Below are 55,313 nucleotides of genomic sequence, written 5' to 3' on the forward strand. Positions count from 1 at the left end.
CAGCCTGCGCGCCTATGAAAATAGCTTCAACGACAATCAGGACGTGATGGTGCTTAGCCCGGACAGCGATTTCTTCCGCTATATGAAAGCGCCCTCTAACGCGACGCGATAAGAACTGCTATAACCTACGGGCCGACAATGATGTCGGCCTTTTTTTTGGGAATGGTAAATGAATCAAACCATATGGATGGCGCTGGCGCTGGTACTGGTGCTGGAGGGCCTGGGGCCGATGTTTCTGCCGCGTATCTGGCGTCGTATGATCCTGAGTATGGCGCAGCTGCCGGATCGTCTGCTGCACCGTTTCGGCGGCGGACTGGTGGTGGCAGGCGTAGTCATTTACTACATGATCGGCGCGCACGGCGGCAGCTGATTGCTCTGCCAGCAGGGCTAAATTGTGCCTGCCGCGCGCCGCTTCCCCAGGATGTTGTAGTGCGAAAAACTCAGGCGAAAAATGCGCGCAAACGTATGCTAAAAGTGCTGAAAGCCGCAAGATCAGATGGTAGAATCCATTTTTAAGCAATCGGTGATTTTGAAAATGGGTAAGAACGTCGTCGTACTGGGCACCCAATGGGGTGACGAAGGCAAAGGTAAAATTGTAGATCTGCTGACTGAACGCGCTAATTACGTGGTGCGTTACCAGGGTGGCCACAATGCAGGCCATACGCTTGTCATCAACGGTGAAAAAACCGTCCTCCATTTAATTCCATCCGGCATTCTGCGCGAAAACGTTACCAGCATTATTGGTAACGGCGTGGTGCTGTCGCCTGAAGCTCTGATGAAAGAGATGAAAGGCCTGGAAGAGCGTGGCGTACCGGTACGCGAACGTCTGCTGATTTCTGAAGCCTGCCCGCTGATCCTGCAATACCATGTCGCAATGGATCTGGCACGCGAAAAAGCGCGCGGCGCCAAAGCCATCGGCACCACCGGTCGCGGCATCGGCCCGGCCTATGAAGATAAAGTGGCGCGCCGCGGTCTGCGCGTCGGCGATCTCTTCAACAAAGAGACCTTCGCCGTTAAGCTGAAAGAGATTGTCGATTACTACAACTTCCAGCTGGTGAACTACTACAAAGAAGACGCGGTCGACTACGACAAAGTGCTAAGCGACGTGCTGGCGGTAGCCGACGTGCTGACCAGCATGGTGGTTGACGTCTCCGATCTGCTGGATACGGCGCAGAAGCGCGGCGACCTGATCATGTTCGAAGGCGCGCAGGGCACGCTGCTGGATATCGACCACGGCACCTATCCCTATGTGACCTCCTCTAACACCACCGCTGGCGGCGTGGCGACCGGTTCAGGCATCGGTCCGCGCTGCGTCGACTACGTGTTGGGCATCGTGAAGGCTTACTCAACGCGCGTCGGCGCGGGCCCGTTCCCGACCGAACTGTTCGACGACATCGGCGAGTTCCTGTGCGCTAAAGGTAATGAGTTCGGCGCAACCACCGGCCGTCGTCGTCGCACCGGCTGGCTGGATGCGGTCGCCGTGCGCCGCGCGGTGCAGATCAACTCCCTGTCAGGTTTCTGCATGACCAAGCTGGACGTGCTGGACGGTCTGAAAGAGGTGAAAATCTGCGTAGGCTATCGCCTGCCGGACGGTCGCGAAGTGACCACCACGCCGCTGGCGGCAGAGAACTGGGAAGGCATTGAGCCGATCTATGAAACCCTGCCAGGCTGGAGCGAAACCACCTTCGGCGTGAAAACGCTGGAAGGGCTGCCGCAGGCCGCGCGCGACTATATCAAGCGCGTGGAAGAAGTAACGGGCGTACCGGTTGATATCATCTCTACCGGCCCGGACCGTAGCGAAACCATGATTCTGCGCGATCCGTTCGACGCATAATCCTGCAGAGGCCGGCGCTGCGCCGGCCTCTGTTTCCCGCTTAGCAAGCCGCTTTCTCTCCCTTCGCTTTGCCTCATCGCCCTTCGGCTGAAAAAAACACACTCTGGATTCGACTCTGGTTTATCATCTACAGTAGCCGCAAGCCGGTTTACTATTAAAATCAACCGCAACGCGGACGAAATGAATAAACACGTTATGGGTGATCTACCGAGGTAATTGTGCAGCTGACAAGTTTTACCGATTATGGTCTGCGGGCCTTGATTTATATGGCTAGTTTGCCGCAAGGCAGAATGACGAATATTACTGAAGTCACCGAGACCTACGGCGTGTCGCGCAACCATATGGTGAAAATCATCAATCAACTCAGCCGGGCGGGCTTTATCGCCGCGACGCGCGGCAAAAACGGCGGCATCCGTCTTGGGATGGATCCGCATAATATCGTCATCGGCGATGTGGTGCGCAAAATGGAGCCGCTACAGTTAGTAGACTGCGCGACTTGCGCCATCACGCCAGCCTGCCGCTTAAAAAAGGCGCTAAACGATGCGGTACAGCTGTTCCTGCGGGAGCTGGACAGCTATACGCTGGCAGACTTAGTCGAGGGGAATGAACCCTTATACCAAATTTTATTGTCCGAACCGCCGGTGGCAATGAATCTGAAATGACATCGGAGGAACCGCTATGTCAAACGATCCTTTTCAGCAACGAGAAGCTGAAAAATATGAAAACCCTATTCCGAGCCGTGAATTTATTCTGGCTCACCTGGAAAAACGCGAAAAGCCGGCCAGCCGCGATGAGCTGGCGCAAGAGCTGAACCTTACCGACGAAGAGCACCTTGAAGCGCTGCGTCGTCGTTTGCGCGCCATGGAGCGCGACGGACAGTTAGTCTTCACCCGCCGCCAGTGCTATGCGCTGCCGGAACGTCTCGATCTGCTGCGCGGCAAGGTCATCGGCCACCGCGACGGCTACGGCTTCCTGCGCGTGGAGGGGCAGAAAGATGACCTCTATCTCTCCGCCGAGCAGATGAAAATGTGCATGCACGGCGACGTTATCCTGGCGCAGCCACTGGGCGCCGATCGCAAAGGCCGCCGCGAAGCGCGCGTGGTGCGCGTGCTGGAGCCGCGCAACAACCAGATCGTCGGCCGCTACTTCACCGATGCGGGCGCCGGTTTCGTGGTGCCGGACGACAGCCGTCTGAGCTTCGACATCCTGATCCCGCCGGAAGAGACCCTGCAGGCGCGTATGGGATCGGTGGTGGTGGTCGAGCTGGTGCAGCGCCCGACGCGCCGCACCAAAGCCATCGGTAAAGTCGCAGAGATCCTCGGCGACGATATGGGTACCAGCCTTGCGGTCGATATGGCCCTGCGCACTCATGAAATCCCGCATAGCTGGCCGCCGGAAGTTGAAAAACAGGTGAGCAAGCTCAGCGAAGAAGTCCCTGAGGCGGCGAAAAAAGGGCGCGTCGATTTGCGCCAGCTGCCGCTGGTCACCATCGACGGCGAAGACGCGCGCGACTTCGACGATGCGGTCTACTGCGAGAAAAAACGCGGCGGCGGCTGGCGCCTGTGGGTAGCCATTGCCGACGTCAGCTACTACGTGCGTCCCGGCACGCCGCTGGACGACGAAGCGCTGCAGCGCGGCACCTCGGTCTACTTCCCGTCGCAGGTAGTGCCGATGCTGCCGGAAGTGCTCTCCAACGGACTCTGCTCGCTGAACCCGCAGGTCGATCGTCTCTGCATGGTGTGCGAGATGACCATCTCTTCCGCAGGCAAGCTGACCGGCTTCAAACACTATGAAGCGGTAATGAACTCGCATGCGCGTCTGACCTACAACAAAGTGTGGAATATCCTGCAGGGCAACCCGGAGCTGCGCGAACAGTACGCACCGCTGGTGAAGCCGCTGGAAGAGCTGCACAACATGTATAAGGTGCTGGAACAGGCGCGCGAAGCGCGCGGCGGCATCTCATTCGAGACCGAAGAAGCGAAGTTTATCTTCAATGCCGAACGCCGTATCGAGCGCGTAGAGCGCACCGTGCGCAATGACGCGCACAAGCTGATCGAAGAGTGCATGATCCTCGCCAACATCGCGTCGGCGCGCTTTGTCGAGAAGCATCAGGAGCCGGCGCTGTTCCGCGATCACGATCGCCCCAGCGACGACAGCATCACCAGCTTCCGCACAGTGCTCAACGAACTGGGCCTTTCGCTGCCGGGCGGTGCCAAACCCGAGCCCGTCGACTATGCCGAGCTGCTGACGCAGATTGCCGATCGCCCGGATGCGGAAATGCTGCAAACCATGCTGCTGCGCTCGATGAAACAGGCGGTCTACGATCCGGAAAACCGTGGACACTTCGGCCTGGCGCTGCAGTCTTACGCGCACTTTACCTCGCCGATCCGTCGCTATCCCGACCTGCTGCTGCACCGCGCCATTAAATATCTGCTGGCGCAGGCGGAAGGCGAGGTAAAAGGCAACACCACGGCGACCGGCGGCTACCACTACGAGATGGCGCAGATGCTGCAGCTCGGCCAGCACTGTTCGATGACCGAGCGCCGCGCCGACGAGGCCACGCGCGACGTCGCAGACTGGCTGAAATGCGACTTTATGCAGGATCAGGTTGGCAATACCTTTAACGGCGTCATCTCTAGCGTCACCGGCTTCGGCTTCTTCGTGCGCCTGAACGATCTCTTTATCGACGGTCTGGTGCACGTTTCCACGCTGGACAACGACTACTACCGTTTCGATGCGGTGGGACAGCGTCTGATCGGCGAGTCGGGCGGACGCACCTATCGTCTGGGCGATGCGGTTGAAGTGCGGGTAGAGGCGGTACATCTGGACGAGCGCAAGATCGACTTCGCGCTGATCTCCAGCCAGCGTCAGCCGCGCGGCGAAGGCAAAACCGCACGCGACAAAGCGAAGCGCGAAGGCAAAGCGCCGCCGAAGCGCCGCCGTCAGATGGGCAAAAAAGGCAACTTCGAGCCGAACGAAGCGTTCCGCGACGCGAAGCCGACGTCTGATAAGCCGAAGAAAGAGAAAAAAAGCAAAACCCCGTCGGAAAAAACCCGTAAAATCGCCGCCGCCACTAAGGCGAAGCGCGCCGCGAAAAAGCAGGCCTGATTCCGCCTGATGCGTTAACGGACGCTTTCTGCCGCGCAGAGAGCGTCCGCTGAAGTCCATTCAATTCCTAACTGAGCAGATCGATGAGCGAAATTATTTTTGGTATCCATGCCGTGCAGGCGCTGCTGGAGCGCGATCCCCAGCGCTTCCAGGAAGTCTTTATCCTCAAGGGCCGCGACGATCGTCGCCTGCAGCCGTTGGTGGCGGCGCTGGAAGCTCAGGGCATCGTTATCCAGCTGGCGAACCGCCAGTGGCTGGACGGTCAGGTTGAAGGCGGCGTGCATCAGGGTATCGTGGCGCGCATCCGACCTGGCCGTCAGTACCAAGAGGGCGACTTGCCGGATCTGCTGCAAAGTCTGGAAAAACCGCTGCTGCTGGTGCTGGACGGCGTGACCGACCCGCACAACCTCGGCGCCTGCCTGCGCAGCGCCGACGCCGCAGGCGTACATGCGGTGATCGTGCCGAAAGACCGCTCCGCCTCGCTGAACGCCACGGCGAAAAAAGTCGCCAGCGGCGCGGCGGAGAACGTGCCGCTGATCCGCGTCACCAATCTGGCGCGCACGCTGCGTCTGCTGCAGGAGTACAACATCTGGGTAGTCGGCACGGCTGGCGAAGCGGATCATACGCTCTATCAGAGCAAAATGACCGGGCCGATGGCGCTGGTGATGGGCGCGGAAGGCGAAGGCATGCGCCGCCTGACCCGCGAACACTGCGACGAGCTGATCAGCATTCCGATGGCGGGTAGCGTCTCATCGCTTAACGTCTCTGTGGCCACCGGCGTCTGCCTGTTCGAAGCGGTACGCCAGCGCGGGGCGTGATCGCCGCCGCAAAACCCCCTCAGTGCCAGGCATAACTGCGCGTCGCTCTCCCATACTTAGCGGGATACGCATCGCGAGGAGTGGTTATGACCTGGACAACCCATACCGTTTTTAATCAGCCGCAGCCCCTCAGCAACAGCAATCTCTTTCTTTCCGACACACCGCTGCGCGAAGCGCTCGCGCGCGAAGGCGCCGAGTGGGATCGCGAATGGCTGGCCTCGGTAGGCGCCCAGCTTGGCGGGGCCGAGTCGCTGGAGTTAGGCAGGCTGGCCAACGCCGCGCCGCCGGAGCTGCTGCGCTACGACGCGCGCGGCGTACGCATCGACGAGGTCCGTTTTCATCCCGCGTGGCACCTGTTGATGCAGGGCGTCTGCGCCAGCCGACTGCATAATCTCAGCTGGCAGCCCGATGTGCTCGATCGCGCCATGGTGGCGCGCGCCGCGCGCTTTATCCTCCACGCTCAGGTCGAAGCCGGCACGCTCTGTCCGGCGACCATGACGCACGCCGCCGTCCCGCTGCTGCAGCGCTGGCTGCCCGACGCTTTCAGCGGCTGGCGCGATCCGCTGCTCAGCGATCGCTACGACACCCACGCGCTGCCTGGCGATCAGAAGCGCGGCCTGCTGATCGGCATGGGCATGACGGAAAAGCAGGGCGGCAGCGACGTTACGACCAACACCACGCGCGCGGAGCCGCTGGCGGATCGCGCCCCCGGTTCGATCTGGCGCATCACCGGCCATAAGTGGTTCTTCTCCGTGCCGCAGAGCGACGCGCATCTGATCCTCGCGCAAAGCGGCAGCGGCTTAAGCTGCTTCTTCCTGCCGCGTCTGCTGCCGGACGGCACGCGCAACGCCATTCGCCTTGAGCGGCTCAAAGATAAGCTGGGCAACCGCGCCAACGCCAGCAGCGAAGCGGAGTTTCAGAAGGCCACCGGCTGGCTGGTGGGGGAAGAGGGCGACGGCGTACGGCTGATCCTCAAAATGGGCGGCATGACCCGATTCGACTGCGCGCTCGGCAGCCACGGCCAGATGCGTCGCGCTTTCTCTGTCGCGCTGTACCATGCGCACCAGCGCCAGGTGATGGGCAAAAATCTGGTGGATCAGCCGCTGATGCGTCAGGTTTTAGCGGCGCAGGCGCTGCAGCTTGAGGGCCAGACGGCGCTGCTGATGCGGCTGGCGCGCGCCTGGTCGCAGCCGGCGCAGCCGCTGGAAGGCGCGTTCGCCCGACTGTTCACACCGGCGGCGAAATACGCCGTCTGCAAGGCGGGCATGCCCTTTGTCGCCGAAGCGATGGAAGTACTGGGCGGCGTAGGCTACTGCGAAGAGAGCGAACTGCCGCGCCTCTATCGCGACATGCCGGTCAACAGCATCTGGGAAGGATCGGGCAACGTGATGTGTCTCGACGTGCTGCGCGTGCTGCGGAAACAGCCCGGCGCGGCAGAGATGCTGCATCAGGAGTTCGAGGCGGTCAGAGGCGTGAATCGCCTGTTTGACGCCGCCTGGCGACAGCTAAAGCTACGCCTGAACCGACTGCAGGAGAGTCAGGGGCGTGAGATCGCCCAGCGCCTGTTTCTGCTGGCGACCGGCGCGCAGCTGCTGAAATATGGTGAGCCGCCGCTGGCGGACGCCTGGTGCCGGCAGTGGCTCGATGCGCGCGGCGTCCGACCGCTGGAAAGTCAGATAGCGGAGCGCTTACTGCTGCGCGCCAGCGGCGGGTGACGCGCCGTAAAGGATCGCCGTGGCGTACCAGTATCCCGGCGTCACGGTTTCGTCCACCATGATGACCTGATAGTAGACCGCGCCGCGCTGATTGGCTTCCGCCGCCAGCGCGCGCTGCGCGTCATCCGGCGAGCCGCGAACCTGCGTGCTAACGCTGCCGAGCCTCGGCAGCCCGCTGCTCTGCGCGCGCGTGATCTCCTGCGCCTGATGGGTGGGCGCAGGCGGCGGCTGCGGCGTGGTTTTCAGCGCGGAACAGCCGCTTAACAGCAGCGCCATGGTCAGTAAGTAAGCGTAACGCATAAGGTTTACTCCAGAGGGACGGTGAAGTAAGTGTAAGCCACCGTCCCAAAGCGGGTCAGGATTTCAGGTGAAATACGCTGACCAGCTGCGTCAGATGATGACCTTTGTGACTCAGGTTCTGCGCCGACGCGTCTGCCTGCGCCATCAGCTCGCTGTTCTCATGGGTCGCCTGGCTGATCTGGTTCATCGCCTGATTCACCTGGCCGATCCCGGCCGCCTGCTGCTGCGCCGCGACGTTGATTTCGCTCATCAGCGCCTGCACCTGCTCGATATGCGACACGATATGGGTCATGGCGTCATGCGTCTGCTGCGACAGCTGATGCCCTTCCGAAACGTTGCTGATCGAGGTGGCGATCAGGCCGTCGATCTCTTTGGCCGCCTGGGCGCTGCGCTGCGCCAGCGCGCGCACTTCCGCCGCGACCACCGCGAAGCCGCGACCGTGTTCGCCGGCGCGCGCCGCTTCTACCGCCGCGTTAAGCGCCAGAATATTGGTCTGAAACGCGATCGACTCAATAACGTGGGTGATATCGGCAATGCTCTGGGAAGAGATCTGAATCGCTGACATAGTGTTTACCGAACGGCTCACCGTCTGGCTGCCGTGCGTGACCAGGCCGCTCGCTTCCGCCACCAGCGTCATCGCCTGGCGCAGGTTGTCGGCGGTATGCTCGACCGTAGCGCCGAACTGCTCCATGCTCGCCGAGGTCTCTTCGACGCTGCTCGCCTGGCGGCCAATCTGCTCGCTGATATTGAGGCTGCTGGCGGCGATGGTGTCGGTGCCGTCGCTGATCTCCTGCGCGGCGACGCGCACCTGACCCACGATCTTCTCCAGCCCGTCGCCGATGCCGTTGATAGCGGTAATCAGCTGGCCGACTTCGTCATGACGGCGCGTATCCAGATGGACGCGTAGGTTGCCCGCGGCATACTCCTCGGCCAGGTGAATGACCTGCTGCAGCGGACGCGTAATGGCGCGGCGGCTGTAAAACACAAAGCCCAGCGCAAAAAACAGCACCAGCGCCAGGCCGGTCAGCATAAACAGGTTGCGGCTATGGGTAATCGGCGCCAGCAGCGCGTCGCGGCTCACCTCGCCCACGACTATCCAGTTCCAGCCTGGCAGCTGCTGCCAGGCCAGCATCTTGCTTTCGCCGTCCAGCTCCGCTTCCTGCACGCCCTGCGGCTGGCTCAGCAGCGCCTGCTGCACGCTGGCGTCCCAGCCTGGCAGTTTGCCTTCATTCTGCGCGGCAAAAAGATATTGTCCCTGCGCTGCGCCCGGCGCGCCGTTCAGCACGTAGAAATGGCCACTGTCGCCTAGCTTGCGCGCCAGTACCTTGTCGCGCATCAGTGCGTACTGCTTATCGATCTGCACGCCGACGAACAGAATGCCGACTACCGCGCCGCTTTCATCTTTAACCGGCTGATACTGGGTGATATAGCGGTGGCCGAACAGCGTCGCCAGCCCGCGATAGATCTCGCCGTGGCTGACGCTTTTCCACGCCGCGCTGGCGCGATCGAGGCGAGTGCCGATGGCGCGGCTGCCGTCCTCTTTCTTCAGGGAGGTAGAGATACGGTAGTAATCGTCGCCGTCGCGCACGAAGATGGTGGAGACGGCGGTGGTGCGTTGTAAAAAGTCGTCGACCGCGACCTGATCGAGGTTCAGGGTTTTCAGACCGGCGCGCAGGGTCGGAGTCGAAAACTCCCCGACCTGAATACGCGAACTCTCGTCGCGGCTAAAGCGCTGCGGCAAAAAGCTGGCGAACAGCTGGGTGTAGTTGTTGACCTCTTCGGTGAGGGTGGCGTTGAACATCGACGCCATTTCGCTGATGCCCTGCACCTGATTGTGCATATCATCCGTGGCCAGGCTTTCCAGCTGACGGGCGGCGGTGTGGCTTTGAGTCAGTGTCAGGACGAGCAGCAGCAGCGCGACGCTGAGAGACGTCAGTACAGACAGCTTGACTCCAAGACTCATGCGGCTGAGAGAGAGACGCTTCATAAATTACCTTTAGATCGGTTTAATGGAGATTCGATTAACGGCATCGGCGGCAAAAGGTTTACGCCTTAAATAAAACAGCAGATGTGTGAAGTGGTTCGCAGATTAGGCGCGGGGCACGTAAACTCAGCGGAGGCGACATCCACAGCGGAGCGAGCATGATTGAACTGAATACGGAACGGCTGGCGGGCATTCAGGTGCTGCACGCCGCGCCTGCGGGCCAGCGCGACGCGGCGCTGCCGACGGTGCTGCTTTACCATGGCTTTACCTCCTCTAAAGAGGTGTACGCCTATCTGGCCGTGGCGCTGGCGCAGGCGGGATTTCGCGCCGTGATGCCCGACGCCGATCTGCACGGGGCGCGCGACAACGGCAACGACGCGGTGCGGCTTTCCCGCTTCTGGCAGATTCTGCAGCGCAATATCGACGAGATGCCGCAGCTGGAGAACGCGCTGCGCGCTGAGGGTCTGATCGATGGCGATCGCTTCGCCGTGGCGGGCGCGTCGCTGGGCGGCATGACCGCGCTGGGGGCGATGGCGCGCTATCCGCAGATCCGCAGCGTCGCCTGCCTGATGGGATCGGCTTACTTTATGCGGCTCAGCCACTCGCTTTTTCCGCCGGTAAGCGTCAGCTCCCCTGAGGATCGGGCGCAGTTCGATCGGCTGATGGCGCCGCTGGCGGCTTACGATCCCAGCGAAAAGCTGGACGCGCTGGCGAACCGGCCGCTGCTGCTGTGGCACGGCGAAGCGGATGATGTGGTGCCTTTCGCGGAAACCGCGCGGCTGGTGGAGGCGCTACAGAAGAGCGGCCAGGCGGACAAGATGACCTTCTTCGCGGAAAAAGGCATCAGCCACAAAATCACCCCTTTCGCGCTGCGCGCGCTGGTGGATTTCTTTAAGCGGAATTTATGACGCAGCCGGGCTGGCGGCGCGCCGTCAGCCCGTTGCCCTGCAGAGATCACAACTGATTCGATAATCGCTGCGCCGCGCTGGTGGTTGCGCTGGCGTGCGTATTGCCCGGCGCGTCCAGTCGATTGACATAGACATAGCCTGAGGCCGCTTTGCTGCTGTTACTTCTCATCTGCTGCGCACAGTCAGTCTGGCTGGCAAGGGCGGGTGGAGACAGGAAGAGACCCAGTAAAGTGGCGATGACGAACGTTTTCATGCCCGACTCCTCACTGATGGGAACACACTCTGCGACGCTGCTGATTAAAAAAGCGCCGTCATTGGTTAATTTTAGCGCGCGCCGTCGCCAATGCCAGACCGCGCCGTTGAACACCTTCATCAGGAAAATTGATAAAGGCCGCGCAACCCGCTGAATCGCCTGCCTTAGCACGGAAAGCCTCTTTAATGACGATTTAATGAAATGTGCGCTTGAGTTTAGCGCCCTGCGTCAGTATGATTACGCGTCAATTTTTCAGCTGCATTCAGGGGCGCGTTACATTCAGCGAATGTTTCACGACCTATAACGTTCCTTGCTTCCGTGGGCCGCAGCTGACCCTGACAGGAGGCTGAATAATCCGTAAGGAGCAATTTCGATGCGTCATTACGAAATCGTATTTATGGTCCATCCTGACCAGAGCGAACAGGTTCCGGGCATGATCGAGCGTTACACTGGTGCTATCACTGGTGCAGAAGGCACGATTCACCGTCTGGAAGACTGGGGCCGCCGTCAGCTGGCTTACCCGATCAACAAACTGCACAAAGCTCACTACGTTCTGCTGAACGTAGAAGCGCCGCAGGAAGTGATCGACGAGCTGGAAACGAACTTCCGCTTCAACGACGCCGTTATCCGCAGCATGGTTATGCGCGTTAAGCACGCGGTAACCGAAGCATCTCCGATGGTTAAAGCGAAAGACGAGCGCCGTGAGCGTCGTGAAGATTTTGCTAACGAAACCTCTGACGAGTCAGATGCTGGGGATTCTGAAGAGTAATCATCCGTGACGGCCAATCGACTGCGCCTGTCTGGCACCGTGTGCAAGACGCCGGTTCGAAAAGTGAGCCCGTCAGGAATTCCTCACTGTCAGTTCGTGCTTGAGCACCGCTCAGTGCAGGAAGAAGCCGGTTTCCACCGGCAAGCCTGGTGCAGAATGCCCGTGATTATCAGCGGCACGCTCCATCAGGAGATTACTCAACATATAACGGTCGGCACGCCGCTCATTCTCGAAGGCTTCATTAGCTGCCATCAGGCGCGAAATGGACAGAGTAAAATGGTGCTGCATGCCGAGCAGATTGAATTGATAGATTCTGGAGACTAGCCAAATGGCACGTTATTTCCGTCGTCGCAAGTTCTGCCGTTTCACCGCGGAAGGCGTTCAAGAGATCGATTATAAAGATATCGCAACGCTGAAAAACTACATCACTGAAAGCGGCAAGATCGTACCGAGCCGTATCACCGGTACTCGCGCAAAATACCAGCGTCAGCTGGCTCGTGCTATCAAGCGCGCGCGTTACCTGTCTCTGCTGCCGTACACTGATCGTCATCAGTAATCGGCAACTGTCCATTAACGACTTTAAGAGGATAAGGTAATGCAAGTTATTCTGCTTGATAAAGTAGCAAACCTGGGCAGCCTGGGTGACCAGGTCAACGTTAAAGCGGGCTACGCGCGCAACTTCCTGGTACCGCAGGGCAAAGCTGTCCCGGCTACCAAGAAAAACGTTGAATATTTCGAAGCTCGCCGCGCTGAACTGGAAGCCAAGCTGGCTGACGTTCTGGCTGCTGCTAACGCACGCGCTGAGAAAATCAATGCACTGGGTTCAGTGACCATCGCCTCTAAATCAGGCGACGAAGGTAAACTGTTCGGTTCTATCGGTACTCGCGACATCGCTGACGCTGTAACTGCGGCTGGCGTTGAAGTGGCTAAGAGCGAAGTTCGTCTGCCGAACGGCGTTCTGCGCACCACCGGTGAGCATGAAGTTGACTTCCAGGTTCACAGCGAAGTTTTCGCTAAACTGGTTGTGAATGTAGTTGCTGAGTAATTTTACTCGGTAATGCGAAAAAGCCGGCCTTGCGCCGGCTTTTTTGTTTTTGCCGCACGGCTACTGCGCGCGAATAAAGCTGCCGTCCGGCTGACGCGTAAAGAGCACTGGCCCGCTGGCACCGTCCACGGTCAGTCCCGTCACCACGCCCTGCGCATTCTGTCGAATCTTCACCTGCTGCCCGCTCTGCAGCGCGCTCAGCGGCTGATCGCTGCCCTCGACGCGCGCCATGGCGAATACGTCGCCCACCGGCAGATTATTATCGCGAAACAGCTGCGCCAGGGTCTGGCCTGAGGCGATGGTATAGTTGCGCCACTCGCCCTGAGAATCCGCTTTCGGCGGCTGCGCATTTTGCTGCGGCGCTTTCTGGTCGTAGATCTCCGCCTGCATAGGCACCTCTTTTTCGCCGCCTGTCGTCTGCGGACGCTCGACAGGATACTGCGGCGAGCTGGAGGGCCATAAAAAGGCCAGCAGCATCACCAGCAGGGCGATAACGATGCCGCGTCGGTGCGCGGGCGGCAGCGGGGACATCCAGCGGATAGTATCCGTATAGTGCCAGACCGTGCTGAGCCAGGCGGGCAAGCGGGAAGGCGCCTCTGAAGCCATTCGTGAATCCTCCTCATCGCCAGCGGCGCGCGACGGTTTAGCAGGCCGCCAGGCGAAGCGTTGGCGCAATGTGCGCAAAGTGCGTGGCGCGCGCGTCCTGCGGCGTTGTGGGGCGATTTGACCCATGTATCTTCTCTTCTGTCAGTACGCTGCCGAGGTTGCCCTCGTCCAGAGTTATAGTATGGGCAATACGGGCGCGACGTGCCTGTCAGCCTCAAGAAATATGACCTGCGTATTGTTTCTGTTTCACCGCCAAAAGTCACCTGCGCGGCGTGGGATTTTACGCCGGCGGCCCGCGCTGCTATGCTGCCGGTTCAAATTAGCGAAAGAGACAGGTATCAAGATGACGACCCCTTCATTCGACAGCGTCGAATCACAAGCAAGTTACGGAATTGGTTTACAGGTTGGCCAGCAGCTGCTCGAGTCCGGTCTGCAGGGACTTCAGCCGGAAGCGCTGCTCGCGGGCCTGCGCGACGCGCTGGAAGGGAATTCGCCGGCCGTGCCGGTCGACGTCGTGCATCGCGCGCTGCGTGAAGTGCATGAGCGTGCGGAAGGCGTACGCCGCGAGCGCGTCGAGGCGATGGCTGCCGAAGGCCAGACCTTCCTGGCGGAAAACGCGCAGCGCGAAGGCGTCAACAGCACCGAGTCGGGCCTGCAGTTCAGCGTGATCAAGCAGGGCGACGGTCCGATCCCGTCACGTCAGGATCGCGTGCGCGTGCACTATACCGGTAAGCTGATCGACGGCACGGTATTCGACAGCTCGGTCGCGCGTGGCGAACCGGCGGAATTCCCGGTGACCGGCGTGATTGCAGGCTGGATTGAAGCGCTGACCCTGATGCCGGTCGGCTCGAAGTGGGAGCTGACCATCCCGCACAACCTCGCCTATGGCGAGCGCGGCGCAGGCGCATCGATTCCGCCGTTCAGCACCCTGATCTTCGAAGTCGAGCTGCTGGAAATTCTTTAATCTTCGCCGCTTTTCAGCACGCAAAAGCCAGCCCGAGGGCTGGCTTTTTTACGCGCTTATTTCTGCTGTAAGTCGACTTTCCACAGCGCAAAGCCGATCTCATCGCTGCCCTGCGGCTGCATCGGATAGCGCGCATGGCTGCGAATAAAGGCGGTCGCCTTCTCACCCGGCGCGGTTTCGAAGCGGATATCAAGCGGAACGCTGCTCTCTATCGGCGCCAGCCGCCAGTTATTGTCCGCCTGCGGACGCACTTCGCCCTGTTTTTTGGTCTCGGCGCTGATATAGGCCGCGACTACCGCACGGTTCTCATCAGGCGAGGCGAAAGCGATAAAGCGATCGCCGGTGCCGGCAAACTTGCCGCCGTAGGCGCGATAGTTATTGGTGGCGACCAGGAAGGTGGCGTGCGGATCGACCGGCTTGCCCTGCCAGCTCAGGTTTTTAATGCGCGAAGCGTCTGGATGGATAAGCTGACATTCGCCGTCGTAGCGGGCCGGTTGGGTGACGTCGATCTGGTAGTCAACGCCGTCGATCACGTCGAAATTGTAGGTGCGGAAATCCCAGTTGATCAGCGACTGAGGATCGCGGCGCTGCGGATCGATCTGGTTGAACTGGCCTGCGGCGCACTCCAGCCACTCTTTTACCTGCGCGCCGCTGACTTTCATCACCACCAGCGTATTGGGATAGAGATAGAGGTCGGCGGCGTTGCGGAAGGTGAGCTCGCCTTTCTCCACTTCGGTGTAGCTGGCCGGATCGTTCTTGCGCCCGCCCGCCTTAAAGGGCGCGGCGGCCGAGAGCACCGGCAAATGGCCCAGATCGGGATCGCCCTGAATAAAATGCTCTACGTAGGCGCGCTGCGCGTTATTGACGATCTGCACGGTCGGATCGTCCTGCACCAGCGAAAGATAGCTGTACATCACGTCCGCCGACTTGCCGATCGGCTTCGCCACAAACTCGCGCGTGGCGCGATGATCGTCCGCCAGCACCTTCACCAGCGCCGGATCCTCTGCCGCCAGCGACTTTTTCTGCGCCGCATCGTAAATCGGCCGCGCGGCCGCTTTGCGATCGCTGACCTGCCAGCGGCCAGCTTCATTGGTCAGCACCAGATCCACCACGCCGAGATGATCGCCCCACATACCGGGCATTACCGCCGCAACGCCGTTCAGCGTGCCTTTCTCGATATCGGCCCCTTTGATGGCGGCGAACTCTTTGCCGGGAAAAACGGCGTGCGCATGGCCAAAGAGAATCGCGTCGATGCCTTCGACCTGGCTGAGGTAGTAGACCGAGTTCTCCGCCATTGCATGGTAAGGCTCGCTGCTGAGGCCGGAGTGAGGGATCGCCACCACCAGATCCGCACCCTGGGCGCGCATCTGCGGTACATAGCGACGCGCGGTTTCGGTGATGTCTTCGACGCGCACTTTGCCCTGCAGGTTGGCTTTGTCCCACACCATAATCTGCGGCGGCGCGAAGCCGATAAAACCGATCTTCAGCTGCTGCGGCTTGCCGTCGCGATCCGTCACCTCAACCGTCTTGATTAGCCAGGGCGTAAACATCGGCCGGTTGGTCTGGAGATCGATGATATTGGCGTTCACATAGGGAAAGCGCGCGCCCGCCAGCGCCTTGCGCAGGTAGGGCAGGCCGTAATTGAATTCATGATTGCCGAGGTTGCCGACGCTGTAGTCCAGCGTATTCATTGCCTTGTAGACCGGATGGATCTCGCCCTGCTGAAGGCCTTTCGCCGCCATATAGTCGCCGAGCGGGCTGCCCTGAATAATATCGCCGTTATCCACCAGCACACTGTTCTTCACCTCCTGACGCGCGGCATGGATCAGCGACGCGGTGCGCACCAGCCCGAACTTTTCGGTCGGGGTATCTTTGTAGTAGTCGAAATCCATCATGTTGCTGTGCAGATCGGTGGTTTCCAGCAGACGGAGATCAACGGTAGCGGCGTGCAAGCTCAATGAGAGACTCAGCGCCAGAAGGGTCATAGTCGGTTTAAACATGCGTGCTCCTGCTGCAAAAAGTTAAGTCTCTCAAATTAATGTAAAAGAATGATGATGTGTCAGAGGATTACGTGATGGGTTTAACGTTTTGCGCGTTGAATAAGCTGAAAAGCGCGCGGCATAGCGGCGGGTCGCAATCTATGGTATTGATATTGTTAAAATATTGAGAGTTTAGCGCCCGGAAGGCCGGGCGGAAGCGCAGTAGCTGCTAAAATTTAACCAAAGTAGCGCACGATAACCTCGTGCGGCTGCCACCGAAAAGGAGGTGAAAAATGTTAGAGCAAATTTGCCAGCTGGCGCGCGAAGCGGGCAACGCGATCATGCTGATTTATGAAAAAGAAACGCCGGTAGACGTTTCCCGCAAATCCGACGACTCCCCGGTGACCGCTGCGGATATTGCCGCGCACGATATTATTCTGCAGGGGCTTAAGCAGCTAACGCCAGAAGTGCCGGTGCTGTCGGAGGAAGATCCCCCTTCATGGAGCGAGCGCCAGCAGTGGCAGCGCTACTGGCTGGTCGATCCGCTCGACGGCACCAAAGAGTTTATCAAGCGTAACGGCGAGTTTACCGTCAATATCGCGCTGATCGATCAAGGCAAGCCGGTGCTGGGCGTGGTCTACGCGCCTGCGCTCGGCGTGCTTTACGCTGCCGCAGAAGGCAAAGCCTGGAAAGAAGAGGGCGGCAACAAGACGCAGATCCACGTGCAGGAGGCGCGACCGCCGCTGGTGGTGGTGAGCCGTTCCCACGCCGACGAGGAGCTGAAAGAGTATCTCAAGCAGCTGGGCGAACATCAGACCGTCGCCATCGGCTCCTCGCTGAAGTTCTGCCTGGTGGCGGAGGGTAAAGCGCAGCTCTATCCGCGCTTTGGGCCCACCAACATCTGGGATACCGGCGCGGGGCACGCCGTCGCCGTGGCGGCCGGCGCGCACGTTCACGACTGGACAGGCAAAACCCTGGATTACGCGCCGCGTGAATCCTTCCTTAATCCGGGATTCCGCGTCTCACTGTTCTGATCAAGAGGGGAGGCCATCGCCTCCCTTTTTCAGGATTTCAGCAGCGTCCGAACCAGGCTAATCACCTGCATCACTTCCTCCTGCGTCAGCGCACCATCTTTAACGAAGCGCACGCGGCCGCTCTTGTCCAGCACCACAATCGCCGAGCCGGCGTCCGCCAGCTGCCAGGCGTGCTTTACGTTGCCTTTGCTATCGACGATAAACTGCGACCAGGGATACTGCTTTTTATTGCTCTCAATACTGCTGCGCACAAACATCCCGGTGCCGGGAATGGCGTCGTCGGTATTGACGATGGTGGTGGTCTGGTAGCGATCGTGCGGGAAGGCAGCGGCTTTAATCGCCTCAATCACGGCGGCGTTCTTCTCTTTCGCGGATGAGCGTCCGGCGATGTGCTGAATCACGCGCACCTTGCCGGCGAGCTGCGCGCTGTTCCAGCGCTGATAGCGGAAATCATCCTGTTGATAGAGCAGCTCCCCTTTATCTTCGACACCAACCGCGGGCACGCGCTGGTCTTGTTTCAGGCTGTGAGCGAAAACGGCGCCAGGCAAGAGAACCAGCGCAAACAGAGTGCAGGCGAGTCGCATTATCAGTCTCCTCGGTGATCGGACCAGTTAGTCATTTTTCTGCAATAGTAAGCGGGGATGATGCGCCTGTCTTGTTAAGGTTTCAGGTTTGCTATGTATGCCACAATCTCTTAACAAGTTTGGATTTATACTGTGTTGGTAAAGCGACATAACAGACTATTCTGTAATGATGTGTCAATTCAGTAAAAAAGTTCAGTTTTCGGAACAATACCATCGTGGTGTGTTCTATAGTTTACCGGCACTTTGCGCTTCATGGGCTCGTACCGAACTTGGCAACGGCGAAGCGTATTTATAAATGTACAGGAGTTAGACAGCATGAAGATCTTCCAACGCTATAATCCATTGCAAATAGCGAAATACGTAAAAACGCTGTTCAAAGGACGGATGTATATCAAGGACGTTGGCGCGTTCGAATTCGACAAAGGAAAAGTGTTGATTCCGCGCGTAAAGGACATTCAGCATCTGAGCGTGATGTCCGAGATTAACCGTCAGGTTCTGCGCCTTCAGGCGGAGTTCAACTGATAAAAAAGGGCGCCGACGGCGCCCTCTGATTTTCTACTCTTCAGCTTCCGTGGCTTTCGCCACATTCAGCACCGGCGGACGATCGTCAATCCGCGTCACCAGCAGCTGATCGATACGATAACTGTCGATATCCACCACTTCGAACTTAAATCCGGCGAACTTGACGAAATCGGTGCGCTTCGGGATCTTGCGCAGCATATACATCATAAAGCCGCCGATGGTTTCGTAGTTGCCCGACTGCGGGAATTCGTCGATATGCAGCACGCGCATCACGTCGTCGATCGGCGTGCCGCCCTCTACCAGCCAGGAGTTCTCGTCGCGCGCCACGATCTGCTCTTCCAGCCCCTGGCCTACCAGATCGCCCATCAGCGTGGTCATGACATCGTTAAGCGTGATAATGCCCACCACCAGCGCATATTCGTTCATGATCACCGCGAAGTCTTCGCCAGCGGTTTTAAAGCTTTCTAGCGCTTCGGAGAGCGTCAGCGTATCCGGCACGATCAGCGCCGCGCGGATCTGCACGCCGCTGTTGAGCGCCATGCTCTGATTGCCCAGCACGCGCAGCAGCAGCTCTTTGGAATCGACATAGCCGACGATATGGTCGATATCGCCGTCGCACACCAGAAACTTCGAGTGCGGATGCTCGGCGATTTTAGTCTTCAGCGTGGTTTCATCTTCACGCAGATCGAACCAGACCACGTTTTCGCGCGAGGTCATCGAGGAGGGCACGGTGCGCGACTCCAGCTCGAACACGTTTTCGATCAGCTCGTGCTCCTGCTTCCGCAGCACGCCCGCCAGCGCGCCCGCTTCCACCACCGCGTAGATATCGTCGGAGGTGATATCGTCTTTACGCACCATCGGCAGCTTAAAGACGCGGAAGAAGACGTTCGCCAGGCCGTTGAAGAGCCAGACCAGCGGGCTAAACACCAGCAGGCAGAAACGCATCGGGTTAATGATGCGCAGCGCCACCACTTCCGGCGCGATCATGCCGACGCGCTTCGGCGTCAGATCGGCGAACAGAATAAAGAAGCTGGTGACGATGATGAAGGAGCAGATAAAGCTGAGCTGGTCGGCGAGCGCTGGCTCCATAAAGCGGCTAAAAAGGCTGCTGAAGGCGGGCGAAAAGGCCGCATCGCCGACGATACCGCCAAGGATAGCCACCGCGTTCAGGCCGATTTGCACCACGGTAAAGAAGGTGCCGGGCGTTTCCTGCATCTTCAGCACGCGCTGCGCGTTAATATTGCCTTCGTCGGCCAGCAGTTTGAGTTTGATCTTGCGGGCGGCCGCCAGCGAGATTTCCGAGAGAGAGAAAAAGGCGCTGATCACGATCAGCAACAATATGACAAGCAAGCTATCTAACATAGGGTTTCCAAAGGGTTATCCACTTGTCATTTTTGGCCTGGGCAGCGCGCCTGAAAGGCGTACCGTTCGTACTCACCTCATCGTCTGGGCTGTCCGTGCCAAAAATGTCTGCGCCTTATCGACGATGCGAAGCAGCGCCGGGGCAGAAATAGAGCAGGCGAAGCCTGCGCCGCTGATTATAGCAGCAGCGCCCTCAACGCCGCCAGAGTTCGCAGTAACGCCGTTGAGCTCAGATTAATCCGAGTGGCGCGCGCATCTGTTGCGCAGCGGTTGTATCGCTCCGGCCATTTGCCGACAATAGAGCGCTATTTGGCTTTGTTACCGTTTTTTCGCAGCCGCAGGCCGCTTTCTACGGCTATGATGATGACTGCGCCGCTGCGATGTTCTTATCCAGGGATATATCACGCCCCGCGGAATAGGGGTCGGCATGATTAACAGGAGTACGCGTGCCACGAATTCACGTCTGTTTTATGACCTGCCTGCTGGCCGCCGCGCCGGTCGCTGAGGCAGCGAAAGTGCGCCTTGAAGTGCAAGGCTTAACCGGGGACCTTAACAAGAACGTGCGTGCTCGCCTCTCGACCATCGGCGCCGACGAGGTGTCGAACGATGGCCGTTTTCGCGCGCGCGTTTCAGAGGCGATCCAGCAGGGACTCAAAGCGCTCGGCTACTATGAGCCCGATATCGACTTCGAGGCGCGTCCGGCACCGCCGCAGGGCGGACGGCCGGTGCTTATCGCCCACGTCAAACCCGGCGAGCCGGTTAAAATCGCCGGCAGTACCATCGTGCTCGAAGGCGACGCGCTGCGCGACCCCGACTATCAGGCCTGGGTGAAAGAGGGCACGCCGAAAAAAGGGCGGCAGCTCAATCACGGCGAGTATGACAAATTTAAAAGCGGCTTCTCGAACCTCGCGCTGCGCAACGGCTATTTCGACGGCGACTTTAAAAAGAGCCAGCTCGGCGTCTCCGTCGAGCGGCGCGAAGCCTTTTGGGATATCGACTACGACAGCGGTCAGCGCTACCGCTTCGGCGACGTCAGCTTCTCCGGCTCGCAAATCCGCGAGGAGTATCTGGAAAACCTGGTCCCGTTTAAAAAAGGCGACTACTACAGCTCGCGCGATCTCGCCGAGCTGAACCGCCGCCTGTCGGCCACCGGCTGGTTTAACTCGGTGGTGGTCGCGCCGGAGTTCGCGCAGGGGCGGAAAACCAAAGTGCTGCCGCTCAACGCCGCCGTTACGCCGCGCACCGAAAACACTATCGAAACCGGCGTCGGCTACTCTACCGACGTCGGGCCGCGCCTGAAGGCGACGTGGAAAAAGCCCTGGGTTAACGACAGCGGCCATAGCATGGCGGCCAGCGCCTATCTCTCCGCGCCGGAACAGCAGCTCGACCTGAGCTACAAAGTGCCGCTGCTGAAAAGCCCGCTGGAGCAGTATTACATCTTCTCCGGCGGCCTGAAGCGCACCGATCTGAACGACACCAAGGCCGACACCACCACGCTCGGCGTGTCGCGCTACTGGGAGAACAGCACCGGCTGGCAGAAAGCGGTCAACCTCAAGTGGAGCCTCGATCACTTTACCCAGGGCAGCGTCACCAACACCACGATGCTGCTCTATCCAGGCGTCAGCCTGAACCGCACGCGCTCGCGCGGCGGCCTGATGCCGACGTGGGGCGATTCGCAGCGCTACTCTATCGACGTCTCCGACACCACATGGGGATCGGACGTCGACTTCCTGATCATGCAGGCGCAGAACGTCTGGATCCGCACGCTGGCGGATAAGCACCGCTTTGTGGCGCGCGGCAACCTTGGCTGGATCGAAACCAACAACTTCGAAAAAGTGCCGCCGGATCTGCGCTTCTTCGCGGGCGGCGACCGCAGCATTCGCGGCTACAAATATAAAGATATTTCTCCGCGCGACGATGACGGCAAGCTGACCGGCGCCTCGAAGCTCGCCACCGGCTCGCTGGAGTATCAGTACAACGTCACCGGGAAATGGTGGGGCGCGGCCTTTATCGACTCGGGCGAAGCGGTCAACGACATCAAACAGAGCAATTTTAAAACCGGCGCGGGCTTCGGCGTGCGCTGGGCGTCGCCGGTCGGGCCGATCAAACTGGATATCGCCCGGCCGATTGGCGACAGCGAGGAGCATGGTTTGCAATTTTATATCGGACTGGGGCCTGAACTATGAAGCTGTGGAAAAAGGTCCTGATCGGCGTACTGATCTTTCTGGTGCTGCTGCTGGGCGGCGTGGCGTTTTTAATCGGCACCACGCCTGGCTTGCATCTGGTGCTGAACGGCGCGGCGCGCTGGGTGCCGGGCTTATCGATCAAGCAGGTCGACGGCGGCTGGCGCAACCTGACCATCAGCGGGCTGCGCTATGAGATGCCCGGCGTCAACGTCGATGCCGGCACTTTTCATCTGGCGGTCGATCTTAATTGCCTGCTGCACTCCTCGGTGTGCGTCAACGATATTGCGCTAAAAGACGTCAGCGTGGTGGTCGACAGCAAAAAGATGACGCCAGCGCAGGAGGCGCCGCCGGAAGAGGAGAGCGGCGGCGGCGATCTCAGCACGCCTTATCCGATTACGCTGCGTCATCTTGGCCTGCATAACATCAATGTGAAGATCGACGACACCGCTATCTCGCTGCTCGACTTCACCACCGGTCTGCAGTGGCAGGATCGCGCGCTGACGCTTAATCCGACCCACATCCAGAGCCTGCTGGTGGCGCTGCCGAAAGCGGCGCAGGTCGCCAACGAAGAGGTGGTACAGCCCAAGGTGCAGCAGCCGCAGCCGGATGAGAAGCCGCTGGGCGAAACGCTGCAGGCGATGTTCGCCAAACCGCTGCTGCCTGAGCTGCCCGACTTCCGTCTGCCGCTCGATATCGACGTGCAGGAGATCCTCGGCGAACAGCTGCGCCTCACCGGCGATACCGACATTGCGGTGAATCGCCTGCTGCTGAAGGCGAAAACCGCCGACCGGCGGCTGCAGCTGCAGACGCTGGACGTTGATTCGAACCTCGGCCAGCTTAACGGCAGCGGCGAAGCGACGCTGGCGGACAACTGGCCGGTGAATTTTACGCTTAACGGCACGGCGAACGTCGATCCGCTGAAAGGAGAGAAGATCAAGCTGGATCTCGGCGGCGCCATGCGCGACGAGCTGAAGCTGGGTCTGAATCTCTCTGGTCCGGTACGCGCCCAGCTCGACGCCGCCACTCAGCTGGCGGTGGCGGGGCTGCCGCTGTCGCTGCGCCTCACCAGCCCGCAGCTGCGCTGGCCGCTGACCGGCGCGGTGCAGTACCAGGCGGACAATCTCGACTACCAGTTCAAAGGCAAAGCCACTGACTATGTGATGTCGCTGCGCACGGCGGTGAAGGGCGACAGCGTGCCGCCCGCCACCGTGGCGCTGGACGGCAAAGGCAACGTCGAGCAGTTCAACCTCGACAAGCTGCGCATCGGCGCGCTGCAGGGCAACGTTGACCTGACGGCGCTGGTGGACTGGAGCAAAGCCATCAGCTGGCGCAGCGAGCTGACGCTCTCCGGCATCGATACCGCGCGCCAGTATCCTGACTGGCCGGCGAAGCTGGACGGCAAAATCGCCACGCGCGGCAGCCTCTACGGCGGCAGCTGGCAGATGAGCGTGCCGCAGCTGCAGCTGAAGGGCAACGTCAAACAGAATGCGGTCAGCGCCGAAGGCTCGCTGAAAGGCAACAGCTATAACCAGTGGGATATCCCGGGCGTGAAAATCGTGCTGGGCCGCAACAACCTGGACGTCAGAGGCTCGCTGGGCGACGCGCTTAATCTCGACGCCACCATCGACGCGCCCCATCTCGATAACGCGCTGCCGGGGCTGGGCGGCGTCGCCAAAGGCACCATCAAGGCGCGCGGCACGCTGCAGGCGCCGCAGCTGCTGGCCGATCTCAACGCCACCGGCCTGCGCTGGCAAAAGCTGCAGATCCGTCGCGTCACGCTGGACGGCGACGTACGCTCCAGCGATCAGGTGGCCGGCAAGCTGCAGCTGCGCGTTGAACAATTGCAGCAGGACGCGCTCAAGATCGGCCTGCTGACGCTCAACGCCGACGGCAATGAAAAAGCGCATCAGCTGAAACTTAACGTGCAGGGCGAGCCGGTCTCCGGCCAGCTGGCGCTCAACGGCAGCTTCGATCGCCAGCAGCAGCGCTGGCAGGGTACGCTTAACAATACGCGCTTTGATACGCCGGTGGGCGAATGGCGCCTGACGCGCGCGATGGCGATCGACTACCTCAACGCGAAGCAGACCGCCACCATCGGGCCGCACTGCTGGCAGAACCCCAACGCGCAGCTCTGCGTGCCCGAGCCGATTGAAGCTGGCCCGAGCGGCCACGCGCATATTCAGCTTAACCGCTTTGACCTCGCGATGATTAAACCTTTCCTGCCGGATGAAACCCAGCTGGCGGGCGTCTTTAGCGGCGATGCGCGCGTGAACTGGACGGCGGACGGCGCGCTGCCGACCGGCACCGTCTCGCTGAAAGGCAACGGCGTTAAGGTGCGGCAGGACGTGCAGGGCAATACGCTGCCTGTCGATTTCAGCGCGCTCAACCTTAACGCGGCGCTACGCAACGGCCGCGCCGATCTCGACTGGCTGATCCGCATCGCCAACAACGGCCAGCTCGACGGCAACGTGCAGATCGGCGATCCGCAGAACCGCCGTACGCTGGGCGGCAACGTCAACATCCGCAATATCTCGCTGGCGATGCTCAATCCGGCGCTGATGCAGGGCGAGAAGATCAAAGGCAGCCTTAACAGCGCGCTGCGCCTCGGCGGCAGCGTGAAGCAGCCGCAGATCTTCGGCCAGCTCGGCCTGCAGGGTGTCGACGTCGACGGCAACTTTATGCCGGTCGATCTCACCGCCGCGAACCTGAATATGGTGTTCAACGGCATGAGCTCGACGCTCAACGGTCTGGTGCAGACCGCGCAGGGCAATATCAACCTCAACGGCAATGCGGACTGGAGCCAGCTCGACAACTGGCGCGCCCGCATCGCCGCGCAGGGCAGCCGCGTGCGCGTGACCGTGCCGCCGATGGTGCGCATGGACGTCTCGCCGGATCTGGTTTTCGAGGCGACGCCGGCGGCCTTTAGCCTGGATGGCAGCGTCGATATTCCCTGGGCGCGCATCACGGTGCAGGAGGTGCCGGAGAGCGCCACCGGCGTGTCGTCGGACGAGGTGCTGCTGGATAAAAATCTGCAGCCGATTCAGCCGAAAACCGCCGCCATCCCGATTAACAGCAATCTGGTGATCCACGTCGGCAACGACGTGCGGCTGTCGGCCTTTGGCCTGAAGGCGAAGCTCAACGGCGACCTGAAAGTGGTGCAGGACAAAACCGGACTGGGCCTCAACGGCCAGATCAATATCCCGTCCGGCCGCTTCCACGCTTACGGCCAGGATCTTATCGTGCGCAAAGGCGAACTGCAGTTCGCCGGCCCGCCGGATCAGCCCTATATCAACCTCGAGGCGATTCGTAACCCCGAAGCCACAGAGGACGACGTGACGGCCGGTCTGCGCGTGACCGGGCTGGCGGATGAGCCGAAGGTCGAGGTCTTCTCCGATCCGGCGATGTCGCAGCAGGAAGCGCTTTCCTACCTGCTGCGCGGCCAGGGACTGGGCTCGGACGGCGACGGCAACGCATTAACCTCCGCCTTAATTGGTCTGGGGGTTGCGCAAAGTGGTCAGGTTGTGGGTAAAATCGGCGAGACGTTCGGCGTCAGCAATCTTGCCCTGGATACCACCGGCGTTGGCGACAGCCAGCAGGTGCAGGTCAGCGGCTATGTGCTGCCGGGTCTACAAGTAAAATATGGTGTCGGCATATTTGATTCACTGGCGACCTTAACCTTGCGTTATCGCCTGATGCCCAAACTCTATTTGGAAGCCGTGTCTGGTGTGGACCAGGCTCTTGATTTGCTCTATCAGTTTGAGTTTTAGCAATGCGAATAATTGTCTACGGCAGTTTACGGCGCAAACAGGGAAACAGTCACTGGATGACGAATGCGCAATGGCTGGGGGATATGCAGATTGAGGGCTACGAGCTCTACAGTCTCGGCCATTATCCGGGCGTGATCCCGGGCGAAGGAACCGTCTATTGTGAAGTTTACCGCATCGACGCCACGACGCTGGGCGAGCTGGATGCATTGCGCACTAAGGCTGGCGAATACAAACGCCAGCTGATGCAAACGCCTTACGGCAGCGCATGGCTTTACGTCTATCAGCGCCCGGTTAAGGGACGTGAGCGCATCGCCAGCGGCGACTGGCTACGGCGTGACGATCCTCCGTCAGACGCATAAACGAAAACACCGCCCAGAGGGCGGTGTTTTTTTATCACCCGGCGCACAAACAAAAACACCGTCCAGAGGACGGTGTTTTTTATCGGGCGGCGGCAGATTATTTCTGCTTGGCGCGCTCGAAAGAGGAGATGATTTCAGCTTTCGCCGCTTCGGCGTTATCCCAGCCTTCAACCTTCACCCATTTGCCTTTTTCCAGCGCTTTATACTGCTCGAAGAAGTGGGTGATCTGTGCGCGCAGCAGTTCCGGCAGGTCGTTCACATCTTTAATGTGATCGTACTCTTTGGTCAGCTTGGTGTGCGGCACGGCAACCAGTTTGGCATCTTCGCCAGACTCGTCGGTCATTTTCAGCACGCCAACCGGACGGCAGCGGATCACGGAGCCCGGCTGCAGCGGATACGGGGTCGGAACCAGCACGTCAACCGGATCGCCATCCAGGGACAGGGTGTGGTTGATATAACCGTAGTTGCACGGATAGAACATCGCCGTAGACATAAAGCGGTCTACGAACAGGGTGCCGGAATCTTTGTCGACTTCGTATTTGATCGGATCGGCGTTGGCCGGGATCTCAATGACAACGTAGATATCTTCTGGCAGTTCTTTACCGGCAGGCACCTGGTTCAAACTCATCGGGCATTCCTTCAATAGTCACATGTTGAGTGTCGGCTATTATAGCCAACTGCCTGGGAAAGTATGCCCCAATTTTGACCTTTCGGAATGCTCCTCGTCCTACTTCGCGACGACGAACAGCGAGACGATCCCCGCAGCAATCAGTGGTCCGACCGGCACGCCGCGAAAGAAGGCGACGCCAATCACCGTGCCGATTAACAGGCCGCCGACTACCGACGGCTGCGCGCTCATAAAGCTCACGCCGCGCCCGCCCAGCCAGGCGACGAAAATGCCGACCAGAATCGCCACGATCGACTGCCAGCTGGCGAAAGATTTCAGCAGCGACGAGGCGGGAAGCGAACCGCTGGCGAGCGGCGCCATTACGGCGACCGTCAGGATAATAATGCCGAGCTGAATGCCCTGTTTCTCGACGTAGGGAAAGAACTGCGACAGCGGGGTGAGCTTGATCGCCAGCAGGATCAGAATAGAGATGGTGACCGCGCTGTTGTGAACGAAATAGCTGAGGACCGCGAGGCCGATAAGAATAAGGGTAGAGGCGTACGCAGCCATGATTTCTCCCTGAAAATAGACGGATGCGCCAGCCGATGCCGACGCGTGAATAAAAGCACCGTCTCCATTTATCAACAATCGCCGCCGTCGGCGCAACTGCCTTTATTCATCGATCGCAGCAACAGCGCCTGATTACGCACCAGATCGACGCGCTGCGCCGCCAGCGAAATCTGCGCCAGCGTGCCCTGCGTGCTGTTGAAATAGGCCGCGCTCGCCGACTGCCAGCTGTCGCGATACGCCAGCCACTGACGCTGCGCGCCACGCACCTTATTTTTAGGCTCGCCGGTGAGCTTCTTCATTAACTGGCCATATTGCGTGTTCATCTCGCTATCCCATGCCTGGCTGGCGCGGTCATAGCACGACACCATCGCCACGGTGGTGGATGCGCCGTTGAGGCACTGCTCCAGCGCATGATCGATCGGATTTTGCGCTGCCAGCGCAGAGGTGCAGAACAGCAGACCGGCGGCGGCCATACCTTTTTTCATGCTGTGAATCCTTATTAAGAAAGGTTAAGCGTGGGTGATCATCAGGGAAATGACCATCAACGTCGGTAAAGTTTCCCTGAGCAACTGCCGATAACTTGTACGTTTTAGGGCGACTGGATTTTCTGCCTTTATATAAGCAAACGGAAAACAACATCATGAAAAAGCTCTCACTACGCACAGGATTATTAGCTTTACTCGCCTTTATGACTCTGCTGCTGCTGGCGGTCAGCGTCATGGGTATCATTGCCATTAACAAAGGAAACCGATCGCTGGATGTGATCAACCGCATCCAGGGTATCGAACTTAACGCGCTCTATCAAAGCAACGGCGACCTGATGCGCGCGCGCGCCACCGCCGCGCTGGCGGTGCGCAAAATCGAGATCGGCCTGCTGGACGAGGGCGCCGCCTCGGTGAAGCAGGCGCAGGCTGACGTGCAGGATTCGCAGCGGAATATGAAAGCTTTTATCGCGGCGGGAACGGTAACGGCGCACGGAAAAAAGCTGGCTGACGACATCGTATCGTCCTACAACGCCTACCTGGCGCAGGGTATCAAACCCATTATGGATGCGCTGGAAAAACAGTACACCGACGAATATTACAGCGTGCTGGAGGGCAATCTCGCGAAGCTCGCCCTGAATTACAGCAACGCGGTAGCGGCGTTCGGCAGCTATGCCACTCAGGTGACCGACGCGCAGCTGGCGCAGGCGGCCTGGAACGAAACGCTGATGAAGGCGCTTATCGGCACGGCGGTGGCGCTGACGCTGCTGCTGTTCGTGCTGGCCTGGGTACTGATGCGCCGTCTGCTGCTGCTGCCGCTGAACCGCGCCATTACCCATCTGGAGCAGGTCGCGGCAGGCGATCTGTCGCAGACGCTGCCGCCGACGGGCGACAACGAGCTGGGTCGCCTTAACCGCGCGCTAGGAGAGATGCAGCAGGCGCTGCGCGCTCAGGTAAGCCAGGTGCTCCACGCCAGCCAGCAGATCGACGTCGGCAGCCGCGAGCTGGCGGCGGGCAATGTGCATCTTTCCCAGCGCACCGAAGAGTCGGCGGCGTCGCTGGAGCAAACCGCCGCCAGCATGGAGCAGCTGACCGCTACGGTGCGCCTCAACGCCGCCAACGCGCAGCAGGCGAATAAGCTGGCGAGCAGCGTCTCCGACAGCGCCGACCGCGGCGCAGAGGTGGTGAGCTACGTGATGGAGAAAATGCAGGAGATTACCGCCAGCGCGAACCGCATCGGCGACATTCTCGGCGTGATCGACGGCATCGCCTTTCAGACCAACATCCTCGCGCTGAACGCCTCGGTAGAAGCGGCGCGCGCGGGCGAGCAGGGGCGCGGCTTCGCCGTCGTGGCCAACGAAGTGCGCACGCTGGCGCAGCGCAGCGCCAACGCGGCGAAAGAGATCCGCGGGCTGATCTCTGAGTCGCAGACGCGGGTGAAAGAGGGCAGCGATATGGCGACGCGCGCGGGCGAGACCATGGATGAGATCTCCAGCGAAGTGATGCGCGTCACGACGCTGATGAAGGAGATCTCCATGGCGTCTGATGAGCAGAGCCGCGGCATCGAGCAGGTGAATCAGGCGGTGACGCAGATGGACGAGGCGGCGCAGCAGAACGCGGCGCTGGTTGAGCAGGCCACGGCGGCGACCCAGTCGCTGGAGGCGCAGTCGCAGCATCTGCAATCCACGGTATCGCTGTTCCGGCTGGAAACGGCGTAAAAGAAAAGGGCGCGAGGTTTGCGCCCTTTTCTGTGTGAGTCAGATGGCCCGATCGCCCACTTTTATTTACTGTGCGGCGTCCGGGTATTCGCGCAGGAAGCGCTCAACGTCGTCGACCATCGCGTTATTGCCGCAGAAGAACGGGCAGCGCTGATGCAGGGTTTCCGGCTGGATGTCGAGGATACGCTTCGCGCCGTCGCTCGCCTTGCCGCCTGCCTGCTCGGCGAGGAACGCCATCGGGTTGCACTCATAGAGCAGACGCAGCTTGCCGTTCGGATGGCTGGCGGTGCTCGGGTAGAGATAGATGCCGCCTTTCAGCAGGTTGCGGTGGAAATCCGCCACCAGCGAGCCGATGTAGCGCGAGGTGTAAGGACGGTGCGAGGCATGATCCTCTTCCTGGCAGAACTTCAGGTATTTCTTCACGCCCTGCGGGAAACGAATATAGTTGCCTTCGTTAATCGAGTAGGTGTAGCCCGTCGGCGGATAGGTCATGCGCTCGTGGCTCAGGCAGAAAACGCCGAGCGACGGATCGTAGGTAAAGGCGTGAACGCCGCAGCCGGTGGTGTAGACCATCATGGTTGAGGAGCCATACACCACGTAGCCCGCCGCGACCTGCTTGTGGCCTGGCTGCATAAAGTCCGCTTCGGTGACCGGCGTACCAGGCGCGCTGACGCGATGGTAGATAGAGAAAATAGTGCCGACGGAGACGTTAACGTCGATATTGGACGAGCCGTCCAGCGGATCCATCAACACGACGTATTTGCCGCTCTCTGCTCCTTCGAAGATTACGAACTCGTCTTCTTCTTCCGAGGCGATCCCCGCCACGATGCCGCGCGCTTTCAGCGCCGCTTTCAGCTTCTCGTTCGCGAAGAGATCGAGCTTCATCTGCTGCTCGCCCTGGACGTTTTCAACGCCGCTTGCGCCGAGAATATCTACCAGGCCGGCTTTGTTGATGTCGCGATGGATGATTTTCGCGCCCAGCTTAATAGCGGAAATTAGCGCCGTCAGTTCACCTGTTGCGTGAGGAAAGTCGTGCTGTTTCTCGACGATAAATTCGCCTAACGTTTTCATAACACATTCCCTGAATCTTCGATGGAGTGGCAGCCTGCCTGGCAAACCGCCAACGTTTGCGTACGCAGTTTAGCCGAATGAACTTCAAAAACCATAGTCCTAATCCGTTTCTTAAGTCTGCGAGCGGGGTTACACTGTGCGCCGAACTTTTGAGTAATGGATCTCGTTATGCGTATTCATATCCTTGGGATTTGCGGCACGTTTATGGGCGGTCTGGCGATGCTGGCACGTTCCCTTGGCCATCAGGTGACCGGTTCGGACGCCAACGTTTACCCGCCGATGAGCACGCTGCTTGAGCAGCAAGGCATTGAATTAACTGAGGGTTATGACGCCTCTCAGCTCGATCCCGCGCCGGACCTCGTTATCATCGGTAACGCCATGACGCGCGGCAACCCCTGCGTGGAAGCGGTGCTGGAGCGCAACATTCCCTACCTGTCCGGCCCGCAGTGGCTGCATGACTTCGTGCTGCGCGATCGCTGGGTAGTGGCGGTAGCAGGAACTCATGGCAAAACAACCACTTCTGGTATGGTAGCCTGGATACTGGAGTCGTGCGGACTGGAGCCGGGCTTTATCATCGGCGGCGTGCCCGGCAACTTCGACGTCTCGGCAAAATTAGGAAAAAGTCCATTCTTCGTCATCGAAGCGGATGAGTATGACTGCGCCTTCTTCGACAAGCGTTCCAAATTCGTTCACTACTGCCCGCGCACGCTGATCCTCAATAATCTTGAGTTCGATCATGCGGACATCTTCGACGATCTGCGCGCCATCCAGAAGCAGTTCCACCATCTGGTGCGCATCGTGCCGGGCCAGGGCAAAATCCTGCTGCCGGAGCACGATCACAACATCCGCCAGGTGATGACGATGGGCTGCTGGAGCGAGCAGGAGAGCGTCGGCGAGGGCGGCCGCTGGCAGGCGAAGAAGCTGGTGCAGGACGCCTCGCGCTGGGAAGTGCTGCTCGACGGCGAAAGGGTCGGCGAGGTGAACTGGTCGCTGGTGGGCGAGCACAACATGCATAACGGCCTGATGGCGATCGCCGCTGCGCGTCACGTCGGCGTCAAACCTGAAGACGCGGCGCAGGCGCTCGACAGCTTTATCAACGCGCGCCGCCGTCTGGAGTTGCGCGGCGACGTCAACGGCATTAAGGTCTATGACGATTTCGCCCATCACCCGACGGCGATTCTGGCGACCTTATCGGCGCTGCGCAGCAAAGTTGGCGGCCGGGCGCGTATTCTGGCGGTGCTGGAACCGCGCTCAAACACCATGAAAATGGGCGTGAGCAAAAGCGACCTGGCGCCTTCGCTGGCGCGCGCGGACGAGGTGTTTCTGTTCCAGCCGCACCATATTCCCTGGCAGGTCTCCGACGTGGCGGAAGCCTGCATGCCGCCGGCGCACTGGAGCGCCGATATCGATACGCTGGTGGAGATGGTAGCGAAAGCCGCCCAGCCGGGCGATTCGATTCTCGTTATGAGCAACGGCGGATTTGGCGGCATTCATCAAAAGCTGCTGGATCGACTCGCTTAACGCATCGGGCGCCCATGTCAGGGCGCCTTTTTACTTCCCGTCAGCGCTGGCCTGTTTTTTTATTTTTTCAGACGGTCGCGTTAATATTTGAAACCGATCTCTCTACTCTCTCCGCTATTATTATTGCGATATCGATCGTCATCGCACCGCTAACCGTTTCGACCTCTATTTACGTAATAAAAGCGATCGGCTGACCACGGCCTATAAGCTGGTCTATAAGCATGCGGACGCGAAGCTTTTCGCCAATAAGCACGATGATTATGAGCAGGAGCTGCAGTTCGACTATGCGCTCGGCAACGATCGCGCCTGGGTACCCTATGTTACCTTCGGCGATATCGGCCGCGCGTCGACCTCCAGCGAACGCCAGCTGCGTCTGCGCGCCGGCATTCTCTACAACTATCGTTAACCGCTGTTCTGGCGGGCAGCTTTGCCCGCCTCGGCGTGGCTTAGCTTTCCGCCAGCTCGCGCAGATACTGGAAAATCTGACGTGACGATTTAGGCGCTTTATTGCCCGCTTTCTCTTTCTGCGCGTTGCGGATCATGCTGCGCAGCTGCTGACGATCGGCGTGCGGATAGAGCGTAATCACTTCGTTCATCGCTTCGTCGCCCTGTTCGATCAGGCGATCGCGCAGCGCTTCCAGCTTGTGGAACAGCGCAACCTGCTGGTTGTGACGGTTCTTCAGCTTGTCCAGCGCCTGACGGATCGGATCGACGTCGCGCGAGCGCAGCATTTTGCCGATCAGCTGCAGCTGGCGGCGGCGGCCCTCTTTCTTGATGCGCTGCGCCAGCTCGACGGCGGCCAGCAGCTCTTCATCCAGCGGGATCTTCTCCAGGGCGTTCTTGCCCAGATCGACCAGTTCGGCACCCAGGCGTTTTAGCTCTTCAGCGTCGCGTTTAATTTCGCTTTTACTGACCCAGATAATCTCTTCATCTTCTTCTTCCTGATTATCCGGCACATCGTCGAGCCACTCATCGGGCTGTTTGGTCATTTTCTGGGCTCCCCTAAAAAAAGAGGCTAATCCTATCAGTTTATCGGGTGACTGCGAAATTGTTCTCTGACTCTGATAGACTCAAAACTTTCATACTTAAGATTAGACGGCAGGCCGATGAACGTATCTACTCAGGTTGCAGAACAGCGAAAAGTGTTGGAACAGGCAGTGGCGCAGGCGCTCGATCTGGCGAAAGCCAGCACCGACGGCGCGGAAGTGGCAGTGACCAAAACCACCGGAATCGGCGTCAGCACCCGTTACGGCGAAGTGGAGAACGTCGAGTTCAACAGCGACGGCGCGCTCGGCATCACCGTTTATCATCAGAACCGCAAGGGCAGCGCCTCATCGACCGATCTTAGCCCGGAGGCGATCAAACGTACCGTGCAGGCGGCGATCGATATCGCGCGCTACACCTCGACGGATCCTTATGCTGGCCCGGCGGATGCCGATCTGCTGGCGTTCGACGCGCCGGATCTCGATCTCTATCATCCCTGGGAGATCGACGCCGATCGCGCCATCGAGCTCGCCGCGCAGGCGGAGCAGGCGGCGCTGAAAGCGGATCCGCGTATTACCAATACCGAAGGCGGTAGCTTCAACAGCCACGTCGGCATTAAAGTCTTCGGCAACAGCCACGGCATGCTGCAGAGCTACTGCTCGAGCCGTCATTCGCTCTCCAGTTCCGTTATCGCCGAGCAGGATGGCGATATGGAGCGCGACTACGCCTATACCATCGGTCGCGCCTTCGAGGATCTGCAAAGTCCCGAGTGGGTTGGCGCAGAGTGCGCGCGTCGCGTGCTGTCGCGGCTGGCGCCGCGCAAGCTCTCTACCATGAAAGCGCCGGTGATTTTCGCGCCGGAAGTCGCCACCGGCCTCTTCGGCCATCTGGTCGGCGCCATCAGCGGCGGCAGCGTCTACCGTAAATCGACCTTCCTGCTTGACGCGCTCGGCCAGCAGATCCTGCCGGAATGGCTCACCATTCAGGAGCAGCCGCATCTGCTGAAAGGCCTGGCGTCAACGCCGTTCGACAGCGAAGGCGTACGTACCCAGGCGCGCGACATCGTTAAGGATGGCGTACTGCAAACCTGGCTGATGACCAGCTATTCGGCGCGCAAGCTGGGCCTGAAAAGCACCGGCCACGCGGGCGGCATCCACAACTGGCGCATCGCCGGGCAGGGCAGCAGCTTTGAGGATCTCATCAGGCAGATGGGACGCGGCCTGGTGGTTACCGAACTAATGGGGCAGGGCGTCAGCGCCATTACCGGCGACTATTCGCGCGGCGCGGCCGGCTACTGGGTAGAGAACGGCGAGATTCAGTATCCTGTGAGCGAGATCACTATTGCAGGAAATCTCAAGGATATGTGGCGCAATATCGTCACGGTCGGTAACGACATTGAAACCCGCAGCAACATACAATGTGGTTCGGTGCTGCTGCCGGAGATGAAAATCGCCGGACAATAATAAAACTCGCTTCCTGAAAGCAGCCGCTCTGGCTGCTTTTTTTTTACCCACAATAAAAAGGATATACCGATGCGTAAGCGTGTGATTGCAATGTTGTCTCTCTCCTTGTTGTCTGGAAGCGCCAGCCTGTACGCGGCGGATTTAGAAAATGATATGGATACGCTGAAAGACGGGCTGAATACCGTGATGAAAACAGGCGACGCGCAGGAGATGCATAAAGCGCTGGGCGAGATGCGCCAGGCGGCGCAGGATGCGAAAAAATCGACGCCGGATAAGCTCGAAGGACAGCCGGCCGACAGCGCGCAGATGAAGGATTTCCATGCCGGCCTGGATTCGCTGATTGCGCAGATCGACGTGGTCGACAAGCTGGCGCAGGCCAACAACCTGGACGGCGCCAAAACCGAAGCGAAAAAGCTGGCGGAGATCCGCAACGCCAATCATAAAAAGTTCCGCTGACTCTCGGGCCGGTCCGCGCGACCGGCTTTATCGCGTCATCAGCTTTTCTTATCTCATCTTTTTTTACCGTCGTGCCACGCGCTGCTGCCTGCACACTTCTCTTTTGACACCCCTTTTTAACTTTTAAAGCACGCATAACGCGGCGTCTGTCACACAATCTGTGCGTCCTGCGATCTGGCGCACAGCCTGCCCTGCGATTTCCACTTCCATGCGGAAAAAGTGCGTCTGCACTTCCACCTCGTCACGCCGTAATTTATTCGCAACGCGAATTTTCGTGAACAGGAGTAGCAAGGTGAGCAGTAACGGAGCTTCGGTACGGCAGGCAACGCCGGAAGAGATTCAGGCCCTGGCCGACAAGGTGATGGCGCAAATCGCGGCGATCTACGCCCAACACGATATCGCGCCCAACGCGGTGCAGCAGCAGATGCTGGCGTCGCACGTACGCGCCATGGCGCTGCGCTCGCTAACCGGCGAACCCCTTCCCGAGGTGGAAGCGGAGCTGTTTGAAGATATTTCGCCGGAGACCATACAGCTGGCGCAGCAGGTGGTCGATCTGTTCGGCAATCTGCCGCGCGAAGAGGCCTGGCTTCTCTCCGTCCATATAGAAGTGGCTCGATCTAACTGACTGTATAAAGAGGAAATCATCATGGTAACCGTAGTGATTGGCGATCGTTTAGGTAAAGGACAGAAGGTAGCGGCGGGCGTAGAAAAGGCGGGCGGCCGCGCCGTCGTGGTGCCGGGCGTGGCGGCGGATATGAAGCTGGGCGACGTGATGAAGGCGGAAAACGCCGACTTCGGCATCTCCTTTTGCGGCAGCGGCGGCGCAGGCGCCATCACCGCGCAAAACAAATATGGCTACAAGGCGCGCCACGGCATGCGTTCCGTTGACGAAGGCGTCACCGCCATCAACGAAGGCGCCAACGTGCTCGGCTTCGGCTTTATGGACAAAGAAGAGCTGGGCGAGCGGCTGGTGCAGGCCTGGAACAAGAAACACGGCAGCTGATGATGAAAGAACAATACGTTACTCAGGTGACGGTGCAGGGCAAAGGCGACAGTAAAGAGAAAGCTTTTGCCGATGCTCTGAGTCGCGTGCAGAACCAGGTTCTGCGCGCGACGCAAAAAATTCTGCTGCGCATCGAACCCCTGGATGTTCGGGTGCTGCGCGCGCAGGAGAGCGTCAAAACGGAGAAGTTTTTGTTCTTCTTTCTGGCGCGCCAGCGGCGGAACTACAGCGTCGAGCTGGAGATCTCCGTCAGCGTCACCGTGATTGATACCGGGCAGGTGACATTCACGGCGGCACCGTAAAAACAGACGACAACAAAGGTAAAAAAACATGTTTTTAATTATTTTGTTTAAGTCGTTGATCATTGGGGGGCTTGTCGGTGTGGGCGTCGGCGCCGGTGCGGCGCGCATGTTCCACGCGCCGACCTCGCAGGGGATGGGCGCGTTCCGTACGCTGGGCGAGCTCAACTCTTGCGAAGGCGATCCCGCCTCGCACTTCTCCTTTGGTCTCGGCTTTTTCTTCAATGCCTGGGCATCATCCGTCGCGGCAGGCTCCTTCACTCAGGACGTCGACCACCGCATCATTCCTAACTGGGGCGCGGCCGCGCTGATGGTGAAAAACCGCAACCTGGCCGAAACCCTGCACGACCCGAAAAAGATGGCCATCGCCTGCGGCATTATCGGCATGATCGTCGTCGCCTTTCTTAACTCTACCGCCTCGGCGGTGCCGGCCGCGCTGCAGGTAACCGCGGTGAAAGTGCTGGTACCGGCGGCAAACCTGCTGGTCAATACCGTCATGCCGGTGATCTTCTGGCTGGCGGCCATCGACGCCGGCAAAAAATCGGGCTTCTGGGCGACGATTTTCGGCGGCCTGGCGCAGCTGATCATGGGCAACGCCGTGCCAGGCCTGGTGCTCGGCATCCTGATCGGCAAAGGCGTCGAGGAGAGCGGCTGGAACAAGGTGACCAAAGTGATGATGGTGGCGATCGTGCTGCTGTTCGTGCTGAGCGGCTTCTTCCGCGGCTTCGATATGAAACTGCTGCAGTCCTTCCAGTTGGGCATTCCCGGCTGGCTCGACGCGATCCACAACTCTCTGAGCGGCAAGTAAGGCTAACGACATGACTGAAAATAAAGGCTTCTGGTACGCCGACTGGTCTTTCCCGATCTTCGTCGGCCTGCTCTCGGCGGGCGTGTTCGCCGGTACGCACATGTATTACCTCTACGGCATCGGCGCGTTTAACGAAGTGGCGTTTGTTTCTATGCTGCGTGCCGGCATGGAAACCGGCGTCTACGGCGCGGTGGCGGCCTTCGGCGCGAGCTTTCTCTTCGCCCGTATCATCGAAGGCTCGCTGGTGGGCATCCTCGATATCGGCGGCGCCATTCAGACCGGCGTCGGCCTGGGCGTGCCGGCGCTGCTGCTGGGCGCGGGCATCGTCTTTCCAGTAGCTAACTTCGCCGCTTCGCTGGCGACCGGCCTGGTGATTGGCCTGGCGATCGGCTACATCATCATTCTGGCGCGCAAGTTCACCATCAACCAGAGCGACTCGACCTACGGCGCGGACGTGATGATGGGCGCGGGCAACGCCTCCGGCCGCTTTTTAGGGCCGCTGATCATTCTTTCCGCGATGGCGGCCTCGATTCCTATCGGCCTGGGCTCGCTGCTCGGCGCGCTGCTCTTCTACCTCTGGAACAAGCCGATCACCGGCGGCGCGATCCTCGGCGCCATGATCCTCGGCGCGATTTTCCCGGTCGCTATCTGAAGCTGGCGGCGGCTCGCCAGCGGGCCGCCGCGTTAAGGAGTTGCTATGTTCGATCTGATTCTTCGCCGCGCACGGCTGACGGATGAGCGGCTGGTGGATATCGCGCTGCAGGACGGCAAAATCGCCGCCATCGCCGACCGCCTGCCGGGCGAGGCGAAAAGCGAACGCGATCTGGTTGGACGCTGCTACGTCAGCGCAGGCTGGATCGATTCTCACGTCCACTGCTACCCCAAATCGCCCATCTATCACGACGAAGCGGACGCTATCGGCGTCGCCACGGGCGTCACGACGGTTATCGACGCGGGCAGCACCGGCGCCGATCATATCGATGATTTTTATGCCATTACCCGCGCCGCCACCACCCAGGTCTACGCGCTGATCAATATCGCGCGCACCGGCATCGTGACCCAGAACGAGCTGGCGGATATGCGGCAGATCGACGGCGACGCGGTGCAGCAAGCCGTAAAACGGCTGCCCGACTTTATCGTCGGCCTGAAGGCGCGCATGAGCAGCAGCGTAGTCGGCGAGAACGGCATTCAACCGCTGATCAAAGCCAAAGCGATCCAGCAGCGGGTCGGCGGTCTGCCGCTGATGGTGCATATCGGCAATAACCCGCCGGATCTGGCGGAGATCGCCGAGCGGCTCACCGCCGGCGACATCATTACTCACTGCTTTAACGGCAAGCCCAATCGCGTGCTGACGCCGCAGGGCGAACTGAAGGCGTCGGTGCGCAACGCCATCGCGCGCGGCGTCAGGATGGACGTCGGCCACGGCAGCGCCAGCTTTAGCTTTGAGGTGGCGCGCGTCGCCATCGCGCAGGGCATTCTGCCCGACACCATCAGCTCGGATATCTACTGCCGCAACCGCCTCAACGGCCCGGTGCATAACCTGGCGCACGTCATGTCGAAGTTTTTCAGCGTCGGCATGACGCTGCAACAGGTGATCGACTGCGTCACCTGGAAGGCGGCGGACGGGCTGCGCCTGACGCGCAAAGGGCGTCTTGAAGTCGGTTTCGACGCCGATCTCACGCTTTTCAGCGTTACCGAAGCGCCCCGCCTGTTTGTCGATTCCGAAGGCGAACAGCTCACCGGGGAGAAACATCTTACGCCGCTGGCCGCCGTGGTGGCGGGCAAGTGGTTCCTGACAGAAGAAGGGAAAGCCAATGTCTTCGATCTATGAAAAATATGGCCTGAAGCCGGTCATCAACGCCTCTGGCCGCATGACGATCCTCGGCGTCTCTACGCCGTCGCCGGACGTGGTCGACACCGTGCAGATCGGCCTCAGCCACTATTTTGAAATGAAAGATCTGGTCAACAAGACCGGCGCTTACATCGCGCAGCTGCTGAATGTGGAAAACGCGGTGGTGGTCTCCTGCGCCTCGGCAGGCATCGCGCAGTGCGTCGCGGCGGTAATCGTCAAAGATAACGACTGGCTGCTGGATAATCTGCATGCCGCGCCGCTTGAGGTGCCGCACGACATCGTGGTGCCGAAAGGCCATAACGTTAACTACGGCGCGCCGGTCGGCAGTATGGTGGCGCTGGGCGGCGGTCGTCTGGTGGAGGCGGGCTACAGCAACGAGTGTTCGCCCGAGCAGCTGGCGGCGGCGATCACGCCGCAGACCGCCGCCATCCTCTACGTGAAATCGCACCACTGCGTGCAGAAAAGCCACCTGAACGTCGAGCAGGCGGCGGTCGTGGCGCGCAAACACGGCGTGCCGCTGATCGTCGACGCGGCCGCCGAAGAAGATTTGCAGTGCTACTACCAGTACGGCGCCGACCTGGTGATCTACAGCGGCGCGAAGGCGATTGAAGGGCCGACCAGCGGGCTGGTAATCGGCAGAGCGCAGCCTGTGGAGTGGGTGAAGCGCCAGAGCAACGGCATCGGCCGGGCGATGAAGGTAGGCAAAGAGGGCATTCTCGGCCTGACGCAGGCGATTGAAAATTATCTGCGGCTGGAAAAAACCAGCGGCGCGCAGATGGTGGAGAAAATGACGCCCTTTATCGACAACCTCAATCAGCTGCGCGGCGTGAGCGCCCGCGTAGTGTGGGACGCGGCGGGACGCGATATCGCCCGCGCCGAGATCAAATTCGACGAGGCGGCCATCGGCCAGCGTACCGGCGACATCGTGCAGGCGCTGAAAAATGGCGCGACCGCTATCTATTTTCGCGGCTACAAAGCCAATGAGGGCATTATCGAGGCGGATGTGCGCAGCGTCAGCGCTGAACAGCTGCACACCATCTTCACCTCGATTCAAACGCTGTTGAACGGAGGAAAAACCGCATGAAGCTGACCCCGAATTTCTATCAGGATCGTCTCTGTCTTAACGTGCTGGCAGGCTCGAAAGCCAACGCGCGCGCCATCTGGGAGGCAGCGGAAGGACATGTACTGGTGGGCGTGCTGTCGAAAAACTATAGCAGCAACGAGGCGGCTATCGCCGATATGCGCGACTATGCCGCGATGATCGACAACGCGCTCTCGGTCGGACTCGGCGCGGGCGATCCGAATCAGTCAAAAATGGTGAGCGAGATTTCCGCGGTGCTGCAGCCGCAGCACGTTAACCAGGTGTTCACCGGCGTCGCCACCAGCCGCGCGCTGCTGGGGCAGTCGCAAACCGTGGTCAACGGCCTGATTTCGCCGACCGGCACGCCGGGCCTGGTGAAGATCTCTACCGGCCCGCTCAGCTCGCAGGGCAGCGACGCGCGGGTGCCGATTGACAGCGCCATCGCGCTGCTGAAGGATATGGGCGGCAGTTCGGTGAAATATTTCCCGATGGGCGGACTAAAGGCGGTCGACGAGTACCGCGCCGTTGCCCAGGCGTGCGCGGCGCATGACTTCTGGCTGGAGCCGACCGGCGGCATCTATCTCGATAACGTCGAGGCGATCCTGACGATCGCGCTGGAGGCGGGCGTCAGTAAAATTATCCCGCACGTTTACAGCTCCATTATCGATCCCGTCAGCGGCGATACGCGCGTGGAAGATGTGCGCCAGCTGCTGGCCATTTGCAAAAAACTGCTGCCGTAGCGACAGTCACGTCGGCGCGCTTCACAGGGCGTCGGCGCTTGCCTGGAGGTCACGCGCCGTTCGCTTTAAGCTGCTATTTTTCGACATGATGCCGCTGAATGCATGCCAGCGCCGTAACAGGTAGACCGCCTTGAGATTTCCAAATCAACGCCTTGCGCAACTGTTTGACGCCCTGCAAAACGAAACGCTGCCTCAGGATGAGCTGGCGCGGCGCTTCGCCGTTTCAACGCGCACCGTGCGCGCCGACATCAGCGCGCTCAACGCGCTGTTAGAGGAGTACGGCGCGCAGTTCGTACTCAGCCGCGGTGCCGGCTATCAGCTAAAAATCGACGACGCGCAGCGCTTCCAGCGTCTGGAGCGGCAAAACCGCTCGCCGCTGCGCGTGCCGCGCACCTCCGCCGAACGGGTGCGCTATATGCTGACGCGCTTTCTGACCGCCGCCTGGTCGCTCAAGCTGGAGGATCTGGCCGATGAGTGGTTCGTCAGCCGCGCCACGCTGCAAAACGACATGACCGAGGTGCGCGAGTGGCTGGCGCGCTATCACCTGCATATCGAGAGTAAACCCCACTACGGCATGAAGCTGTTCGGCAGCGAAGTGGCGATCCGCACCTGTTTAACCGATCTGCTGTGGCAGATCGACCAGGAGCAGGCCGACAGCCCGCTGATTACTATCGAAGCGCTGCACAGCAATATTCTGGAGACGCTGCGCCCGCTGCTGCAGCAGTGCCTGACGCGCCATAACGTTCGCCTCAGCGACGAGGGCGAGCGCTATCTGCGCCTCTACTGCGCGGTCGCGGTGCGGCGTATCAGCGAAGGCTATCCGCTGAGCGATCCCGGCGCGGAGGATGTCGGACTGGACGTGCGCGAGGCGGCGCGCGAGCTGATTAATTTGCTGCGGCCGCTGGTGGGCAAGCCGGTGTCGCCGGCGGAAGAGGGCTGGCTGCGCGTTAATATCGCGGCGCGCCAGATGCAGGAGGTGGCGCCGAGCGCCATCAACGCCGATGACGCCGACGCGCTGGTGGACTATCTGCTGAGCTATATCAATACCCACTACAACTACGATCTGCAGGGCGATGAACAGCTGCGCGCCGATCTGCTGACGCACATTAAAACCATGATCACCCGCGTGCGATATCAGATCCATATTCCCAACCCGCTGCTGGATAATATTAAACAGCACTATCCGATGGCCTATGACGTGACGCTGGCGGCGGTCTCCAGCTGGGGCAAATATACGCCTTACGTGATCAGCGAGAATGAGATCGGCTTTCTGGTGCTGCATATCGGCGTCGGGCTGGAGCGTCATTACGATGTCGGCTACCAGCGCCATCCGCAGGTGCTGCTGGTGTGCGACAGCGGAAACTCCACGCTGCGGATGATTGAGGCGATGCTGCTGCGCAAATATCCGCAGCTACAGGTCGCCGGTCGGCTGTCGCAGCGCGAATATGAGGCGCGCGCGCGCATCGATGAAGATTTCGTTATCTCTACCACGCGGCTGAGCGAGAAGGATAAGCCGGTGGTGGTAATGTCGCCGTTTCCTACCGGTTTCCAGCTGGAGCAGATCGGCAAGCTGGTGCTGGTGGACCGCACCCGGCCCTATATGCTGGAAAAGTTTTTCGACGCGCAGCACTTCCTGATCGTCGATAAGCCGATGACGCAGTCGCAGCTGTTCCGCCAGCTGTGCGATCGGCTGGAGGCGGAAGGATTTGTCGACGCGAGCTTTTATCCCTCGGTAGAGGAGCGCGAGGCGATCGTCAGCACCATGCTGGGCGAAGGCATCGCGCTGCCGCACTCGCTCGGCCTGCTGGCGAAAAAAACCGTGGTCTATACCGTGCTGGCGCCGCAGGGCATTCCCTGGGGCGACGACACCGCCTCGGTCATCTTTCTGCTGGCGATCAGTAAAAGCGAATATGAAGAGGCGATGGCGATCTACGATCTCTTCGTGACCTTTCTGCGCGAAAGGGCGATGCCCCGGCTGCGCGACAGCAAAGATTTCGCCGCATTCAAGGCGGTGGCGATTGAGTGTCTGGGGCGGTTGTAACAGCAGGCTCCAGCCCGCAGGGCAGGCTGGAGCCGAAGGGCGGGGTTTAGCTTTTCTTCGCCAGCAGGCGCGGGATCTCGCGCAGGCACCAGGCTTTGGCTTCGCCCATGCTATCGCGGCGCCACGCCATAATAATATCCACTTCGCGGGTATATTCCGGGCTGACGACGCGCAGCCGACCTTCCTCAATATCTTTCTCTACCAGCGAATAGGGCATGGTGGCGACGCCGAGCCCCGCCAGCAGCGCGCGGCGCTTGTCGTCCATACTGCTGACCGTCAGACGCTGCTGTTTGTCCAGCAGCTGCACCGTCAGCACCGGGCGCTCGCGCGCCGTATCGGCCACGGCGATGCCGCGATACTTCACGCGCGTCACCTCAGACTGAGGTTCCGGCTCGTTGTGAATCGGATGGTCGGCGCTGGCCACATAGACGCTCATCATGGTGTAGAGCTTGCGCGTATTGATTTCGGTTGAGGCGCGGAAGTGCATATCGGGCGCGATAACGATATCGGCGCGGCCCTGCTCCAGCCGCTCCCACGCGCCCGCCAGCACTTCGGTTATCAGCGAAATCTGGGTATTGGCCTTTTCCGACAGCTTCTCCACCAGCGGGAAGAGAGCGTCGGTCGGCACCAGCGCTTCGGTGACGATGGTCAGATGCGTTTCCCAGCCGCGCGCCAGCGCTTCGGCGTCGGTGGTGAGCTTGTCCGCCGCTTCCAGCAGCACGCGTCCACGCTCCAGCAGCATGCGCCCGACGTTGGTGAATTTCGTCCGGTGGCCGGAGCGGTCGAACAGCACCACGTCCAGCTCCTCTTCCAGCTTTTGCATGGTATAGCTGAGCGCCGAAGGAACGCGCCCCAGCTCATCCGCCGCTGCCGCAAAACTGCCGCGGCGATCGATCGCATCCATTACGCGCAACGCTTCAAGGGTTAAGGCACGCTCTTTAGCCATCCGAACTCTCTTTCAGGAAATTTGAATATGCACGGCAGATTAACTGGCTAACAATACGGCGTCCAGCCTTTTACCATAATGGGTATCAAGTCTGCGGTCGTTCTCTGCCGCAGCGAGCTGGAGGTAAATCATGATAACGACGCGTAGTGCGTCCGCGTGCGGTCAGGCCGATTTCGGCTGGTTGCAGGCACGCTACAGTTTCTCTTTTGGTCACTATTTCGATCCCAAATTAATGGGCTACGCCTCGCTACGCGTGCTGAATCAGGAAGTGCTGGCGCCAGGGGCCGCCTTTCAGCCGCGCACCTATCCGCAGGTGGACGTGCTGAATATCGTGCTGCAGGGCGAGGCTGAGTATCGCGACAGCGAAGGCAACCATATCGTCGCGCGCGAGGGCGAAGCGCTGCTGCTCGCCACGCAGCCGGGCGTCAGCTACAGCGAAATCAACCTGCGCAAGGATCAGCCGCTGACGCGGATGCAGCTCTGGCTGGCCGCCTGTCCCGAGCGGGAAAACCCGACGCTGCAAAAGATCGCGCTGCCGGAGCGTGGCAATCTGCAGCTGATCGCCTCGCCGGACGGCGCGGGCAATAGCCTGCAGCTGCGTCAGCAGGTGTGGGTGCATCAGCTGCGGCTGGCGCCGGGCGAAGAGCAGTCGCTGACGCTGCGCGGGCCGCGCGCCTATCTGCAGTCGATTCACGGCTCGCTGGAGGCGGTCACGCGCGAGGATCGTCCGGAGAAGCTGGGCTGCGGCGACGGGGCGTTTTTGCAGGAGGAGCAGCAGATCAGGCTGCGGGCGAAAACCGCGACCTGGGCGCTGGTGATCGATATACCGGTATAAAAAAATTGATGGGGTAGCCCTTCGACAGACGGCTCACAAACCGTAAAAGCGGGTGATATGGACCGAAGAGCAAAGCGCCCGCGCCAGGGAGGGCGCGGGCCGAGCTGGCAGGGATGCCGTTTTTGCGTCTTTGCGATCGGGCCATATCACCCGCGCTGGCACAATGCCAGTGAAGTTAAGGGCGGCTAAAGCCGCCCTTTTGTGTATGTTGCCGCTGTGCCAGCGGATGAGCGGCCTGATGCACGCTTACTTCAGCATCGTAAACGCGGTGGTGACGTGCTTCACGCCGCTGACCCGGCTGGCGATATCCGCCGCCGCTTTCGCCTCTTCTGCCGTTACCAGACCCAACAGGAATACTTCGCCGTTCTCGGTGGTCACTTTCACGTTTGACGATTTCACCTGATCGCTGCCCAGCAGCTGCGAGCGAATTTTGGTGGTGATCCAGGTGTCGGAGGAGGAAGTGCCGAGGCTGACCTTCTGGCCGATGCGAATTTCGTTGAAGACCTCGGTGGCGCCGTCGACGCCCATGGCGATCTGCTTGGCGCGGCTGGCGATATCCTGCGACGGCGCCTGGCCGGTCAGCAGTACTTTGCCCTGATAGGCAGTGGCGATAATGCGCGCGTCGGTTTTAATCTGCTGATCTTTCGCCAGCGCGTTGCTGACGCGCAGCTCCAGCGTGCTGTCGTCAACCTGGGTGCCGACGGTGCGCGGATCGGTGGCGGTTTTGGTGGCGACGGCCGCGCCGCCGGCGACGACGGCAACGCAGCCCTGCAACAGCATGGCGGTTAACAGGATAGCGACAGCATTCAATGCTTTCATGTTTGCTCCTTCAGTCATTCCTGGTGTGGAAAAAGGGTGTTATCAATCAGGTCGCACAGACAGTTCAGCGTCAGCATATGCATCTCATGGATGCGGGCGCTGCGGTGCGACGGGATGCGAATTTCCACGTCGTGCGGGCCGAGCAGGCCCGCCAGCTCGCCGCCGTCATAGCCGGTGAGCGCAACGATGGTCATATCACGGGTAACCGCGGCTTCCACCGCTTTAACGATGTCTCGCGTGTTGCCGCGGGTAGAGATCGCCAGCAGGACGTCGCCGGCCTGACCCAGCGCGCGCACCTGCTTGGCGTAGATTTCATCGTGCTGACGATCGTTGCCGATCGCCGTCAGCATCACGTTGTCCGCGCTGAGCGCCAGCGCTGGCAGGCTGGGACGCTCGGTCTCGAAACGGTTGATCATGCTGGCAGCGAAATGCTGCGCGTTGGCGGCTGATGCGCCGTTGCCGCAGCTGAGGATTTTATTGCCGTTAAGCAGGGACTGCACCAGCGTCATCGCGGCGCGGGAAATGGCGTCCGGCAGCGCTTCTGCGGCGGCAATCTGGGTTTGAATACTTTCAGTAAAACACGCTTTAATTCTGTCCTGCACACGACCACCTGGTTCTAAACGTCTGCATTAAAGGCATTGGGCAGCCACTCCAGCGCCGTACCGGTAATGGCGATGATGTCGAAACGGCAATCCACCGTCTCAAAACTGCCGCCGCGCTGGGCGAGCCAGAGTGCGGCGGCGCGCAACAGCTTTTGCCGCTTGAGGCGAGTGACGCTGGCCAGCGCCCCGCCGTAGCGCGCATCGCGCCGGTAGCGCACCTCCACGAAGACCCAGCATGCGCCGTCGCGCATGATGAGATCCAGCTCGCCGCCGCGATAAGTCACATTGCTGGCGACCCAGCGCAGTCCGGCACGCTCTAAATAGCGCCGGGCGCGCTGTTCCTGTTCGGCGCCGAAGCGCCGGGTGTTCAGGAGGCGGGAACGATCTCGCCCTGACGATACTGGCTCCATGACAACGTCCTGTTGATCACGCAATCCTGATTCGCGCTCAGCTTGCCGGTATTGCCGTCGATGGTGAAGCCCGGCGTCTGGCGCACCTGGTTAAAACTGTTCGCCAGCGTCCAGGCGTCGATGCCCATCGCATAGAGGCGAACCAGAGAGTAGTCGTTGTTGAACGACTGCGCCGCGCGCTGCATTAGCGCCGGGTTACGGCCCGAGAGCAGCGGAATATCGCTGAACTGCAACCCTTCCATCTCCAGACGGAAGTCGGGACCCGCGCCCGCCTGGTAACTGCGCGAGCTGGCGTAAAGCGAGGCCGAGCTGCGGCTGCCGGTACGCATGGCGATCATCGGCTTAATCAGCTGCAGTTCATCCTGCGTCGACGCGATATAGACCGAATCGACGTTGCCGCCGCTCGCCGCCGCCGCCGGCTCGCTCTGCTGCTGCGGCGACGGGATCGTCAGCCCGGCAATGGTCACGCCCTGGGATTCGGCGGCGGCTGGCTGGACGTTGACCGGCGTGCCGCTCAGCGTAATGCCCGCGCCGCTGTTGATGCCCTGTTTCAGCTCAGCGGTCGAGCCGAAACGCTGCTGCAGCGGCGCCGTGCCGCCCAGCTTCAGCCACTCCTGTGCAAACGCGTTGACCACGCGATCGCCGAAGCTGCTGCGCGGCACCAGCAGCAGCGGCTGGCGCTTGCCCTGGTTCCACATATGGTGCGCGGCATCGCGCGCTTCGTCTTCAGGAGAAAGCGCAAAATAGCAAATATTCGGATGGTTCTGGATCTGCTCCGGCGCGTTGAGCGCCAGTACGTTGAGCGGTGTCTGGCTGTTGGCGACCGTTTCGACGTTGTTTTTCAGCAGCGGGCCGACCACCAGCGTCGCGCCATCCTGCTGCGCCTGCTGCATCACCTGCTGAATCGGCTGGCTGCTGGTGTCGTAGACCTTGATCTGCGCGCTGCTGGAGGGCGCGCTGGCTTCAGGCTGAGTCTGGGCAGCGGTGGGTTGCGCGGTCGCGGCCGGCGTAATAGCCGCAGCGGCCGGGCTGACCACGGCGTTGGCTTCGCTGGTCGGCGCAGGCTGCGCGCTTTCTGCAGCGGTCGGCGGGTTCGCTGGCTGCGCGGCCGGCTGCGGCGCGGCGTTCAGGGCGCCGTTTTTCGCATCGTTGAAGCCTTTTTGAATGGCGCTGGCGAAGACCTGCGCCTGACCATTCAGCGGCAGCAGCAGCGCGATGGTGCTGGTAGAGGCTTTGGTGAAATTCTGCGCCTGGCTCAGCGGCGTCGGCAGGGTTTTAGCCGCCGGATTTTGCGGATAGCGCGTCTGCCAGTCTTTCAGGGCGGATTTCAGCATCTCGCCGTCCTGCGCGTTGGCGCGCCAGACGTTAAGCAGATCCAGCCAGCCCTGCAGGGTGTTTTCATCGGCGTTGATCACCAGGCTGCTCGCCTCTTGCGGCGTCATCTGCGTCAGCGCCTGCCAGGTGGCGTCGATGTTTTTCTGACGATCGTCGCCGCTCAGCAGCGGCTCCTGCGCAATATAGGCGCGCAGCAGCGCCAGCGAGGGTTTGCCCTGCGCGGCCGCGATCTGCAGGCCGTAATAGCGTGCCTGCTGCTCTTTCGACAGGTCGTCGACTTTGACCTGATTCAGCAGCTGCGTTGCGCCCGGCACGTTCTGCTGGCTGAACAGGAACTGCGATTTAAGCAGCAGCAGCTCCTGCTGTTGCGTGTCGCTGAGCTGGCTCGGCAGCAGGTTGATCTGCTGGCCGGCTTGAGGATACTTTCCTTCTTTCATCAGGGCACGGATGGCAAGTAATTGCCAGTCTGTCCTGCTATCATCGCTGCTTTGCTGCACTTGCTGCAGATAGTAATCAGACCCGCCGGTAATGGGCCCCTGAATATTTACGTTTGAGGTTTGCGGCCCCTGACCGCTACAGGCGGCTAAAATCAGCCCAGCAAGAAGGACAGGCACAAAGCGTCCTGCTTTATGACGAACGACTTTTGAAGGAAGCATACTGTATCCAGTGATGTTTTTTTCAAGATGCTCAATATTAAATCGGCAATTCGGATGAAACAATGAAACAACTCGATCGGGCAGAGATTTCTGCCAGCACGCTCTACATCGTTCCAACCCCGATTGGTAATTTGGGTGATATCACCCAGCGGGCGCTGACGGTGCTTTCGGGCGTCGATCTGGTCGCAGCGGAAGATACACGTCATACCGGACTGTTGCTACAACATTTCGCCATCGCTGCGCGGCTCTTCGCACTTCACGACCACAATGAACAGCAGAAGGCCGAACTGCTGCTGGCGAAGCTGCAGCAAGGGCAGAGCATCGCGCTGGTCTCCGATGCCGGGACCCCGCTGATCAACGATCCGGGCTACCATCTGGTGCGCCTCTGCCGCGAGGCGGGCATCCGCGTGGTGCCGCTGCCTGGCGCCTGCGCCGCCGTCACAGCATTAAGCGCCGCCGGGTTACCGTCCGATCGTTTCTGTTACGAAGGGTTTCTGCCTGCCAAAACCAAGGCGCGCTGCGACGCGCTGCGCGCGCTGGCGCAGGAGCCGCGCACCCTTATTTTCTACGAGTCCACCCACCGTCTGCTCGACAGCCTGGAAGATATGGTGAAGGAACTCGGTGCCGATCGTTACGTGGTGCTGGCGCGCGAGCTGAGCAAAACCTGGGAATCGATTCACGGCGCGCCGGTGGGCGAGCTGCTCGCCTGGATCAAAGAGGATGAAAATCGTCGCAAAGGCGAGATGGTGCTGGTGGTCGAAGGGCATAAGGCGGATGAAGAGGCGCTGCCCGCCGAGGCGCTGCGCACGCTGGCGCTGCTGCAGAAAGAGCTGCCGCTGAAAAAGGCCGCGGCGCTGACGGCGGAAATCCACGGCGTGAAGAAAAATGCGCTCTATCGCTTTGCGCTCGATCAGCAAGAGGCGTGACAAATGCGGCCGAATGCCCTAATATCTCGCGCCGAAGCTGACCAGACAGTCGCCGCTTTGTCGTCGTCCCTCTTGTAGGGAGACGGGCAGAGGGGAGGAAAGTCCGGGCTCCATAGGGCAGGGTGCCAGGTAACGCCTGGGGGGCGCAAGCCTACGACCAGTGCAACAGAGAGCAAACCGCCGATGGCCCATTTATGGGATCAGGTAAGGGTGAAAGGGTGCGGTAAGAGCGCACCGCGCGTCTGGCAACAGTTCGCGGCACGGTAAACTCCACCCGGAGCAAGGCCAAATAGGGGTTCGCATGGTACGGCCCGTACTGAACCCGGGTAGGCTGCTTGAGCCAGTGAGCGATTGCTGGCCTAGATGAATGACTGTCCACGACAGAACCCGGCTTATCGGTCAGTTTCGACTTTTCAGGTGAAAACCCCGCGCAAGCGGGGTTTTTGCTTTCTGCTATGTGTTGCACGCCGGGCGCTTTGTCGCTTATCTCAATCCCGCCGCATTTCACGCTTCCTCGCGGTCAGACGACGCCACTGCGGTTCCCGCCATGCTAAACTGCGCCCCGGCAACGAAAGGAGCAGCCCGTGGCGAAATATCAGCAACTAACGGATGAGATTCAGCAGCAGATCGAGGCGGGCATCTGGCCGCCGGGCACAAAGCTGCCGTCGCTGCGTCAGCAGGTGGCGCAGCACGGGCTGAGCCTGATGACGGTGATGCACGCCTACGAGGTGCTGGAGAGCCAGGGCTGGATCGTCTCGCGGCCGCAGTCCGGCTACTACGTCGCGCCGCGCGCGCTGCAAACCGTGCAGGCGCAGGTGGCGCTCAGCGAGCAGGTCGATATCAACAACTTCGTCTTTGACGTGCTGCAGGCGATCCGCGACCCGGCGATTGTCCCGTTTGGCTCCGCTTTTCCCGATCCCGAACTCTTCCCCCAGCGTCAGCTGATGCGCTCGCTGACCAACGTCTCCCATCAGCTGACGCCGCTTGACGCGCTTAACAATCTTCCGCCAGGCAATGCCGCGCTGCGACAGATGCTGGCGCAGCGCTACGCGCGGCAGGGCATCACGCTGTCGCCGGATGAAATCGTCATTACCAACGGCGCGCTGGAAGCGCTCAATCTCAGCCTGCAGGCGCTGACTGAACCCGGCGACTACGTGGTCATCGAACAGCCGACCTTCTATGGCGCGCTACAGGCGATCGAGCGGCTCAAGCTCAAAGCGCTCGCGGTGCCGAGCGACGCGCAGCACGGCATCGATATGCAGCAGCTGGAAGAGACGCTGCAGCGCTGGCCGGTAAAAGCGTGCTGGCTGATGACCACGCTGCAAAATCCGCTCGGCGTGACGCTCTCGCCCGCGCGCAAAGCGCAGCTGGTGGCGCTGCTGGCGCGCTATCAGGTGCCGCTGATCGAGGATGACGTTTACGCCGAACTCTGGACGGGCGCTGAGGCGCCGCATCCGGCTAAATACTGGGATCGCGGCGGCGACGTGCTGCACTGCGGCTCTTTTTCCAAATGTCTGGTGGCGGGGTTCCGCGTGGGCTGGGTCGCGGCGGGGCAGCACGCGCAGCGTATCCAGCGGCTGCAGCTGATGAGCACGCTCTCCACCAGCGCGCCGATGCAGCTGGCGCTAGCGGACTTCCTCGCCACGCGCCGCTACGATACCCATTTGAAAAAACTGCGGCAGACGCTGGCGCGACGCAAAGAGTGGGTGCGCGAGGCGCTCTGCCGGGCGCTGCCGGCGGACGCCAGCGTAAGCGATTTGCCGGGCGGCTTCTTTTTGTGGGTGACGCTGCCGCGCGGCTATGACACCACGCAGCTCTATCAGCAGGCGTTGCAGCAGGGGATCAGCATCGCGCCGGGTCGGCTGTTTTCAGCGGGCGAGGAGTTTACCCACTGTTTTCGTATTAACGCCGCCTGGCCGTGGGATACGCGCGCCGAGGCAGCGGTCGAGACGCTGGGCAGGCTGATTGCCGACCAGCGGAGCGGTTAAACCTGCGCCGCCTGCTGGTGTCCCCAGGTCAGATAGTAAACATCATAGAAATCCACTTCGCCTTTCTGCCGCAGCAGGCGATGAATGCCGCTTTTCACCTCTTCCGGTGCGTCCGGCAAATTCAGGATCTTTTTTACGCCGCCTTCAGAGACCGGCTGCACGTAATACCACTCGCCGTTATAGCAGACGCGCAGATCCAGCGCGTCGATATCCTCGAAGCGATATTTCGGGTTGATATCCAGCAGCATCAGAAAGCTCATCACCAGCACGAACAGGGTAGCGAACCAGAAGGCGGGCCAGCCCAGCATCTCGGTGGAGAAGATCAGCGCCACGCACAGGCCGTAGCAGAGATACATCAGCGCCCAAAGGCCGGGGTGGGTTTTCAGAAAAGAGAAGCTAAAACGCGGCCGGTTATCGCGGCGCTCTTCACGATTAAGCGTCGCGATTTCGTCGATTAAGATTTGTTTAATGGCGTCCATTGTTCACCTCACCGTTATTTTTCTGCTCAGTAGAACAGATAACAGTTAGCCGGGGCAGACACAGAAACGCGCAGAATTTTTATAACAGTTGAGGCGCGCCGTCCCGGTAAGAACGGCGCGCGCGTTTAGCCGCGCCCGTGCGGCTCATCCCAGTCAAACGCCGGTCCCAGCGAAATCACGCCGTTCGGGTTGATGGTTTTATGGCTCACGTAATAGTGGTGGCGGATATGCGGCAGGTTCACCGTCTCGGCGATACCCGGCATCTGGTAGATATCGCGCAGGAAACCGCTCAAGTTGAGATAGTCGCCGATACGGTGGCGATCGCACTTAAAATGCGTAACGTAGACCGGATCGAAACGCACCAGCGTGGTCCAGAGACGCAAATCCGCCTCGGTGAGCTGGTCGCCGGTCAGATAGCGGTGCTGCCCCAGAATCTGCTCGAGGCGCGACAGCGAATGGAACAGCGCGGTCACCGACTCGTCATAGGCCGCCTGCGAGGTCGCGAAGCCCGACTTATAGACGCCGTTGTTGACCGTGTCGTAAATCCAGCCGTTCAGCTCGTCGATCTTTTCGCGCAGGGCGGGCGGATAGTAATCCCCGGCGCGCGCGCCGACGGCGTCGAAGGCGCTGTTGAACATGCGGATGATATCCGCCGATTCGTTGCTGACGATGGTGCCCTGCTGCTTGTCCCACAGCACCGGCACGGTCACGCGCCCGGTGTAGTGCGGATCGGCATGCAGGTAAAGCTGATAGAGAAATTCGTTCTGATAAAGCTTGTCGCCGGTGGCGTCAGGAAAATCGTCGTCGAACGTCCAGCCGTTCTCCAGCATCAGCGGATGCACCACGGAGACGTCAATCATCGACTCCAGTCCTTTGAGCTGACGCATCAGCAGCGTGCGGTGCGCCCAGGGACAGGCGAGAGAAACATACAGATGATAGCGATCGCGCTCGGCCTTAAAGCCCGCGTCGCCCGTCGGACCGGCGCTGCCGTCTGCGGTCACCCAGTTGCGCCAGACCGCTTCAGTGCGCTTAAAGCGTCCGCCGGTTGATTTGGTGTCGTACCAGGTGTCGTGCCAGACACCGTCAATCAGTTGGCCCATATCGCCTCCAATGCAAACAGGGCGAGGAGTATCCTCGCCCTGCTAAGTATATGTGGCATTACGCCAGATGTGTGCTTAACGCAGCGCCGCAGCTGGCGCAGATTTCTTACGCAGCAGGCTGTCGATGCTGTACGCGCCCGGACCGACAAGGCCCAGCACCAGGAAACCACCTGCGATAGAGAGGTTCTTCATAAACATCAGCTGGTTGACGCCTTCCGCGAAGTTGCTGTGGAACAGGAACGCCGTCAGGATGGTGAAGCCGGCGGTAAACAGCGCGGTGAAGCGGGTCAGGAAGCCGAACAGAATCGCCAGGCCGCCGCCAAACTCCAGCAGGATAACCAGCGGCAGCATAAAGCCCGGTACGCCCATCGCTTCCATATACTGCTGCGTGCCCGCATAGCCGGTAATTTTACCCCAGCCGGCCGTGATAAACAGGATCGGCATTAAAATACGCGCCAGCAGCAGACCAGTATCTTCGAATTTTTTCATCATTAACTCCAGGCTAGATTGTCGGCAGGGCAGTCGCGCCTGCGTTAGATAATTCCCAGCGAAAGGCGGCGTTGCCGTTTGCTGAGCTGATAGCTGGAGATAATAGTCGCGCAGGGGAAAGGTTGTAAGCGAGATATTCTGTAGGTGTTGTTCAGGAAATCTGATGAAGCGAAGCCGGCGATTTCGCACCGGCTGAATGCAGAGGGATTTAGCGCTGCGGCAGAGCCGATTTCAGCATACGCCAGGTGCTCCAGACGCCGAATCCGCGCTTGAGCAGGCGCATAAACTTATTCGGGCTGCGCACCGACCAGATAGCTAATGCGCTGCTGACGATGGCCAGATAGCGCCGCATGCTGAGAAACGTCAGCCAACCGCGATCGTACTGCGCCGTGCTCAGCAGGAAGTCGCGGCGGCTTGCGCTCAGGTCAAGCCGCTGCTGCTGTATTTCGCCGATTAAGTCATGAATGCGCGCTTCACGTTCCAGTTTGCTGCGGCTCATACGCGGTCATCCTCCAGCAGCTTGCGATCGGTCTCCAGCTCTTTGCGGGTGTGATGCAACAGCGTGGACTGACGCGATTTGCGCAGGCTCCACAGGCCGAAAATAATCGCCAGAAGAAAGAGAACGCCGGTAGTGATGCCGATCGCCATCAGGCGATACTGTGCGTCGACGGCCCAGATAATCAACACCATCAGGCTCATCAGCCCGAATGCGGTAAACAGCATGGTCAGACCAACCATCAGCAGCAGCTGAATCAGGTTGGCCTTTTCCGCTTCCAGCTCGACCACCGCCAGCCGTACGCGGGTCTCGACCATGCTGACCAGCGTAGTGACGATGCGCTGACCAATGTTGATGACCCCTTTGCCGGGGCCGTGGCTCTGCTGTGAATCCGCCATAATTAACGCCGTGAAATCAGCATGCCGATCGCCACGCCGATTGCCGCACCGATGCCAACGCCATGCCAGGGATTATCACGCACGTAGCCGTCCGCTTTCTGCGCGGCTTCACGCGTGGTCTGTGCCAGATATTCGCCAGAATCGCCCAGCTTCTCGCGCGAGCTATCGAGCGCGACGCGCGCTTTCTGACGCAGCTTATCCAGTTCGCCTTTGGACTTATCCGTTGTGCTGCTCAGCACCTCTTCCAGAGTGTCCGCCAGATTCTTTAACTCAGCACGCAAATGTTCTGATGAAGTGTCTTTTGACATGTAATGTTCCTTTTAGCTTCAGTGGTTGAGTCGGGTTAATAAGGCTCCGCCTGTAACTTTTTCAGCTCCTGGCGTGCTTCTTCCAGTTTACGTTCACGTTTGGCGATTTTTTCCTTATCGTCGCCATCCTGACGCTCCTCTTTCAGCTCGCGCTCGCGCTCTGCGACTTTCTCTCGCTGCGCCTTGATGCGCGCCTGGTGAGACGCTTTCAGTTTATTGTCGCTACAGTTAGCGCGCACTTCGGTCAGAGCGCGCTCCAGTCCGTTAACGCGACGCTGATTGTTATGCTGTTTCGCCATCGCAATTTCATGCTGAATATCCTGCTCTTTCTGCTGACAGAGCGATTCCGCCGCCATCAGCGAACCTGAGAGAGAAAACAGCGCGAGGCCAAGAAGTAATTGATGTTTCATCAGGCTTATTACCTTCCTTTGTTGTTGACCTGCCGCGAGCGGACAGCGTCATCTCCTGGCGTGTCAGATAGCTGAGCCATCCACTAAGCATAGACAGCGCCTGCAAAAAGTTCAAAAAAGACGGGGGGATACGGATTATTCTGTTGCCGCCCTGCCAGCGCAGGACGGCAATGTCGAGTCAGGAGATATTTAGCGTTGTCGAGGCGGCGGAAGCGGAGTCGGGATGTCTGGCGACCACAAAGCCCTCCGGCAGCAGGCGGCGCAGCACTTTTTGCGCGGCGAGGCTCTGCTCTTCGTTCTCGAAATGAATAATCAGCGCATCG

Annotated in this window: 60 protein-coding genes and 1 other RNA gene (2 of these 61 cut by a window edge); 36 read left to right on the top strand and 25 right to left on the bottom strand. The window is 60.1% G+C overall.

The window, feature by feature from the left end; all coding sequences use genetic code 11:
- From hflC to JS46_RS19745, 7 genes are all read left to right on the top strand, one after another.
- Positions 1-112: the end of a protease modulator HflC gene (hflC, locus tag JS46_RS19715; RefSeq protein ID WP_033754848.1), read on the top strand. Its footprint begins 893 nt before the window's first position; the window shows 112 of its 1,005 coding nt (coding positions 894-1,005); its start codon lies off the left edge, out of view; the stop codon is at positions 110-112.
- Between the two features lie 57 nt (positions 113-169).
- Positions 170-370: a DUF2065 family protein gene (locus tag JS46_RS19720; protein ID WP_033754850.1), complete on the top strand. Its 201-nt coding sequence runs from the start codon at positions 170-172 to the stop codon at positions 368-370.
- A 165-nt stretch (positions 371-535) separates the two neighbouring features.
- On the top strand, positions 536-1,834 hold the full coding sequence (locus JS46_RS19725; protein ID WP_033755291.1) for an adenylosuccinate synthase: 1,299 nt from the start codon (positions 536-538) through the stop codon (positions 1,832-1,834).
- A gap of 218 nt (positions 1,835-2,052) precedes the next feature.
- The gene (gene nsrR / locus JS46_RS19730) at positions 2,053-2,496 is read left to right on the top strand and encodes a nitric oxide-sensing transcriptional repressor NsrR (protein WP_033754853.1); all 444 of its coding nucleotides are present in this window, start codon (positions 2,053-2,055) and stop codon (positions 2,494-2,496) included.
- A gap of 16 nt (positions 2,497-2,512) precedes the next feature.
- Positions 2,513-4,942, top strand: coding sequence for a ribonuclease R (rnr, locus tag JS46_RS19735; protein WP_033754855.1), 2,430 nt, complete (start codon positions 2,513-2,515; stop codon positions 4,940-4,942).
- Positions 4,943-5,025: 83 nt separating this feature from the next.
- Positions 5,026-5,760: a 23S rRNA (guanosine(2251)-2'-O)-methyltransferase RlmB gene (gene rlmB, locus JS46_RS19740; protein ID WP_033754857.1), complete on the top strand. Its 735-nt coding sequence runs from the start codon at positions 5,026-5,028 to the stop codon at positions 5,758-5,760.
- 86 nt (positions 5,761-5,846) lie between these two features.
- A complete protein-coding gene (locus JS46_RS19745; RefSeq protein WP_033754859.1) occupies positions 5,847-7,475 on the top strand; it encodes an isovaleryl-CoA dehydrogenase in 1,629 nt (542 codons plus the stop codon).
- On the opposite strand, the gene bsmA is transcribed toward JS46_RS19745, so the two are convergent.
- Positions 7,449-7,775, bottom strand: coding sequence for a biofilm peroxide resistance protein BsmA (bsmA, locus tag JS46_RS19750; RefSeq protein ID WP_033754861.1), 327 nt, complete (start codon positions 7,773-7,775; stop codon positions 7,449-7,451). The two genes, JS46_RS19745 and bsmA, sit on opposite strands and share 27 nt — an antisense overlap.
- A gap of 55 nt (positions 7,776-7,830) precedes the next feature.
- Positions 7,831-9,762 carry a methyl-accepting chemotaxis protein gene (locus tag JS46_RS19755; protein WP_033754863.1) on the bottom strand — a complete coding sequence of 644 codons (1,932 nt, stop codon included), beginning with the start codon at positions 9,760-9,762 and terminating at the stop codon, positions 7,831-7,833.
- A 155-nt stretch (positions 9,763-9,917) separates the two neighbouring features.
- Between JS46_RS19755 and yjfP the strand changes: the two genes are divergently transcribed.
- Entirely contained in the window at positions 9,918-10,667 is a 750-nt protein-coding gene (gene yjfP, locus JS46_RS19760) for an esterase (protein WP_033754866.1), read from the top strand.
- A 46-nt stretch (positions 10,668-10,713) separates the two neighbouring features.
- Here yjfP and JS46_RS19765 read toward each other — a convergent pair whose 3' ends face one another.
- Positions 10,714-10,920, bottom strand: coding sequence for a hypothetical protein (locus JS46_RS19765; protein ID WP_033754868.1), 207 nt, complete (start codon positions 10,918-10,920; stop codon positions 10,714-10,716).
- Positions 10,921-11,293: 373 nt separating this feature from the next.
- On the opposite strand from JS46_RS19765, the gene rpsF reads away from it, so the two are divergent.
- Genes rpsF through rplI form a run of 4 tightly spaced genes read left to right on the top strand, consistent with a single transcriptional unit; the run spans position 11,294 to position 12,734 of the window.
- Positions 11,294-11,689 (top strand): 30S ribosomal protein S6, encoded by a 396-nt coding sequence (rpsF, locus tag JS46_RS19770; RefSeq protein WP_033754871.1) that lies wholly within the window; start codon positions 11,294-11,296, stop codon positions 11,687-11,689.
- A gap of 6 nt (positions 11,690-11,695) precedes the next feature.
- Positions 11,696-12,013, top strand: coding sequence for a primosomal replication protein N (gene priB / locus JS46_RS19775; protein WP_033754872.1), 318 nt, complete (start codon positions 11,696-11,698; stop codon positions 12,011-12,013).
- Positions 12,014-12,017: 4 nt separating this feature from the next.
- Positions 12,018-12,245 (top strand): 30S ribosomal protein S18, encoded by a 228-nt coding sequence (rpsR, locus tag JS46_RS19780; protein ID WP_000135199.1) that lies wholly within the window; start codon positions 12,018-12,020, stop codon positions 12,243-12,245.
- A 39-nt stretch (positions 12,246-12,284) separates the two neighbouring features.
- Positions 12,285-12,734 carry a 50S ribosomal protein L9 gene (gene rplI, locus JS46_RS19785; RefSeq protein WP_033754882.1) on the top strand — a complete coding sequence of 150 codons (450 nt, stop codon included), beginning with the start codon at positions 12,285-12,287 and terminating at the stop codon, positions 12,732-12,734.
- A gap of 60 nt (positions 12,735-12,794) precedes the next feature.
- Here rplI and JS46_RS19790 read toward each other — a convergent pair whose 3' ends face one another.
- On the bottom strand, positions 12,795-13,340 hold the full coding sequence (locus tag JS46_RS19790; RefSeq protein ID WP_033754884.1) for a LysM-like peptidoglycan-binding domain-containing protein: 546 nt from the start codon (positions 13,338-13,340) through the stop codon (positions 12,795-12,797).
- 343 nt (positions 13,341-13,683) lie between these two features.
- Between JS46_RS19790 and fklB the strand changes: the two genes are divergently transcribed.
- Positions 13,684-14,304 (top strand): FKBP-type peptidyl-prolyl cis-trans isomerase, encoded by a 621-nt coding sequence (fklB, locus tag JS46_RS19795; protein ID WP_033754889.1) that lies wholly within the window; start codon positions 13,684-13,686, stop codon positions 14,302-14,304.
- Positions 14,305-14,360: 56 nt separating this feature from the next.
- On the opposite strand, the gene JS46_RS19800 is transcribed toward fklB, so the two are convergent.
- On the bottom strand, positions 14,361-16,304 hold the full coding sequence (locus tag JS46_RS19800; RefSeq protein WP_033754890.1) for a bifunctional 2',3'-cyclic-nucleotide 2'-phosphodiesterase/3'-nucleotidase: 1,944 nt from the start codon (positions 16,302-16,304) through the stop codon (positions 14,361-14,363).
- Between the two features lie 272 nt (positions 16,305-16,576).
- On the opposite strand from JS46_RS19800, the gene cysQ reads away from it, so the two are divergent.
- Positions 16,577-17,317: a 3'(2'),5'-bisphosphate nucleotidase CysQ gene (gene cysQ, locus JS46_RS19805; protein WP_033754892.1), complete on the top strand. Its 741-nt coding sequence runs from the start codon at positions 16,577-16,579 to the stop codon at positions 17,315-17,317.
- Positions 17,318-17,346: 29 nt separating this feature from the next.
- Here the strand turns inward: cysQ and JS46_RS19810 are convergent, their stop codons facing one another.
- Entirely contained in the window at positions 17,347-17,901 is a 555-nt protein-coding gene (locus JS46_RS19810) for a YtfJ family protein (RefSeq protein ID WP_033754893.1), read from the bottom strand.
- Between the two features lie 315 nt (positions 17,902-18,216).
- Between JS46_RS19810 and JS46_RS19815 the strand changes: the two genes are divergently transcribed.
- The gene (locus tag JS46_RS19815; protein WP_033754894.1) at positions 18,217-18,423 is read left to right on the top strand and encodes a DUF1107 domain-containing protein; all 207 of its coding nucleotides are present in this window, start codon (positions 18,217-18,219) and stop codon (positions 18,421-18,423) included.
- A gap of 33 nt (positions 18,424-18,456) precedes the next feature.
- Here JS46_RS19815 and JS46_RS19820 read toward each other — a convergent pair whose 3' ends face one another.
- Complete coding sequence (locus JS46_RS19820; protein WP_033754895.1) at positions 18,457-19,785, bottom strand: hemolysin family protein; 1,329 nt, start codon at positions 19,783-19,785, stop codon at positions 18,457-18,459.
- A gap of 470 nt (positions 19,786-20,255) precedes the next feature.
- Between JS46_RS19820 and JS46_RS19825 the strand changes: the two genes are divergently transcribed.
- From JS46_RS19825 to JS46_RS19835, 3 genes are read left to right on the top strand one after another with little or no spacing between them, the layout of a single operon-like run.
- Positions 20,256-21,971 carry an autotransporter assembly complex family protein gene (locus JS46_RS19825; protein WP_187143668.1) on the top strand — a complete coding sequence of 572 codons (1,716 nt, stop codon included), beginning with the start codon at positions 20,256-20,258 and terminating at the stop codon, positions 21,969-21,971.
- Positions 21,968-25,738, top strand: a complete 3,771-nt coding sequence (locus tag JS46_RS19830; RefSeq protein WP_033754901.1) for a translocation/assembly module TamB domain-containing protein — start codon at positions 21,968-21,970, stop codon at positions 25,736-25,738. Before JS46_RS19825 ends, JS46_RS19830 begins: the two co-directional genes overlap by 4 nt.
- A gap of 2 nt (positions 25,739-25,740) precedes the next feature.
- On the top strand, positions 25,741-26,097 hold the full coding sequence (locus tag JS46_RS19835) for a gamma-glutamylcyclotransferase (RefSeq protein WP_033754905.1): 357 nt from the start codon (positions 25,741-25,743) through the stop codon (positions 26,095-26,097).
- Between the two features lie 97 nt (positions 26,098-26,194).
- On the opposite strand, the gene ppa is transcribed toward JS46_RS19835, so the two are convergent.
- The 3 genes from ppa to JS46_RS19850 all read right to left on the bottom strand — a co-directional run bounded on the left by ppa (position 26,195) and on the right by JS46_RS19850 (position 27,759).
- Positions 26,195-26,725 (bottom strand): inorganic diphosphatase, encoded by a 531-nt coding sequence (ppa, locus tag JS46_RS19840; protein ID WP_033754908.1) that lies wholly within the window; start codon positions 26,723-26,725, stop codon positions 26,195-26,197.
- A gap of 99 nt (positions 26,726-26,824) precedes the next feature.
- Complete coding sequence (locus tag JS46_RS19845) at positions 26,825-27,274, bottom strand: DUF441 domain-containing protein (RefSeq protein WP_033754911.1); 450 nt, start codon at positions 27,272-27,274, stop codon at positions 26,825-26,827.
- Positions 27,275-27,345: 71 nt separating this feature from the next.
- The gene (locus tag JS46_RS19850) at positions 27,346-27,759 is read right to left on the bottom strand and encodes a lysozyme inhibitor LprI family protein (protein ID WP_033754914.1); all 414 of its coding nucleotides are present in this window, start codon (positions 27,757-27,759) and stop codon (positions 27,346-27,348) included.
- Positions 27,760-27,914: 155 nt separating this feature from the next.
- On the opposite strand from JS46_RS19850, the gene JS46_RS19855 reads away from it, so the two are divergent.
- Positions 27,915-29,474: a methyl-accepting chemotaxis protein gene (locus tag JS46_RS19855; RefSeq protein WP_033754916.1), complete on the top strand. Its 1,560-nt coding sequence runs from the start codon at positions 27,915-27,917 to the stop codon at positions 29,472-29,474.
- 66 nt (positions 29,475-29,540) lie between these two features.
- Here JS46_RS19855 and fbp read toward each other — a convergent pair whose 3' ends face one another.
- On the bottom strand, positions 29,541-30,545 hold the full coding sequence (gene fbp / locus JS46_RS19860; protein ID WP_033754919.1) for a class 1 fructose-bisphosphatase: 1,005 nt from the start codon (positions 30,543-30,545) through the stop codon (positions 29,541-29,543).
- A gap of 168 nt (positions 30,546-30,713) precedes the next feature.
- Between fbp and mpl the strand changes: the two genes are divergently transcribed.
- Together mpl and JS46_RS23600 are read left to right on the top strand one after the other, a co-directional pair.
- Entirely contained in the window at positions 30,714-32,066 is a 1,353-nt protein-coding gene (mpl, locus tag JS46_RS19865) for a UDP-N-acetylmuramate:L-alanyl-gamma-D-glutamyl-meso-diaminopimelate ligase (protein ID WP_033754923.1), read from the top strand.
- Positions 32,067-32,196: 130 nt separating this feature from the next.
- Positions 32,197-32,472 carry an oligogalacturonate-specific porin KdgM family protein gene (locus JS46_RS23600; RefSeq protein WP_255351580.1) on the top strand — a complete coding sequence of 92 codons (276 nt, stop codon included), beginning with the start codon at positions 32,197-32,199 and terminating at the stop codon, positions 32,470-32,472.
- A gap of 40 nt (positions 32,473-32,512) precedes the next feature.
- Here the strand turns inward: JS46_RS23600 and yjgA are convergent, their stop codons facing one another.
- Positions 32,513-33,055: a ribosome biogenesis factor YjgA gene (gene yjgA / locus JS46_RS19870; protein WP_033754925.1), complete on the bottom strand. Its 543-nt coding sequence runs from the start codon at positions 33,053-33,055 to the stop codon at positions 32,513-32,515.
- A 117-nt stretch (positions 33,056-33,172) separates the two neighbouring features.
- Here yjgA and pmbA point away from each other — a divergent pair, with 117 nt between their 5' ends.
- The 11 genes from pmbA to JS46_RS19925 all read left to right on the top strand — a co-directional run bounded on the left by pmbA (position 33,173) and on the right by JS46_RS19925 (position 42,793).
- Positions 33,173-34,513: a metalloprotease PmbA gene (gene pmbA / locus JS46_RS19875; RefSeq protein WP_033754928.1), complete on the top strand. Its 1,341-nt coding sequence runs from the start codon at positions 33,173-33,175 to the stop codon at positions 34,511-34,513.
- Positions 34,514-34,582: 69 nt separating this feature from the next.
- Entirely contained in the window at positions 34,583-34,969 is a 387-nt protein-coding gene (gene cybC / locus JS46_RS19880) for a cytochrome b562 (RefSeq protein WP_033754930.1), read from the top strand.
- A 292-nt stretch (positions 34,970-35,261) separates the two neighbouring features.
- On the top strand, positions 35,262-35,594 hold the full coding sequence (locus JS46_RS19885) for a glycine dehydrogenase (protein WP_033754933.1): 333 nt from the start codon (positions 35,262-35,264) through the stop codon (positions 35,592-35,594).
- A gap of 15 nt (positions 35,595-35,609) precedes the next feature.
- The gene (locus tag JS46_RS19890; RefSeq protein ID WP_096072111.1) at positions 35,610-35,972 is read left to right on the top strand and encodes an SFCGS family glycine-rich protein; all 363 of its coding nucleotides are present in this window, start codon (positions 35,610-35,612) and stop codon (positions 35,970-35,972) included.
- A 2-nt stretch (positions 35,973-35,974) separates the two neighbouring features.
- The gene (locus JS46_RS19895; RefSeq protein WP_033755294.1) at positions 35,975-36,274 is read left to right on the top strand and encodes a DUF4312 family protein; all 300 of its coding nucleotides are present in this window, start codon (positions 35,975-35,977) and stop codon (positions 36,272-36,274) included.
- A gap of 28 nt (positions 36,275-36,302) precedes the next feature.
- Entirely contained in the window at positions 36,303-37,079 is a 777-nt protein-coding gene (locus tag JS46_RS19900; protein ID WP_033754938.1) for a DUF4311 domain-containing protein, read from the top strand.
- 10 nt (positions 37,080-37,089) lie between these two features.
- Complete coding sequence (locus JS46_RS19905; protein WP_033754941.1) at positions 37,090-37,731, top strand: DUF4310 family protein; 642 nt, start codon at positions 37,090-37,092, stop codon at positions 37,729-37,731.
- Positions 37,732-37,776: 45 nt separating this feature from the next.
- Positions 37,777-38,910: an amidohydrolase/deacetylase family metallohydrolase gene (locus tag JS46_RS19910; protein ID WP_033754944.1), complete on the top strand. Its 1,134-nt coding sequence runs from the start codon at positions 37,777-37,779 to the stop codon at positions 38,908-38,910.
- A complete protein-coding gene (locus JS46_RS19915; RefSeq protein WP_033754947.1) occupies positions 38,894-40,015 on the top strand; it encodes a DgaE family pyridoxal phosphate-dependent ammonia lyase in 1,122 nt (373 codons plus the stop codon). The genes JS46_RS19910 and JS46_RS19915 overlap by 17 nt, the downstream gene beginning before the upstream one ends.
- The gene (locus JS46_RS19920) at positions 40,012-40,752 is read left to right on the top strand and encodes a KDGP aldolase family protein (RefSeq protein WP_033754950.1); all 741 of its coding nucleotides are present in this window, start codon (positions 40,012-40,014) and stop codon (positions 40,750-40,752) included. The genes JS46_RS19915 and JS46_RS19920 overlap by 4 nt, the downstream gene beginning before the upstream one ends.
- Positions 40,753-40,882: 130 nt before the next feature.
- Positions 40,883-42,793 carry a transcription antiterminator gene (locus JS46_RS19925; RefSeq protein WP_033754953.1) on the top strand — a complete coding sequence of 637 codons (1,911 nt, stop codon included), beginning with the start codon at positions 40,883-40,885 and terminating at the stop codon, positions 42,791-42,793.
- A 46-nt stretch (positions 42,794-42,839) separates the two neighbouring features.
- Here JS46_RS19925 and JS46_RS19930 read toward each other — a convergent pair whose 3' ends face one another.
- Positions 42,840-43,739, bottom strand: coding sequence for a LysR family transcriptional regulator (locus tag JS46_RS19930; protein ID WP_033754955.1), 900 nt, complete (start codon positions 43,737-43,739; stop codon positions 42,840-42,842).
- A 130-nt stretch (positions 43,740-43,869) separates the two neighbouring features.
- Here JS46_RS19930 and JS46_RS19935 point away from each other — a divergent pair, with 130 nt between their 5' ends.
- Entirely contained in the window at positions 43,870-44,574 is a 705-nt protein-coding gene (locus JS46_RS19935; protein WP_033754957.1) for a pirin family protein, read from the top strand.
- 246 nt (positions 44,575-44,820) lie between these two features.
- On the opposite strand, the gene dolP is transcribed toward JS46_RS19935, so the two are convergent.
- From dolP to JS46_RS19955, 4 genes are read right to left on the bottom strand one after another with little or no spacing between them, the layout of a single operon-like run.
- On the bottom strand, positions 44,821-45,393 hold the full coding sequence (dolP, locus tag JS46_RS19940) for a division/outer membrane stress-associated lipid-binding lipoprotein (RefSeq protein ID WP_033754960.1): 573 nt from the start codon (positions 45,391-45,393) through the stop codon (positions 44,821-44,823).
- Positions 45,394-45,407: 14 nt separating this feature from the next.
- Positions 45,408-45,995 (bottom strand): DnaA initiator-associating protein DiaA, encoded by a 588-nt coding sequence (diaA, locus tag JS46_RS19945; protein WP_033754962.1) that lies wholly within the window; start codon positions 45,993-45,995, stop codon positions 45,408-45,410.
- Positions 45,996-46,009: 14 nt separating this feature from the next.
- Positions 46,010-46,405 carry a YraN family protein gene (locus JS46_RS19950; RefSeq protein WP_033754965.1) on the bottom strand — a complete coding sequence of 132 codons (396 nt, stop codon included), beginning with the start codon at positions 46,403-46,405 and terminating at the stop codon, positions 46,010-46,012.
- A complete protein-coding gene (locus tag JS46_RS19955) occupies positions 46,363-48,396 on the bottom strand; it encodes a penicillin-binding protein activator (RefSeq protein WP_033754968.1) in 2,034 nt (677 codons plus the stop codon). The genes JS46_RS19950 and JS46_RS19955 overlap by 43 nt, the downstream gene beginning before the upstream one ends.
- Positions 48,397-48,458: 62 nt before the next feature.
- Between JS46_RS19955 and rsmI the strand changes: the two genes are divergently transcribed.
- The 3 genes from rsmI to JS46_RS19965 all read left to right on the top strand — a co-directional run bounded on the left by rsmI (position 48,459) and on the right by JS46_RS19965 (position 51,310).
- Entirely contained in the window at positions 48,459-49,322 is an 864-nt protein-coding gene (gene rsmI, locus JS46_RS19960; protein ID WP_033754971.1) for a 16S rRNA (cytidine(1402)-2'-O)-methyltransferase, read from the top strand.
- A 33-nt stretch (positions 49,323-49,355) separates the two neighbouring features.
- An RNA gene (gene rnpB / locus JS46_RS23115) (RNase P RNA component class A) lies at positions 49,356-49,733 on the top strand.
- A gap of 173 nt (positions 49,734-49,906) precedes the next feature.
- Positions 49,907-51,310, top strand: coding sequence for a PLP-dependent aminotransferase family protein (locus JS46_RS19965; RefSeq protein WP_033754974.1), 1,404 nt, complete (start codon positions 49,907-49,909; stop codon positions 51,308-51,310).
- Here JS46_RS19965 and JS46_RS19970 read toward each other — a convergent pair.
- The 8 genes from JS46_RS19970 to mzrA all read right to left on the bottom strand — a co-directional run.
- Complete coding sequence (locus JS46_RS19970) at positions 51,307-51,789, bottom strand: YlaC family protein (RefSeq protein ID WP_033754976.1); 483 nt, start codon at positions 51,787-51,789, stop codon at positions 51,307-51,309. The two genes, JS46_RS19965 and JS46_RS19970, sit on opposite strands and share 4 nt — an antisense overlap.
- A gap of 125 nt (positions 51,790-51,914) precedes the next feature.
- Positions 51,915-52,889, bottom strand: coding sequence for a glutathione S-transferase family protein (locus JS46_RS19975; RefSeq protein ID WP_033754978.1), 975 nt, complete (start codon positions 52,887-52,889; stop codon positions 51,915-51,917).
- A 75-nt stretch (positions 52,890-52,964) separates the two neighbouring features.
- Positions 52,965-53,378, bottom strand: coding sequence for a DoxX family protein (locus JS46_RS19980; RefSeq protein WP_033754981.1), 414 nt, complete (start codon positions 53,376-53,378; stop codon positions 52,965-52,967).
- Between the two features lie 208 nt (positions 53,379-53,586).
- Positions 53,587-53,877 carry a YqjK-like family protein gene (locus JS46_RS19985; protein ID WP_033754984.1) on the bottom strand — a complete coding sequence of 97 codons (291 nt, stop codon included), beginning with the start codon at positions 53,875-53,877 and terminating at the stop codon, positions 53,587-53,589.
- Complete coding sequence (locus JS46_RS19990) at positions 53,874-54,272, bottom strand: phage holin family protein (protein ID WP_187143609.1); 399 nt, start codon at positions 54,270-54,272, stop codon at positions 53,874-53,876. The genes JS46_RS19985 and JS46_RS19990 overlap by 4 nt, the downstream gene beginning before the upstream one ends.
- 2 nt (positions 54,273-54,274) lie before the next feature.
- On the bottom strand, positions 54,275-54,580 hold the full coding sequence (locus JS46_RS19995) for a YqjD family protein (RefSeq protein WP_033754991.1): 306 nt from the start codon (positions 54,578-54,580) through the stop codon (positions 54,275-54,277).
- Positions 54,581-54,615: 35 nt separating this feature from the next.
- The gene (locus JS46_RS20000) at positions 54,616-54,990 is read right to left on the bottom strand and encodes a DUF1090 domain-containing protein (RefSeq protein ID WP_033754994.1); all 375 of its coding nucleotides are present in this window, start codon (positions 54,988-54,990) and stop codon (positions 54,616-54,618) included.
- Positions 54,991-55,168: 178 nt separating this feature from the next.
- Positions 55,169-55,313, bottom strand: the final stretch of a protein-coding gene (gene mzrA, locus JS46_RS20005; RefSeq protein ID WP_033754997.1) for an EnvZ/OmpR regulon moderator MzrA. Its footprint extends 218 nt past the window's final position; only the last 145 of its 363 coding nucleotides appear in the window; its start codon lies beyond the right edge, outside the window; its stop codon occupies positions 55,169-55,171.

The sequence above is a fragment of the Pantoea sp. NGS-ED-1003 genome (assembly GCF_000738765.1).
GTDB classification, from domain to species: Bacteria; Pseudomonadota; Gammaproteobacteria; order Enterobacterales; family Enterobacteriaceae; genus Pantoea; species Pantoea septica.

Coding starts and splice junctions, on each gene's coding strand:
- JS46_RS19970 (WP_033754976.1), bottom strand. CDS start 51,789: ATGGACGCCATTAAACAAATCTTAATCGACGAAATCGCGACGCTTAAT.
- rlmB (WP_033754857.1), top strand. CDS start 5,026: ATGAGCGAAATTATTTTTGGTATCCATGCCGTGCAGGCGCTGCTGGAG.
- JS46_RS19855 (WP_033754916.1), top strand. CDS start 27,915: ATGAAAAAGCTCTCACTACGCACAGGATTATTAGCTTTACTCGCCTTT.
- JS46_RS20000 (WP_033754994.1), bottom strand. CDS start 54,990: ATGAAACATCAATTACTTCTTGGCCTCGCGCTGTTTTCTCTCTCAGGT.
- JS46_RS19800 (WP_033754890.1), bottom strand. CDS start 16,304: ATGTTTAAACCGACTATGACCCTTCTGGCGCTGAGTCTCTCATTGAGC.
- JS46_RS19900 (WP_033754938.1), top strand. CDS start 36,303: ATGTTTTTAATTATTTTGTTTAAGTCGTTGATCATTGGGGGGCTTGTC.
- yjfP (WP_033754866.1), top strand. CDS start 9,918: ATGATTGAACTGAATACGGAACGGCTGGCGGGCATTCAGGTGCTGCAC.
- rpsF (WP_033754871.1), top strand. CDS start 11,294: ATGCGTCATTACGAAATCGTATTTATGGTCCATCCTGACCAGAGCGAA.
- JS46_RS19990 (WP_187143609.1), bottom strand. CDS start 54,272: ATGGCGGATTCACAGCAGAGCCACGGCCCCGGCAAAGGGGTCATCAAC.
- JS46_RS19725 (WP_033755291.1), top strand. CDS start 536: ATGGGTAAGAACGTCGTCGTACTGGGCACCCAATGGGGTGACGAAGGC.
- JS46_RS19930 (WP_033754955.1), bottom strand. CDS start 43,739: ATGGCTAAAGAGCGTGCCTTAACCCTTGAAGCGTTGCGCGTAATGGAT.
- ppa (WP_033754908.1), bottom strand. CDS start 26,725: ATGAGTTTGAACCAGGTGCCTGCCGGTAAAGAACTGCCAGAAGATATC.
- JS46_RS19995 (WP_033754991.1), bottom strand. CDS start 54,580: ATGTCAAAAGACACTTCATCAGAACATTTGCGTGCTGAGTTAAAGAAT.
- JS46_RS19720 (WP_033754850.1), top strand. CDS start 170: ATGAATCAAACCATATGGATGGCGCTGGCGCTGGTACTGGTGCTGGAG.
- rpsR (WP_000135199.1), top strand. CDS start 12,018: ATGGCACGTTATTTCCGTCGTCGCAAGTTCTGCCGTTTCACCGCGGAA.
- JS46_RS19820 (WP_033754895.1), bottom strand. CDS start 19,785: ATGTTAGATAGCTTGCTTGTCATATTGTTGCTGATCGTGATCAGCGCC.
- JS46_RS19850 (WP_033754914.1), bottom strand. CDS start 27,759: ATGAAAAAAGGTATGGCCGCCGCCGGTCTGCTGTTCTGCACCTCTGCG.
- bsmA (WP_033754861.1), bottom strand. CDS start 7,775: ATGCGTTACGCTTACTTACTGACCATGGCGCTGCTGTTAAGCGGCTGT.
- rnr (WP_033754855.1), top strand. CDS start 2,513: ATGTCAAACGATCCTTTTCAGCAACGAGAAGCTGAAAAATATGAAAAC.
- JS46_RS19950 (WP_033754965.1), bottom strand. CDS start 46,405: ATGGAGCCAGTATCGTCAGGGCGAGATCGTTCCCGCCTCCTGAACACC.
- pmbA (WP_033754928.1), top strand. CDS start 33,173: ATGAACGTATCTACTCAGGTTGCAGAACAGCGAAAAGTGTTGGAACAG.
- JS46_RS19830 (WP_033754901.1), top strand. CDS start 21,968: ATGAAGCTGTGGAAAAAGGTCCTGATCGGCGTACTGATCTTTCTGGTG.
- JS46_RS19745 (WP_033754859.1), top strand. CDS start 5,847: ATGACCTGGACAACCCATACCGTTTTTAATCAGCCGCAGCCCCTCAGC.
- JS46_RS19835 (WP_033754905.1), top strand. CDS start 25,741: ATGCGAATAATTGTCTACGGCAGTTTACGGCGCAAACAGGGAAACAGT.
- mpl (WP_033754923.1), top strand. CDS start 30,714: ATGCGTATTCATATCCTTGGGATTTGCGGCACGTTTATGGGCGGTCTG.
- JS46_RS19985 (WP_033754984.1), bottom strand. CDS start 53,877: ATGAGCCGCAGCAAACTGGAACGTGAAGCGCGCATTCATGACTTAATC.
- JS46_RS19905 (WP_033754941.1), top strand. CDS start 37,090: ATGACTGAAAATAAAGGCTTCTGGTACGCCGACTGGTCTTTCCCGATC.
- JS46_RS19980 (WP_033754981.1), bottom strand. CDS start 53,378: ATGAAAAAATTCGAAGATACTGGTCTGCTGCTGGCGCGTATTTTAATG.
- JS46_RS19810 (WP_033754893.1), bottom strand. CDS start 17,901: ATGCGACTCGCCTGCACTCTGTTTGCGCTGGTTCTCTTGCCTGGCGCC.
- JS46_RS19955 (WP_033754968.1), bottom strand. CDS start 48,396: ATGCTTCCTTCAAAAGTCGTTCGTCATAAAGCAGGACGCTTTGTGCCT.
- JS46_RS19895 (WP_033755294.1), top strand. CDS start 35,975: ATGAAAGAACAATACGTTACTCAGGTGACGGTGCAGGGCAAAGGCGAC.
- dolP (WP_033754960.1), bottom strand. CDS start 45,393: ATGAAAGCATTGAATGCTGTCGCTATCCTGTTAACCGCCATGCTGTTG.
- JS46_RS19920 (WP_033754950.1), top strand. CDS start 40,012: ATGAAGCTGACCCCGAATTTCTATCAGGATCGTCTCTGTCTTAACGTG.
- cysQ (WP_033754892.1), top strand. CDS start 16,577: ATGTTAGAGCAAATTTGCCAGCTGGCGCGCGAAGCGGGCAACGCGATC.
- JS46_RS19910 (WP_033754944.1), top strand. CDS start 37,777: ATGTTCGATCTGATTCTTCGCCGCGCACGGCTGACGGATGAGCGGCTG.
- JS46_RS19935 (WP_033754957.1), top strand. CDS start 43,870: ATGATAACGACGCGTAGTGCGTCCGCGTGCGGTCAGGCCGATTTCGGC.
- cybC (WP_033754930.1), top strand. CDS start 34,583: ATGCGTAAGCGTGTGATTGCAATGTTGTCTCTCTCCTTGTTGTCTGGA.
- JS46_RS19790 (WP_033754884.1), bottom strand. CDS start 13,340: ATGGCTTCAGAGGCGCCTTCCCGCTTGCCCGCCTGGCTCAGCACGGTC.
- JS46_RS19755 (WP_033754863.1), bottom strand. CDS start 9,762: ATGAAGCGTCTCTCTCTCAGCCGCATGAGTCTTGGAGTCAAGCTGTCT.
- JS46_RS19975 (WP_033754978.1), bottom strand. CDS start 52,889: ATGGGCCAACTGATTGACGGTGTCTGGCACGACACCTGGTACGACACC.
- fbp (WP_033754919.1), bottom strand. CDS start 30,545: ATGAAAACGTTAGGCGAATTTATCGTCGAGAAACAGCACGACTTTCCT.
- JS46_RS19765 (WP_033754868.1), bottom strand. CDS start 10,920: ATGAAAACGTTCGTCATCGCCACTTTACTGGGTCTCTTCCTGTCTCCA.
- rsmI (WP_033754971.1), top strand. CDS start 48,459: ATGAAACAACTCGATCGGGCAGAGATTTCTGCCAGCACGCTCTACATC.
- JS46_RS19825 (WP_187143668.1), top strand. CDS start 20,256: ATGACCTGCCTGCTGGCCGCCGCGCCGGTCGCTGAGGCAGCGAAAGTG.
- JS46_RS19815 (WP_033754894.1), top strand. CDS start 18,217: ATGAAGATCTTCCAACGCTATAATCCATTGCAAATAGCGAAATACGTA.
- fklB (WP_033754889.1), top strand. CDS start 13,684: ATGACGACCCCTTCATTCGACAGCGTCGAATCACAAGCAAGTTACGGA.
- rplI (WP_033754882.1), top strand. CDS start 12,285: ATGCAAGTTATTCTGCTTGATAAAGTAGCAAACCTGGGCAGCCTGGGT.
- JS46_RS19845 (WP_033754911.1), bottom strand. CDS start 27,274: ATGGCTGCGTACGCCTCTACCCTTATTCTTATCGGCCTCGCGGTCCTC.
- yjgA (WP_033754925.1), bottom strand. CDS start 33,055: ATGACCAAACAGCCCGATGAGTGGCTCGACGATGTGCCGGATAATCAG.
- JS46_RS19915 (WP_033754947.1), top strand. CDS start 38,894: ATGTCTTCGATCTATGAAAAATATGGCCTGAAGCCGGTCATCAACGCC.